This window comes from Rhodococcus sp. Leaf233 (assembly GCF_001426165.1).
GTDB classification, from domain to species: Bacteria; Actinomycetota; Actinomycetes; order Mycobacteriales; family Mycobacteriaceae; genus Rhodococcoides; species Rhodococcoides fascians.
In genome coordinates, this window is record NZ_LMRO01000012.1 from 570,249 (window position 1) to 627,406 (window position 57,158).

At 65.0% G+C, this 57,158-nt stretch carries 57 protein-coding genes and 1 pseudogene (2 of these 58 cut by a window edge); 32 read left to right on the forward strand and 26 right to left on the reverse strand.

Annotation, left to right across the window (positions count from 1 at the left end; genetic code table 11):
* The 7 genes from ASH04_RS22465 to ASH04_RS22495 all read left to right on the forward strand — a co-directional run.
* Positions 1-1,514: the 3' portion of a phosphoribosyltransferase gene (locus ASH04_RS22465; RefSeq protein WP_057474575.1), read on the forward strand. 820 nt of this gene lie to the left of the window's left edge; only the last 1,514 of its 2,334 coding nucleotides appear in the window; the start codon falls outside the window, past its left edge; its stop codon occupies positions 1,512-1,514.
* Complete coding sequence (locus tag ASH04_RS22470) at positions 1,511-2,314, forward strand: hypothetical protein (RefSeq protein WP_057474576.1); 804 nt, start codon at positions 1,511-1,513, stop codon at positions 2,312-2,314. The genes ASH04_RS22465 and ASH04_RS22470 overlap by 4 nt, the downstream gene beginning before the upstream one ends.
* A 39-nt stretch (positions 2,315-2,353) precedes the next feature.
* Positions 2,354-3,724 (forward strand): PPE domain-containing protein, encoded by a 1,371-nt coding sequence (locus ASH04_RS22475; protein WP_057474577.1) that lies wholly within the window; start codon positions 2,354-2,356, stop codon positions 3,722-3,724.
* A gap of 2 nt (positions 3,725-3,726) precedes the next feature.
* Positions 3,727-4,461, forward strand: coding sequence for an ESX secretion-associated protein EspG (locus ASH04_RS22480; protein WP_057474578.1), 735 nt, complete (start codon positions 3,727-3,729; stop codon positions 4,459-4,461).
* Positions 4,462-4,566: 105 nt separating this feature from the next.
* Positions 4,567-5,145 carry a hypothetical protein gene (locus ASH04_RS22485; RefSeq protein ID WP_230591619.1) on the forward strand — a complete coding sequence of 193 codons (579 nt, stop codon included), beginning with the start codon at positions 4,567-4,569 and terminating at the stop codon, positions 5,143-5,145.
* On the forward strand, positions 5,145-5,372 hold the full coding sequence (locus tag ASH04_RS22490; protein ID WP_032367670.1) for a helix-turn-helix domain-containing protein: 228 nt from the start codon (positions 5,145-5,147) through the stop codon (positions 5,370-5,372). Before ASH04_RS22485 ends, ASH04_RS22490 begins: the two co-directional genes overlap by 1 nt.
* A 90-nt stretch (positions 5,373-5,462) precedes the next feature.
* Positions 5,463-6,695: a TerD family protein gene (locus ASH04_RS22495; protein ID WP_235580068.1), complete on the forward strand. Its 1,233-nt coding sequence runs from the start codon at positions 5,463-5,465 to the stop codon at positions 6,693-6,695.
* Here ASH04_RS22495 and ASH04_RS22500 read toward each other — a convergent pair.
* From ASH04_RS22500 to ASH04_RS22510, 3 genes are all read right to left on the reverse strand, one after another.
* Positions 6,670-8,118, reverse strand: a complete 1,449-nt coding sequence (locus tag ASH04_RS22500; protein ID WP_052053643.1) for a glycosyltransferase family 87 protein — start codon at positions 8,116-8,118, stop codon at positions 6,670-6,672. The genes ASH04_RS22495 and ASH04_RS22500 overlap by 26 nt on opposite strands.
* A gap of 111 nt (positions 8,119-8,229) precedes the next feature.
* On the reverse strand, positions 8,230-10,701 hold the full coding sequence (locus ASH04_RS22505; protein WP_235580076.1) for a transglycosylase domain-containing protein: 2,472 nt from the start codon (positions 10,699-10,701) through the stop codon (positions 8,230-8,232).
* 291 nt (positions 10,702-10,992) lie between these two features.
* Positions 10,993-11,424 carry a DUF5318 domain-containing protein gene (locus ASH04_RS22510; protein ID WP_027495064.1) on the reverse strand — a complete coding sequence of 144 codons (432 nt, stop codon included), beginning with the start codon at positions 11,422-11,424 and terminating at the stop codon, positions 10,993-10,995.
* A 99-nt stretch (positions 11,425-11,523) separates the two neighbouring features.
* Here ASH04_RS22510 and ASH04_RS22515 point away from each other — a divergent pair, with 99 nt between their 5' ends.
* Together ASH04_RS22515 and ASH04_RS22520 are read left to right on the forward strand one after the other, a co-directional pair.
* Positions 11,524-12,339: a DUF1707 SHOCT-like domain-containing protein gene (locus ASH04_RS22515; RefSeq protein WP_231578222.1), complete on the forward strand. Its 816-nt coding sequence runs from the start codon at positions 11,524-11,526 to the stop codon at positions 12,337-12,339.
* A gap of 21 nt (positions 12,340-12,360) precedes the next feature.
* Positions 12,361-13,206 (forward strand): DUF1707 SHOCT-like domain-containing protein, encoded by an 846-nt coding sequence (locus ASH04_RS22520; protein ID WP_156158524.1) that lies wholly within the window; start codon positions 12,361-12,363, stop codon positions 13,204-13,206.
* Between the two features lie 26 nt (positions 13,207-13,232).
* On the opposite strand, the gene ASH04_RS22525 is transcribed toward ASH04_RS22520, so the two are convergent.
* Genes ASH04_RS22525 through ASH04_RS22535 form a run of 3 tightly spaced genes read right to left on the reverse strand, consistent with a single transcriptional unit; the run spans position 13,233 to position 14,220 of the window.
* Entirely contained in the window at positions 13,233-13,505 is a 273-nt protein-coding gene (locus tag ASH04_RS22525; protein ID WP_045841556.1) for a DUF4235 domain-containing protein, read from the reverse strand.
* Positions 13,502-13,780: a DUF3618 domain-containing protein gene (locus tag ASH04_RS22530; RefSeq protein ID WP_045841555.1), complete on the reverse strand. Its 279-nt coding sequence runs from the start codon at positions 13,778-13,780 to the stop codon at positions 13,502-13,504. Before ASH04_RS22530 ends, ASH04_RS22525 begins: the two co-directional genes overlap by 4 nt.
* On the reverse strand, positions 13,777-14,220 hold the full coding sequence (locus ASH04_RS22535; protein WP_231578221.1) for a phage holin family protein: 444 nt from the start codon (positions 14,218-14,220) through the stop codon (positions 13,777-13,779). The genes ASH04_RS22530 and ASH04_RS22535 overlap by 4 nt, the downstream gene beginning before the upstream one ends.
* A gap of 197 nt (positions 14,221-14,417) precedes the next feature.
* Here ASH04_RS22535 and ASH04_RS22540 point away from each other — a divergent pair, with 197 nt between their 5' ends.
* Both ASH04_RS22540 and ASH04_RS22545 read left to right on the forward strand, forming a co-directional pair.
* Positions 14,418-15,008 carry a PadR family transcriptional regulator gene (locus ASH04_RS22540; protein ID WP_027495058.1) on the forward strand — a complete coding sequence of 197 codons (591 nt, stop codon included), beginning with the start codon at positions 14,418-14,420 and terminating at the stop codon, positions 15,006-15,008.
* Positions 15,001-16,083 (forward strand): inositol-3-phosphate synthase, encoded by a 1,083-nt coding sequence (locus ASH04_RS22545; protein ID WP_027495057.1) that lies wholly within the window; start codon positions 15,001-15,003, stop codon positions 16,081-16,083. The genes ASH04_RS22540 and ASH04_RS22545 overlap by 8 nt, the downstream gene beginning before the upstream one ends.
* Positions 16,084-16,178: 95 nt before the next feature.
* Here the strand turns inward: ASH04_RS22545 and ASH04_RS22550 are convergent, their stop codons facing one another.
* A complete protein-coding gene (locus tag ASH04_RS22550) occupies positions 16,179-16,583 on the reverse strand; it encodes a nuclear transport factor 2 family protein (protein ID WP_057474579.1) in 405 nt (134 codons plus the stop codon).
* 54 nt (positions 16,584-16,637) lie between these two features.
* Here ASH04_RS22550 and ASH04_RS22555 point away from each other — a divergent pair, with 54 nt between their 5' ends.
* Both ASH04_RS22555 and ASH04_RS22560 read left to right on the forward strand, forming a co-directional pair.
* Positions 16,638-17,072 carry an MmcQ/YjbR family DNA-binding protein gene (locus ASH04_RS22555; RefSeq protein WP_057474580.1) on the forward strand — a complete coding sequence of 145 codons (435 nt, stop codon included), beginning with the start codon at positions 16,638-16,640 and terminating at the stop codon, positions 17,070-17,072.
* Positions 17,063-17,947 carry a LysR family transcriptional regulator gene (locus tag ASH04_RS22560; RefSeq protein WP_057474581.1) on the forward strand — a complete coding sequence of 295 codons (885 nt, stop codon included), beginning with the start codon at positions 17,063-17,065 and terminating at the stop codon, positions 17,945-17,947. The genes ASH04_RS22555 and ASH04_RS22560 overlap by 10 nt, the downstream gene beginning before the upstream one ends.
* Here ASH04_RS22560 and ASH04_RS27045 read toward each other — a convergent pair.
* From ASH04_RS27045 to ASH04_RS22575, 4 genes are read right to left on the reverse strand one after another with little or no spacing between them, the layout of a single operon-like run.
* Positions 17,931-18,104, reverse strand: a complete 174-nt coding sequence (locus ASH04_RS27045) for a hypothetical protein (RefSeq protein WP_167327633.1) — start codon at positions 18,102-18,104, stop codon at positions 17,931-17,933. The genes ASH04_RS22560 and ASH04_RS27045 overlap by 17 nt on opposite strands.
* Complete coding sequence (locus ASH04_RS22565) at positions 18,101-18,922, reverse strand: carbohydrate ABC transporter permease (protein ID WP_032367661.1); 822 nt, start codon at positions 18,920-18,922, stop codon at positions 18,101-18,103. The genes ASH04_RS27045 and ASH04_RS22565 overlap by 4 nt, the downstream gene beginning before the upstream one ends.
* The gene (locus tag ASH04_RS22570) at positions 18,919-19,965 is read right to left on the reverse strand and encodes a carbohydrate ABC transporter permease (protein WP_027495052.1); all 1,047 of its coding nucleotides are present in this window, start codon (positions 19,963-19,965) and stop codon (positions 18,919-18,921) included. Before ASH04_RS22570 ends, ASH04_RS22565 begins: the two co-directional genes overlap by 4 nt.
* A 14-nt stretch (positions 19,966-19,979) precedes the next feature.
* Positions 19,980-21,260, reverse strand: coding sequence for an ABC transporter substrate-binding protein (locus ASH04_RS22575; RefSeq protein ID WP_032370043.1), 1,281 nt, complete (start codon positions 21,258-21,260; stop codon positions 19,980-19,982).
* Between the two features lie 188 nt (positions 21,261-21,448).
* Here ASH04_RS22575 and ASH04_RS22580 point away from each other — a divergent pair, with 188 nt between their 5' ends.
* On the forward strand, positions 21,449-22,267 hold the full coding sequence (locus ASH04_RS22580; protein WP_032367974.1) for a DUF2786 domain-containing protein: 819 nt from the start codon (positions 21,449-21,451) through the stop codon (positions 22,265-22,267).
* A gap of 3 nt (positions 22,268-22,270) precedes the next feature.
* On the opposite strand, the gene ASH04_RS22585 is transcribed toward ASH04_RS22580, so the two are convergent.
* The 6 genes from ASH04_RS22585 to ASH04_RS22610 form a co-directional block, all read right to left on the reverse strand.
* Positions 22,271-23,080, reverse strand: coding sequence for a MerR family transcriptional regulator (locus ASH04_RS22585; RefSeq protein ID WP_082519382.1), 810 nt, complete (start codon positions 23,078-23,080; stop codon positions 22,271-22,273).
* A 220-nt stretch (positions 23,081-23,300) separates the two neighbouring features.
* Entirely contained in the window at positions 23,301-24,566 is a 1,266-nt protein-coding gene (locus ASH04_RS22590; protein WP_057474582.1) for an MDR family MFS transporter, read from the reverse strand.
* Entirely contained in the window at positions 24,563-26,314 is a 1,752-nt protein-coding gene (locus ASH04_RS22595; protein ID WP_200937349.1) for an ABC transporter permease subunit, read from the reverse strand. The genes ASH04_RS22590 and ASH04_RS22595 overlap by 4 nt, the downstream gene beginning before the upstream one ends.
* Before the next feature lie 3 nt (positions 26,315-26,317).
* Positions 26,318-27,802: an ABC transporter substrate-binding protein gene (locus ASH04_RS22600; RefSeq protein ID WP_235580069.1), complete on the reverse strand. Its 1,485-nt coding sequence runs from the start codon at positions 27,800-27,802 to the stop codon at positions 26,318-26,320.
* A gap of 17 nt (positions 27,803-27,819) precedes the next feature.
* Positions 27,820-28,581, reverse strand: coding sequence for an ABC transporter ATP-binding protein (locus ASH04_RS22605; RefSeq protein ID WP_200937350.1), 762 nt, complete (start codon positions 28,579-28,581; stop codon positions 27,820-27,822).
* Positions 28,578-29,303 carry an ATP-binding cassette domain-containing protein gene (locus tag ASH04_RS22610; protein WP_057474584.1) on the reverse strand — a complete coding sequence of 242 codons (726 nt, stop codon included), beginning with the start codon at positions 29,301-29,303 and terminating at the stop codon, positions 28,578-28,580. The genes ASH04_RS22605 and ASH04_RS22610 overlap by 4 nt, the downstream gene beginning before the upstream one ends.
* A gap of 106 nt (positions 29,304-29,409) precedes the next feature.
* Between ASH04_RS22610 and ASH04_RS22615 the strand changes: the two genes are divergently transcribed.
* The 5 genes and pseudogenes from ASH04_RS22615 to ASH04_RS22640 all read left to right on the forward strand — a co-directional run bounded on the left by ASH04_RS22615 (position 29,410) and on the right by ASH04_RS22640 (position 35,466).
* Positions 29,410-29,919, forward strand: coding sequence for a TIGR04338 family metallohydrolase (locus tag ASH04_RS22615; protein ID WP_057474585.1), 510 nt, complete (start codon positions 29,410-29,412; stop codon positions 29,917-29,919).
* 72 nt (positions 29,920-29,991) lie between these two features.
* Positions 29,992-30,756, forward strand: a complete 765-nt coding sequence (locus ASH04_RS22620; protein WP_057474586.1) for an LLM class F420-dependent oxidoreductase — start codon at positions 29,992-29,994, stop codon at positions 30,754-30,756.
* A 125-nt stretch (positions 30,757-30,881) separates the two neighbouring features.
* Positions 30,882-32,597, forward strand: a pseudogene (locus tag ASH04_RS27350) (ABC transporter substrate-binding protein/permease).
* Between the two features lie 5 nt (positions 32,598-32,602).
* Positions 32,603-33,331: an amino acid ABC transporter ATP-binding protein gene (locus ASH04_RS22635; RefSeq protein ID WP_174557188.1), complete on the forward strand. Its 729-nt coding sequence runs from the start codon at positions 32,603-32,605 to the stop codon at positions 33,329-33,331.
* Positions 33,332-33,414: 83 nt separating this feature from the next.
* Complete coding sequence (locus tag ASH04_RS22640) at positions 33,415-35,466, forward strand: PhoX family protein (RefSeq protein ID WP_057474587.1); 2,052 nt, start codon at positions 33,415-33,417, stop codon at positions 35,464-35,466.
* Positions 35,467-35,533: 67 nt separating this feature from the next.
* On the opposite strand, the gene ASH04_RS22645 is transcribed toward ASH04_RS22640, so the two are convergent.
* Entirely contained in the window at positions 35,534-36,415 is an 882-nt protein-coding gene (locus tag ASH04_RS22645; RefSeq protein WP_057474588.1) for a LysR family transcriptional regulator, read from the reverse strand.
* 139 nt (positions 36,416-36,554) lie between these two features.
* Between ASH04_RS22645 and ASH04_RS22650 the strand changes: the two genes are divergently transcribed.
* Together ASH04_RS22650 and ASH04_RS22655 are read left to right on the forward strand one after the other, a co-directional pair.
* On the forward strand, positions 36,555-37,748 hold the full coding sequence (locus ASH04_RS22650) for an MFS transporter (protein ID WP_235580077.1): 1,194 nt from the start codon (positions 36,555-36,557) through the stop codon (positions 37,746-37,748).
* A 140-nt stretch (positions 37,749-37,888) separates the two neighbouring features.
* On the forward strand, positions 37,889-38,575 hold the full coding sequence (locus ASH04_RS22655; RefSeq protein WP_057474590.1) for a thioesterase domain-containing protein: 687 nt from the start codon (positions 37,889-37,891) through the stop codon (positions 38,573-38,575).
* A gap of 10 nt (positions 38,576-38,585) precedes the next feature.
* Here the strand turns inward: ASH04_RS22655 and ggh are convergent, their stop codons facing one another.
* Positions 38,586-39,923 (reverse strand): glucosylglycerate hydrolase, encoded by a 1,338-nt coding sequence (ggh, locus tag ASH04_RS22660; RefSeq protein WP_027495036.1) that lies wholly within the window; start codon positions 39,921-39,923, stop codon positions 38,586-38,588.
* A 107-nt stretch (positions 39,924-40,030) separates the two neighbouring features.
* On the opposite strand from ggh, the gene ASH04_RS22665 reads away from it, so the two are divergent.
* Both ASH04_RS22665 and ASH04_RS22670 read left to right on the forward strand, forming a co-directional pair.
* A complete protein-coding gene (locus ASH04_RS22665; RefSeq protein ID WP_027495035.1) occupies positions 40,031-40,546 on the forward strand; it encodes a DinB family protein in 516 nt (171 codons plus the stop codon).
* A gap of 13 nt (positions 40,547-40,559) precedes the next feature.
* Positions 40,560-41,231, forward strand: coding sequence for an SDR family oxidoreductase (locus tag ASH04_RS22670; protein WP_032399372.1), 672 nt, complete (start codon positions 40,560-40,562; stop codon positions 41,229-41,231).
* A 217-nt stretch (positions 41,232-41,448) separates the two neighbouring features.
* Here ASH04_RS22670 and ASH04_RS27355 read toward each other — a convergent pair whose 3' ends face one another.
* Complete coding sequence (locus ASH04_RS27355) at positions 41,449-41,682, reverse strand: LuxR C-terminal-related transcriptional regulator (RefSeq protein ID WP_032367970.1); 234 nt, start codon at positions 41,680-41,682, stop codon at positions 41,449-41,451.
* A 340-nt stretch (positions 41,683-42,022) separates the two neighbouring features.
* Here ASH04_RS27355 and ASH04_RS22680 point away from each other — a divergent pair, with 340 nt between their 5' ends.
* Positions 42,023-43,261, forward strand: coding sequence for a TetR/AcrR family transcriptional regulator (locus tag ASH04_RS22680; RefSeq protein WP_057474591.1), 1,239 nt, complete (start codon positions 42,023-42,025; stop codon positions 43,259-43,261).
* A gap of 21 nt (positions 43,262-43,282) precedes the next feature.
* Here ASH04_RS22680 and ASH04_RS22685 read toward each other — a convergent pair whose 3' ends face one another.
* Complete coding sequence (locus ASH04_RS22685; protein ID WP_032381865.1) at positions 43,283-43,873, reverse strand: cytochrome b/b6 domain-containing protein; 591 nt, start codon at positions 43,871-43,873, stop codon at positions 43,283-43,285.
* Positions 43,857-44,582, reverse strand: coding sequence for a molybdopterin-dependent oxidoreductase (locus tag ASH04_RS22690; RefSeq protein WP_032367969.1), 726 nt, complete (start codon positions 44,580-44,582; stop codon positions 43,857-43,859). The genes ASH04_RS22685 and ASH04_RS22690 overlap by 17 nt, the downstream gene beginning before the upstream one ends.
* 91 nt (positions 44,583-44,673) lie before the next feature.
* Here ASH04_RS22690 and ASH04_RS22695 point away from each other — a divergent pair, with 91 nt between their 5' ends.
* Complete coding sequence (locus ASH04_RS22695) at positions 44,674-45,099, forward strand: pyridoxamine 5'-phosphate oxidase family protein (protein ID WP_057474592.1); 426 nt, start codon at positions 44,674-44,676, stop codon at positions 45,097-45,099.
* Between the two features lie 5 nt (positions 45,100-45,104).
* Here ASH04_RS22695 and ASH04_RS22700 read toward each other — a convergent pair whose 3' ends face one another.
* Positions 45,105-46,379 (reverse strand): lipase family protein, encoded by a 1,275-nt coding sequence (locus ASH04_RS22700; RefSeq protein ID WP_057474593.1) that lies wholly within the window; start codon positions 46,377-46,379, stop codon positions 45,105-45,107.
* A gap of 88 nt (positions 46,380-46,467) precedes the next feature.
* Positions 46,468-49,290 (reverse strand): leucine--tRNA ligase, encoded by a 2,823-nt coding sequence (gene leuS / locus ASH04_RS22705; RefSeq protein WP_057474594.1) that lies wholly within the window; start codon positions 49,288-49,290, stop codon positions 46,468-46,470.
* 68 nt (positions 49,291-49,358) lie between these two features.
* Between leuS and ASH04_RS22710 the strand changes: the two genes are divergently transcribed.
* From ASH04_RS22710 to ASH04_RS22725, 4 genes are read left to right on the forward strand one after another with little or no spacing between them, the layout of a single operon-like run.
* Positions 49,359-49,763 (forward strand): SdpI family protein, encoded by a 405-nt coding sequence (locus ASH04_RS22710; protein ID WP_057474655.1) that lies wholly within the window; start codon positions 49,359-49,361, stop codon positions 49,761-49,763.
* A gap of 4 nt (positions 49,764-49,767) precedes the next feature.
* Complete coding sequence (locus ASH04_RS22715) at positions 49,768-50,748, forward strand: DUF1648 domain-containing protein (protein ID WP_032385234.1); 981 nt, start codon at positions 49,768-49,770, stop codon at positions 50,746-50,748.
* A gap of 8 nt (positions 50,749-50,756) precedes the next feature.
* The gene (locus ASH04_RS22720; RefSeq protein WP_027495024.1) at positions 50,757-51,752 is read left to right on the forward strand and encodes a bile acid:sodium symporter family protein; all 996 of its coding nucleotides are present in this window, start codon (positions 50,757-50,759) and stop codon (positions 51,750-51,752) included.
* Between the two features lie 31 nt (positions 51,753-51,783).
* On the forward strand, positions 51,784-53,145 hold the full coding sequence (locus ASH04_RS22725) for a glutamate decarboxylase (RefSeq protein ID WP_057474595.1): 1,362 nt from the start codon (positions 51,784-51,786) through the stop codon (positions 53,143-53,145).
* 64 nt (positions 53,146-53,209) lie between these two features.
* Here ASH04_RS22725 and ASH04_RS22730 read toward each other — a convergent pair whose 3' ends face one another.
* The gene (locus ASH04_RS22730) at positions 53,210-53,827 is read right to left on the reverse strand and encodes a YqgE/AlgH family protein (protein WP_032371389.1); all 618 of its coding nucleotides are present in this window, start codon (positions 53,825-53,827) and stop codon (positions 53,210-53,212) included.
* Positions 53,828-53,881: 54 nt separating this feature from the next.
* Positions 53,882-54,571 (reverse strand): TetR/AcrR family transcriptional regulator, encoded by a 690-nt coding sequence (locus ASH04_RS22735; protein ID WP_057474596.1) that lies wholly within the window; start codon positions 54,569-54,571, stop codon positions 53,882-53,884.
* A gap of 117 nt (positions 54,572-54,688) precedes the next feature.
* Between ASH04_RS22735 and ASH04_RS22740 the strand changes: the two genes are divergently transcribed.
* The 3 genes in view from ASH04_RS22740 to ASH04_RS22750 are tightly spaced (at most 59 nt apart) and all read left to right on the forward strand, a layout consistent with a single transcriptional unit that may run on beyond the window.
* A complete protein-coding gene (locus ASH04_RS22740) occupies positions 54,689-55,621 on the forward strand; it encodes an NAD-dependent epimerase/dehydratase family protein (protein WP_057474597.1) in 933 nt (310 codons plus the stop codon).
* Between the two features lie 24 nt (positions 55,622-55,645).
* Complete coding sequence (locus tag ASH04_RS22745) at positions 55,646-56,932, forward strand: MFS transporter (protein WP_057474598.1); 1,287 nt, start codon at positions 55,646-55,648, stop codon at positions 56,930-56,932.
* Positions 56,933-56,991: 59 nt separating this feature from the next.
* Positions 56,992-57,158, forward strand: the 5' portion of a protein-coding gene (locus ASH04_RS22750; RefSeq protein ID WP_057474599.1) for a DUF4185 domain-containing protein. Its footprint extends 1,330 nt past the window's final position; only the first 167 of its 1,497 coding nucleotides appear in the window; its start codon is at positions 56,992-56,994; the stop codon falls past the right edge of the window.

Below are 57,158 nucleotides of genomic sequence, written 5' to 3' on the forward strand. Positions count from 1 at the left end.
CGGCCACCGTCGACGCGTCGCTCCCCGACTCGGGTGCCGTCGTGGTCGTCGGCCACGAGGAGCTGATGTACCTGCCGTTACGCCTGGCGGCAGCGCTGCAACGACGCGGACACAGCGCACTGTTCCAGACGACCACCCGCTCGCCCGCCTACGTACTCGACGTGGCGGGCTACCCACTGCGCCGGGGCTTCGAATTCGCAGCACCCGAGGACGAATCCTCTCTGCGCTACCTCTACAACGCCGACGCGCCGGCCGACTCGACCCTGGTGTTCGTCGCCGATGCCCCCGCAGATACCGACGCACTCACCGCCGCGGCGGGGACACTCGCGGCGGCGGGCACCGACGTGCTGGTCGTGGTCGTCACCGGTGCCGATCCGCAGGCGCTCGAGATCGCCAGACGTGCCCGTCCGCTGCGTGGGCCCGAGTTCGGCTCGTACGCGCCGGACGAGGTGACCTGGCTACTCAAAGACCTGTCGGGGATCTCGCTGGAAGCGGCAACGGCGGAGCGCGAGAGGGCGATTCAGGCCGGCACGGCGCACTATGCCGAATCGCTGCCGGTCGAATTCCAACCCGATCTCGCGTATCGCGAACTGTTCGAGAAGGTACTGCACGAGAGTGCGGCGCGGCTCGCGGTCGCCGTCGGAACCGTCACCGAGGTGGTGCTCGCCGAGCGCGGACACGACATCGTGCTCGCATCACTGGCGCGGGCCGGTACTCCGGTGGGAATTCTGATGCGGCGCTGGGCTTTCGCCGCCCACGGCATCGAGATACCGCATTACGCCGTCTCGATCGTGCGTGATCGGGGTATCGACAGCGTCGCTCTGCGCTACCTCGCCGAGCACCACGATTCACGCTCGGTGGTGTTCGTGGACGGCTGGACCGGCAAAGGTGCCATTGCACGCGAACTCACAGCGGCACTAAGCGACTTCCCTGGGGCGGACTTCGACGACGATCTGGCCGTGCTCGCCGATCCCGGACACTGCGCTCGCACCTACGGGACCCGAGACGACTTCCTCATCGCCTCGGCCTGCCTGAATTCGACCGTCTCGGGCCTCGTTTCGCGAACAGTGCTCAACGACAGCCTGATTCGTCCCGGAGACTTCCACGGCGCGAAGTACTATGCGGATCTCGCACCCGACGACGTGTCGCGGCATCTACTCGACGCGGTGACGGCTCGATTCGACGACGTGCGTGACGAGGTCGCGGAGACGGTGTCGTCGGTGCTCGCGTCCGACAGGACTCCCACCTGGTCGGGATGGGCATCGGTGGAGAAGGTCCGCCAGGAGTACGGCATCTCGCACGTCAACTTCGTCAAGCCCGGTGTCGGCGAGACCACGCGGGTGCTGCTACGCCGAGTACCGTGGCGCGTGTTGGTGCGCGACGCGAATGCTCCGGAGCACCAACATATTCGGATGCTCGCCGGAGCCAGGGGAGTACCGGTCGACGTGGTACCCGACCTCGCCTACTCGTGCATGGGTCTGATCAAGAACGTCTCCACCGAGGATGCCTCGTGAGCGCCCTCGTCGCCGTCGACCTCGATCGCACGATGATCTTCTCCGAAGGCGCGCTCGGTGTGCCCCTGGACGAGACGTTCGAGTGCGTGGAGGTGTACGAGGGCAAACCGTTGTCGTACATGAGCACTCGGTCGATGTCGCTGCTCCGCGGGTTGAGCGAGAGCGTCCCCGTGGTTCCGACGACGACGCGGACCATCGAACAGTTCCAGCGCATCGACTTGCCGGGTGCCCCGTGGCGGTACGCCATCACCAGCAACGGTGGCAACATTCTCGTCGACGGTGAGCCGGATACGGCCTGGCGCAAGGGCTTCGATCTGGACCTGGCCGGCATCGGCGCAGAGTTGAGATCGAGGGTCTCCGAAGACTGGGTGCTCAAATACCGCGAGGCCGACGGCCTGTTCTGCTACCTCGTCGTCGACGTCACCGCCGTCCCGCCGGACTTCGTCTCGGACTGGTCGCAGTGGTGCGCGGCACGCGACTGGAACGTCTCCCAGCAGGGTCGCAAGATCTACACGATGCCCAACGCGGTGTGCAAGAGCTCCGCCGTGGCCGAGGTCCGTGCCAGGCTGGTTCAGGACGGTTCCCTGGATGCCGAGGCCGGCGTGTTCGCTGCCGGTGACGGCGCACTCGACGCCGAGATGCTCATGGCCGCCGACGAGGCAGTTAGGCCGCGGCACGGCGAGCTCGAACTGCTGGGGTTCACCCGCCCCGGGTTGACCGTCACCGATTCCTCCGGCGTACGGGCCAGCGAGGAAATTCTCGAGTGGCTGCGGAACCGAACCACTGCGCACCGCGTCTAACAGTTCGTCGGGGGGACAGGCGCGTGGCAAGGGGTGGGCATGGCGAATCCGTACGAGGAACTCGAAGCGACGATCGACGGGATAGTCACCAACATATTCGTGACCCCGGTGGGGCCCGAGCTCGTCGGCACCATGCTCGGGGAGGCGTTCGAGAAAGCGAACGGGGCATTCGACTACCGCGGTGACTACGAACCCAACGAAGTGACGATCACCGAACCGTTCGAGGTGATGTCACACGAGGACATCGCGGGCATGGTCGGGTCGTTGGCCATCGGTCCCATTGCGACTTCGTCGAAGAACTGGAACGACCTCTCGGCCGCCGCCGGCTCCGGATCCGACGGCTTCCGAACGGGAATCGAGGCGGCCATGGCGTCGGGCTGGTCCGGGCCGATGTCCGACGCCGTGCGCGGCGGCGTAGGCGATTACGTCTCGTCGGCGTCCGCGCTGGCCACGTCGATGAGCCTGATTGGGAACAAGCTGCTCGAAGCACACGCGGGATTCGAGCAGACCAAGTCGAGAATGCCGCCGGTGGTCGCGTCCGAGGCCAGCACCCTGATCGGTTCCCTGCTCCCCGTTCCGTTCGCTACCAAAACGGCGACGGCAGTGCAGGAGGAGCAGCAGAACGAAGCGCGTCGGATCATGCGATCGGTGTACGTACCGGGCGTGGTGCTGTCTGACACCAACGTTCCGGTGCTGCCGACGGCGCACAATCCCGTCGACGGCGGAGGCGGCGGTTCCACCGGCGGCTGGGCAGGCGGTTTCCCGGCAGGCAATTATCCGGCCGCCAGTGGGAGCGGCGGTGCGACGTCCGGTGGGGGCGCAGGCTCGGCAGGAGCCGTCGATCCCGCAGCGCAGTCGGCTGCGCAGCAGACCGAAGCCGGCACCGCGACGCCTGGACAATCGGGCCCCGGGCAACCGGGTTCGAGTCCATCCGGACCGCTGCCGCCTGCAGATCGATCCGGGGAAACCCGGGCCGCCGCAGCCGGTGGCCCCGGAAATGCTCCCGGGGGACTCGGAAGCAACGTGGGAGGCGGCGGTTCCTCGGGGACAGGCTCCCCGGGTGCCGGCTACGGCGGCTCGGGCTACGGCGGCTCCAACTACGGCGGCTCGGGCTACAACGGATCCGGTGGCGGTGTGGGTTCCGGTGCAGGTTACGGCGGCTCTGTTCTCGGGTCTCCGATCGGTCCCGGCGGTTCCAGCGGCGGCCCGGGCGGCGCGAGTGCGGCGGCGGCCGGTCGAGCAGGGGCTCACGGTATGCCCGGAGCGGGCGGTATGGGCGCGGCAGGAGGTCGTGGCACCGGCGACAACGACGGAGAACACACCACCCCCGGCTATTTGATCGACGTCGGCAACGGCAGCGAACTGATCGGCGACCTGCCACTCGTCGCACCCCCTGTGCTCGGCGGCTGACGGTGACGCAGTGGACCGTGCGCGGCATGGATTTCGCGATGCTCTGCAGTCGATTCGGACGGGATCGGCTGCCCTACCCTCTGGCCGTCACCGTCGACGTCGATACCGAGGATCAGCTCCGACAGCTGCGGCGCGAAGCGTCGGCGAGGATCGACGCGCTGGTGGACGAGCGGCTCGAGGCAGCCATCGGAGTGGTGATCGACCCCGCTGTGCGCATCGAATGCCGAAGCGACACACACGCTCTCGGGCAGAGCCCGGTGCGCGTTCATGCAGCGGTGACCCACGATCTCGCGGTCGTCCTCACCCAACGCCCTGGGCCGGACTGTTCGGTCACGATCGACACGGTGACCCCGGCATCTGCCCCCGTACGGATCGCCGAGTCCGTGCCGACCGTGCAGGCCGGACGCCGTGCGGCCGCCACGCTCGAACACCCCTGCACTGCAACCACATCGAGCGGAGCAATCCTGTCCACGGCCACTCGAAACGCGACTGCGGACGAGAAATTCGAGGCGTTCTTCGCCCGACCGCGATCGGCAGTCGGCGAGGTGATCGTCGCGCGCGGCGCCACCTACGACCACCGCCGCGATACCGATGCCGTCTCGTTCTTCTGGATGGACTTCGACGGGGACGGCCGCTACCTCGTTCGTTCCCACGCGTCGATCGACGTCGTGCCCGCCGATTCCACCCGATTCGTCGCCGAAATCGGGCGACAGTTGGAGTCGGCCTTACGCCGATGACACAGCCCACCCCTTGACACCGTATCGATTTTCGATAGGTTATCGATATTCGTTGTTATCGACTATCGATATGGAGGCGGCGGGATGGCATACGGACTGGGTTCCATGAGGACCAACAAGTGGGCGATGGTGTTCTACGGAGCACTGGCCGTGGGCTGGACCGGCTGGAAGATGTGGAAATACCACTCCTCGGACTACGTCCTTGCCACGGTCGAACCCGAGTGGAACACCCCGCCGGTGGAGTTGTTCGGAGGCCAGTTGCAACCGGGGAACTCGGTCGAGCTGAGCGTCCCGAAAGCCGAAATCGTACGACTGCTGGGCTTCATCGACGTGATGCGCTACGGATCCCTCGCCGTCGGACTGGTGATCATCCTGGTGGGCCTGCTGTTCTTCTACCGCTTCTGCGATCGCGTCATCGCCGGGAATCCCTTCACCAACGCCGCACGCACCGACGTCGTAGTGATCGGCGCGTGCATTCTCGCCTACCCCATCATCACTGGGTTCATGAACATGCTGGGCACCAACAGCGTCGTCGGTGCGCTCGAGCTGAGCGGGACCGTGGACACCGCTCGACCGGCCACCGGTCTCTGGATCGCAATCTTCGTGTCCACGTTCCTGCAATTCGTCTACGCCACCATCGCCCAGGGCTCCAAGCTCGCTCGTGATGCCGATGGTCTGGTCTGATGGCCGAGGAGTTGGTCGACCATCTCGTCGTGTGTCATCTCGGCGAGATCCTCGAAGCCCGCGGCATGACGCTCGCCGAGCTGTCGCGTCTGGCGGGGGTCAGCGTCGTGAATCTGTCGGTACTCAAGAACGACCGCGCCAAGGCCATCCGATTCTCCACCTTGACCGCCGTGTGCCGGGTGCTCGGCTGCACCCCTGGCGACCTGTTCACCCTCCGCCAGATCTGACCGACAAGCCTTCGCGGTCACATCAGTCGGACAAATCGACCAAGTACATTGGATGACGGTAACCAGCACTTCGAGAGAGAGTCCACCACATTGTCTGCTCCGGCCGGTCAACCGTTGTCCAAGGGTCAGAACGGCCCCCTCACCGTCGGCGACGTCGTCGTGTCCATCGCCCTGGCAGTGCCGGCCGATCTGTCTGCACTTCTGGTCACCGACGCCGGAAAGGTGCGCACGGACGCCGATTTCGTGTTCTTCAATCAGCCGACCGGTCCCGGTGTTCGCCTCGAACCAGGGCAGGGCGGGCCGGCGCGGCTCGCCGTCTCGCTCGGCGCAGTTCCGTCCGACATCGAGCAGATCCGTGCGGTCATCACCCTCGACGACGCATCGAGCAACTTCGGCCGATCGGCACCCCCGGTCGCGCGAGTCAGTGACACAGCGGGAAATGTGTTGTACGAGTACACGATCGACGGTCTCAGCTCCGAATCCATCGTCATCGCGCTGGAGATCTACCGCCGCCAGGGGAGCTGGAAAGTGCGCGCCGTGGGGCAGGGATACGCGGGCGGTTTCGCTGCGTTGGTGACCGATCACGGTGTCTCCGTGGACGACGCGCCGGCTCCGGCACCCACCCCGCCCCCTGCACCGCCGACGCCACCCGCCCCGGCCGCCCCGGCCGCGCCTCCCGCAGCCCCTCCCGCCCCGGTTCGCTCCGAAGCTCCGGAAGTCAGCCTCACCAAGTCCAAGCCCGTCAGTCTGTCCAAGGGCCAGAAGGTCACTCTCCGCAAGGACGGCGGCGTGGCCCTGACGGTCATTCGCATGGGCCTCGGCTGGGACCCGGTGACGACCCCGAAGAAGGGTGGACTGTTCGGCGGCGGAGGCCGTGCGGCGAACATCGACCTGGACGCGTCGGCAATCATGCTGGCAGATCGCAACGTCAACGATGTCGTGTACTACGGCCAGCTCAACGCCAAGGACGGGTCGATCACGCACAAGGGAGACAACCTGACCGGCGAGGGCGAGGGCGACGACGAGGTCATCGTCGTCGATCTGACGCGGGTACCCCAGCACGTCACCGGCATCGTCTTCACGGTCACCTCGTACCGCGGCCAGACGTTCGAGCAGGTTGCCAATGCGTTCTGCCGGCTGGTCGACAACACCACCAACACCGAACTCGCCCGCTTCACCCTGCAGGGCGGCATGCCGTTCACGGGATTGGTGATGGCAAAGGTCTACCGCCAGGGCAGTGAATGGAAGCTACAGGCCATCGGCGACGGCATCCAGGCCAAGCACGCCGGTGAAGCCGTCAAGCAGCTCGGCCGCTATATGTGACCGCACGCCGACCGGTTCGATCTGCAGCGCCGTCGAGTACGCCACCGAGCGGGTCGACGGCGCTGCCGTTTCGAATGAGATCCTCCGACGGCCGGTAGATCTGCCGAACGATCAACGCGCACAAGCCGATCACTGCGATATCGCGCACGACCACGGTGGCGGTGAACCACTGTTCGGGCAGACCCTTGTTGTCCACGCCCAGGTAGTAGTACATCCGGGGGAACCAGACGAACGCGTCGATTGCCATCCACGCCAACAGGATTCGACGATGCGGTAGAGCCAGCACCGCGAGAGGGACCAGCCACAGCGAGTACTGGGGACTCCACACCTTGTTGGTCAGCAGGAACCCGGCCACCACCAGAAACACCAACTGGGCCAGCCTCGGCCGGGTCGGAGCCGTCGTACCGATGTAGGCGATCAGCGCACACACGACGGCGAAGAGCAGCAGCGTGACTGCGTTGAGAACCATCGGCTTGTCCCCCGGATAGAGGGGGCCGTCGAAGCCCGTCCATCCGGTGAAGGAAGTGACGACGTTGTACAGCGAATCGGGGTCGGCTCCGCGCTCGGAGTTGAGCCGGAAGAACTCGTACCACCCCGTCGGATACAGCAGGGCCAGTGGAAGATTGACCGCAAGCCAGGCCCCGAGGGCAGCCGCTGCGGTCAGCCCCCACTCGCGCATGCGGCCGGCCCGCCAGCACAACACCAGCAGCGGCCCGAGGAACAACAGAGGATAGAGCTTGGTGGCACCGCCGAGACCCAGCAGTATGCCGGCCAGTACGGGCCGCTTCTTGGCCCAGGCCAGCAGACCGGTGAGCGCGAATGCCGTCGCGAGAGCGTCGAAGTTGGTGAATCCATGCACGATCACCAGCGGTGAGGCAGCCACCAGGGCAGCGTCCCAGATGCGTCGCCCCGCCGAGATCGCCGTCGCCCACACGGTGACCAGCCACGCGACGGCCAATCCCAGAGCGACGACGTTGAAGTAGACGACCACAGGCAGGGCTTGCGGCAGGAAACTCAGTGAGTTCCATGCCTTTCCGACGACCATCGAGCCGTACTGGTACAGGCCGGCAATGACCGGATATTCCATGTACCGGATCTGACTCGACCCGTCGGCCTTCGTTTCTTCCCAGGACTTCTTGTACGGAAACGCGCCTTGGTCGAGCCGCTCGGCACCGTAGAGCGGCACGGTGTCCGAATAGCACATCGCCACGTACTGGCGACTGCCGCTCCAGTCGAGTCCGAGTTCACCGTTCGGACCCACCGGTGCCTGTTGAATGCACGCTGCCTTGGCGAACCAGCCGAAGCAGAGAAAGACCACAGCGAGCAACAGGATGACCCGCAGCGCAGTGAACCACCGTTGCCGACCGACCAGAGCGTGCGCGCCCACCGGCCCGCCGATGACCGAGGACAGTTCCTCGGTCATCGGATCGGTACGGCTGGGTGCGTCACGGTCCGTTGCACTCGCCGTGTCCAGGCGACCAGGACTGGCAAGGGCTCTGCCCTTGCGCTCGGGTTCGGTCGTCACCGTTCGGTGCTACTGGCCGGGAGTCGCCGGTTCGGGGGCTGCCGGCTCGGGTGCTGCCGGTGGCTGTGCGGGCTGAGCCGGGGCCAGACCCGGCAGCGGAATGGTGACGCCCGGCAGAATCTCGACCTGACGCGGCGTGATGACCACCGGCGGCGAAATCTCCGTCGGGATCGGCAGAGTCACGGGCGGCGGCGCGGACGGAGCCACCGTCGTGACCGGGGCAGCCGGTGCCGAGTACTGCGGGACACCTGCCTGACCGGCGATGGCCTCGGGCGTCGGGAACGTCTCGTTCGAGGTGCCCTCGAGCGTGCCGTCCATAGTCGCCTTCCAGATGTCCGACGGTATGCCCGATCCGTAGATCGGACCGCCGTAACTGTTCTCGAGCGGCAAGCCCTGCTCGGTACCGACCCACACCGCCGTCGACAGTGACGGGGTGTACCCGACCATCCAGGCGTCCTTGTTCTGTCCGGTATCACCGAGCTGCGCGGTACCGGTCTTCGCCGCCGATTGACGACCACCCGCGAGGTTGTGACCGTTGGAGTACCCGGCGATCGGACGCATCGCCGACGTCACGTTGTCGGCCACCGCCGCCGAGACGACCTGCTGACCGGCCTCGGGTGCACGATCGAGCAACACCGTGCCGTCGGCCGTGACGACCTTCTGCACGAAGTGCGGGGTGTGGTAGACGCCGGAGGCTGCCAGTGTGGCGTAGGCCGAGGCCATATCGATCACCCGCGACTGGTACTGGCCGAGCACGATTCCGTAGTTCGGGCCCGCGTTGTCGGGCTCGGTCAGCGTGGGGCCGACGCCCTCGATCTCCTGCGGGATACCGAGCTTGTGTGCCATGTCCGCGATCGCCTGCGGGCCGTTGTCCATGCCCAGCATCATGCGGTAGAAGCTCGTGTTCAGCGACCGCTTGAGGGCTTCGGCGATGGTGCACGTGCCACAGGATTCGCCCTCGACGTTGCTGATCTGGATGCCGTTGACGTCGAGCGAGGAACTGTCGTACATCTTCGACAGCGGAATGCCCTGGTCCAAGGCAGCGGCGAGGCCGAACACCTTGAACGACGATCCGGTCTGCAACCCGGACTGCGCGAAGTCGAAACCGCGCCCGTCCGCGCCGCCGTAGTACGAGCGGACCGCGCCACTGCGCGGATCGATCGACACCGACGCCGTGCGCAGCTCCGACGGCTCACCCTGCAGGTTGTTGTCCACGGCCTCGACCGCGGCGGCCTGCGCCCTCGGATCGATCGTCGTCGTGATCTGCAGACCCTCGGTGTTCAGATCCTGATCACTGACCCCGACAGCCGACAACTCACGCAGTACCTGCGCCTTGATCAGACCGTTGGGACCTGCGTCGGCGGCATCACCCGAATCGACCTGAGAAATCGGGACCCACTGCGGATACTGCATCGCCGCACGCTGAGTCGGATCGAGCTGGCCCTGCGAGACCATACCGTCGAGCACGTAGTTCCACCGCGACTGAGCACCGGTGGGGTTGACTTCCGGATCGAGTCCGGACGGCTGCTGGATGGTCGCAGCCAGTACTGCGCCTTCCTCGACCGAGAGCTGATCGACGGATTTGCCGAAGTACGCCGTCGACGCGGCAGCGATGCCATAAGCGCCACGACCGAAATAGATGGTGTTCAGATACGCCGCGAGAATGTCGTCCTTGGACCATTGACGAGCCATCTTCGACGAGATGACCAGCTCCCGCATCTTGCGCGTCAACGTCCGCTCGGAGCCGACCACCGCATTCTTGACGTACTGCTGGGTGATCGTGGAACCGCCGCCCGCGCTGTCACGTCCGAGAACGTTGTCGCGCAGGGCACGGCCGAAGCCGGTCACCGAGAACCCGGGATTGGAATAGAAGTCGCGATCCTCCGCCGAGAGCACGGCGTTACGCACGTGCTCCGGAATCTGGTCGATCGTGACATCGGTTCGGTTGCCCTCGGGTGGCACCACCTTGCCGAGCACGCTCGACCCGTCGGAGGCGAAGATCGTCGCAACCTGATTGGTCCTGAGGTCACCGGGCCGCGGGACGTCCACCAGCGTGTACGCCACCATGAACAGCAGAATCGGCACTATCAGGCCCAAGGCGATCAACGCGTAAATGGTGCGTCGAACAACCCGCCACTTGGACTTCTTCTTCGTTTTCGCGGCGGAACCTCTTTCGGGGGGCTCGGGCGGTTCGTTGCCCGAGGAGCTAGCTGATGGATCGTTCGGTTCGTGTGGCGGCGGGACGGATCCCGATCGAGTGACACCTGCCGCGGCGTAGCGACCGTCACCGGACGGTCGCCCCTGCGGTGGCATCGGACGCTGACCCTGAGACGGACCCGGACGTTGGCCGGCGGGAGGCATCGGCGGTCGACCCTGCGGTGGCATCGGACGCTGCCCAGGAGGGGGCCCGGGGCGCTGTCCCGGAGGCGGTACCGGACGCTGACCCGGAGGTGGCATCGGCGGTCGACCCTGCGGTGGCATCGGACGCTGCCCGGGAGGCGGTCCGGGGCGCTGACCCGGAGGCGGTAGCGGACGTTGGCCCGGAGGAGGCACCGGACGTTGGCCCGGTGGGGGTACCGGACGACGTCCGGGCGGATCGGAATGGCGGCTGCCGCGCGGTGGTCCGGGCACGTCGGGGCGCCGTCCGGAGTCGCTACGGCCAGGTTCGTTGTTACCCGGGTTGTTGTCGTAGGGGGAACTCACGTACGAATCTCCAGTAATCTCGGCGGCCGCGTCGAATTCTCGGTGGCTGGGTTCAGCGAAGCGATTGTGTCATTCACTCGCAGTTCGACGGTTCGGTTGACGGGATCCCGATCGTGGGCGACGGGGTTGCTTGGGTGCGGGCACGGCCCCGAGGACGTAGGACTGGACGAGGTGATTCCAGCTGCACGAGCGGCAGACCTCGACCACATGGACCGAAAATTCCTCTTGGGTGGCAGCCAGCCGGCCGAGTTCGTCGGCCGTTCTCGCGGAGCCGGACAGGGGTCCGAGCTTCTCGCCGAACACCCACGACACCAGCGTGAGCTGCTCCTTCCGGCAGATCGGGCACACTACGTCGCTGCCGCGGCCGTGGAACTTGGCGGCACGTAGAAGATAGGGATCTGCATCGCAGACCGCTGCCACGCCCGTCCTACCGGAGTAGACCTCGGCCAGCAGCGACCGACGCTGAAGGGCGTAGTCCACCACCTGTCGCTGAAGTCGCACGAGAACCAGAGTACGTGCGGCAGTGTCGATGGAGACCTGCGATCCCCGCCTGGACGACGATCGACCCCCATTCCTTGGCCGAGAAACTATGCTCCACCTGTGCCGACGCGACTGTCACCCAGTACGCGAGCGCGTGATGTGGATCGCACCGATACTTGCGCCACGTTGGACGAAGCACTCGCCGATGGCCAGCTGTCCGATTTCGAGCACGCCGCAAGGATCGATCTGGCGAAGGAAGCCGACACGATCGCCGATCTGCACGCCCTCATCGAGGACCTTCAGAACGACACCGATCTGCCGCCGATGGCCGACCCGATCGAGTTCGCGCATCCGATCACGACGGCAAAGGGCTCACGCCTGGGCTTCATGGCCGTCGCGGTCCCTGCCGTTGCCGCACTCGTGGCGCTCACATTCGGCATTCGCGCGTGCTCGAACACCAATGACCCCGAATCGAGTCTCGGGTCGGCTGGGTACAAGAATCCTGCAGTCGTCGTGGATATCGTCGATGCACTGCAACAGAAGATCGGCACGTCGGTGGTCGACAGACTCGGGCTGTACGAGGACTACGCCGTCATTTCGGCACCTGCACCCGGGGTGCCACAGAAGCAGGTCAGCTACACCTATCGCAACGGCGTGATCGACGACTACGACGACAATTTCTCGAGCACCCGCGACTTCGACGAACCTCAGATCGACCTGGCGACGGTCGATCTGACGAAGGCAGCGGGAATCATCGCCGGTGCCCGCGAGAGCTTGAACATGAGTCGCATCGACAGCTACAACGTGAGCTTCCACGGCAGCGACAACGGTCCGCAAATTTCCGTCTCCGCCGACAACACCGACCAGGAAAGCGGAACTCTCCTATTCGATCCCGCAGGCAACTTCCTGCGTGTCACGCCGTTTTCGTTCGGCTGATGTGTCCGGAAAGGAGGCCGCATGATGGCACAACGACCCGATTTTCGCGCCCGTGAAATCGACCGCGCGCTGACCGCCACCGTTCTGGATTCCGCATACGCCGACGGCCAGCTCACCTTCGACGAGCACCGCCTACGCAGCGAACGTGCGCGGGTGGCCATCACCCTGCGCGACCTACGACGCCTGGTCTCCGACCTACAAATCGACGTCGACCTTCCGGAACCACCGCCGCGAACATCCGAACCGAAGAACCGGCTACTGCTGGCACTCGGCTCGGTCGTCATCGTGACTGTAGGGCTGGTGGTGTTTCTGTCGACCAGGACCAGCGAAGAACCGGTTCCGACTGCTGCCGTCGTCGCGTCCACGACGACGCGCAGCGTGACCCCCACCGTGCCGATGGACCTGCCGGTCGACGTCACCCCGATAGTCGCTCGCCCGTTAGTTTTCGACACGGCAGCCGGACTCGACGATTTCCGAGAACGCTACGTGCAACGTTTCGGCAGTTCGCAGGTTCTCGAGGTGTTCATTCAGATGGACGGCAACCGTGCCGACGTCTATCGCCCGACGGCAGAGGGCCGACGAGAGCGCGTGTTCGTCTCCGGGGGGTTCGAGGTGTATCACGAAACCGACGCGCCAGACGCACAGGAGGCTCTTTTCGACTGGACCACAATCGATTCCGCGGTTCTGGCAGGCCTCGTCGCGGGAACGCCCGAGGCCGTCGGGGTCCCGGACGCCGCCGTCGAGTACGTCATGATCACCGACTCCCGCGGTGAGCAGCGCATCTCGATCACCGCAAAGAACTACGACGATCAGGGTGGCCGTGTCGAAGCGGACTTCGCGGGCAACATCGTCTCAGTAAGCCGATAGACGCCGCGAATCATGTTGCGTGTCAGCTACTTCGGGCTCTCGTGCGTGATGGCGCGGTAACCGGTTGCCCCTGCCCTGTCGACTGCGGCCTTGACGACGCCGAACACCGCACCGTGGACAGCTGCCGCGATCAGCACCTCTCCGACGGAGCGATTCAGATCCTTCGGGTCGGGGGCCGCCGCGTCGTCGTCGCCGACGTGCTTCCACACCTGCTTGAACACCGCGCCGGCCGCCAGCCCGCCGAGCACACTCGTCGCCAACGACATCGGTCTGTAGAACGCCTTCGATACTGCACTCATCGAAACACCTTTCTCGCACGTCGGCGACGAAGAAGAACCGTCACCAACACTGCGGTCACCACGAAGCCCACGGCCCCTGCGGCAGTGCCGGGCCTACTGCGCACCGCATCGGAGGCACGTGTCGCCTGACGAGAGGCCTCGTTGCCCACTCGGGTGGGGATGTCGGCTTTGGCCGCGAGAGCGGCGACGGTGTCGGCCAGTTCGGAACGCTGCTCCTCGATGCTGGGCGGCTGATCGGAGTTGCCGGGAACGCTGTGGGCCGGTGTGTCGGTCATCGGATTCCTTCCTTCACCGCGGTGATGTCGTCGCCGATACGTGCTGCGGTGTCCTCGGGAATCGGTGGCAAGGCTTTCTTGGCCCGGGACGCGCCGACTGCGGCCAGGATGCCCCCGATCGCCAGCACCACGATCGCGACGATCAGCGCTGCGAGCCATGCGGACAGCACTGTCGCCAGTCCGAGCACTGCGGTAGCGATCAAGGTGGCGAGCCCGAGGAACAGCAGCAGCGCACCCGCGCCGGAGATTCCGACGCCTACCCCGAGGCGGCTTCCCTTGCTCTTGACTTCGGCGAGTCCGGCGTCGATCTCGGTCCGGACGAGCGTCGAGACCTGAGTAGTCAGTCGCTCGATCAGCTGCACCGTCGACAGGTCCGCCACGTGGGAACCGCGCTCGGACTCGCCGTTCGACAGCGGGGGCGGTTGATCGTATTCGTGCATGATGCGCTCCTTCGATGTAGTGCCGTCCTGTGTCGATACCCGCGAAGGACCCCGAAAAACACGCCCACAAATGCCGATTCGCGCGATGTAACCGGCCATTGGTTTGTCACTTCATGTATCGGCGCGATACATTCTCCGATAGTGTGGCTCATCGCATCGCCAGGATGTGATAGTTGGATTCGAGAAGGGGGAGTTGCATGCTCGAGCTCGCAATTCTCGGACTGCTTCTCGAATCACCCATGCACGGTTACGAGCTTCGCAAGCGGCTGACCGGCCTGCTCGGAGCATTTCGTGCGTTTTCGTACGGATCGCTGTACCCGGCGCTCCGTCGACTACAAACCGACGGGCTCATCGCCGAGGACGCCGGTCCCGAACTGCTCGTGAAAAGACGAGCAAAACGGGTGTACGTGCTCACCCCCCTCGGCAGGGAACGATTTGCCGAACTGGTGGCCGACACCGGACCGCAGAACTACACCGACGACGGATTCGGCGTACATCTGGCCTTCTTCAGTCGAACCCCGGCAGAAGCTCGGGTCCGCATTCTCGAAGGCAGACGACGCCAGGTCGAGGAGCGCCGAGAAGGCCTCCGCGACGCTGTGGCCAAGGCGAACGGAACACTCGACCGCTACACCCGGCAACTCCACCAGCTCGGTCTCGAATCGAGCGAACGCGAGGTGCGCTGGCTCAACGAAGTCATCGCAGCCGAGCAAGCCGCCCCCAACCCAGCACCGTCCCACACAGCACCAAACAGGACAGTCAAGACAGAAGGAGAACCCGACCATGGGTGAGAACAACAACGCAATCCGCGTGGCCATTGTGGGTGTGGGCAACTGCGCCTCATCCCTGGTCCAGGGTGTCGAGTACTACAAGGACGCAGACGAGAACGCCACCGTTCCCGGCCTGATGCACGTCATGTTCGGCAAGTACCACGTCCGCGACGTCGAGTTCGTCGCCGCGTTCGACGTCGACGCCAAGAAGGTCGGCTTCGACCTCTCCGAGGCCATCTTCTCCAGCGAGAACAACACCATCAAGATCGCCGACGTGCCCCCGAAGGACGTCCACGTCCTGCGCGGACCGACCCTCGACGGCCTCGGAAAGTACTACCGCGAGACCATCACCGAGGCCGACGGCGAAGCAGTCGACGTCGCACAGGCACTGCGTGACGCCAAGGTCGACGTCCTCGTGTCCTACCTCCCCGTCGGATCCGAAGAAGCCGACAAGTTCTACGCACAGGCCGCCATCGACGCAGGCGTCGCCTTCGTCAACGCCCTCCCCGTCTTCATCGCCTCCGACCCCGTCTGGGCCAAGAAATTCGAGGACGCTGGCGTCCCCATCGTCGGCGACGACATCAAGAGCCAGGTCGGTGCCACCATCACCCACCGCGTCATGGCGAAGCTGTTCGAAGACCGCGGCGTGCAGCTCGACCGCACTATGCAGCTCAACGTCGGCGGCAACATGGACTTCCTCAACATGCTCGAGCGCACCCGCCTCGAGTCGAAGAAGATCTCCAAGACCCAGGCCGTCACGTCGAACCTGCAGAAGGAATTCAACGCCAAGGACGTCCACATCGGACCGTCCGACCACGTCGGCTGGCTCGACGACCGCAAGTGGGCCTACGTGCGCCTCGAAGGCCGCGCCTTCGGTGACGTTCCCCTGAGCCTCGAATACAAGCTCGAGGTCTGGGACTCGCCCAACTCCGCCGGCGTCATCATCGACGCAGTCCGCGCCGCGAAAATCGCCAAGGACCGCGGCATCGGTGGACCGGTCATCCCGGCTTCCGCTTACCTGATGAAAAGCCCGCCGAAGCAGCTGGCCGACGACGTCGCTCGCGAACAACTCGAAGCCTTCATCATCGACGCGTAATTCTGTGCGGCACCGACGCCCGCCGGTCCACTCAACGTGACATTGACCCCCCAAAAGGCCACTGAACGTCACATTGAGTACCGGCGGGCGTTCGTCTATCCCGCCTCGACGATGGCGCGGGGGTCGAAGGTCACCCTGATTTCGGTGATTTTGCCGTTCTCGATTCGTTGCCAGTTCGCGGTGGGGGCCGGGGGTGCGATCGACGTGTGCAGCTCGAACCACGTCAGCACGTTCGGGCCATCGACGAAGACGTGCGCGATGTCGATGTCGGTGACGATCTGCGACATTCCCTTCAACCCGGCGACGCATTCTTCGCCGCTGTCGGCGGTGCCGAGTGGCCCCCGAAACGTGGCGTCTTCGTGCAGGATCGACGCGAGAGTGTCGAAGTCCTTCGCCTTCCAGGCCTCGAAGTAGGTCGCTGCAATGTGTGCGGGTGTCTGTGTCCTGGATTCGAGTCTCGAACCCGCCGCGCCAGAAGTCCAACAGTTGGTTCCGATCATCACCAGAACTTCTACTCATAGCCGCAGCTAGACATCACGCGCTATCGTTCTCGCGTGGCCATCGATCCCACCTCGAAGCATCCGATTCTCGAACGCGTTCGCGCTCTGGCGTTCGCGTACCCCGACGTGACCGAGAAGGTTTCGCACGGCAGGCCGACCTTCCGCACGACCTCGGTGTTCGTCTACTTCGGCGGCGGCGTCAAAGGCGGCGATCAGTTCGATCTGTCGATCACCGTCAAATGCGAGAGCGCCGAGGAGCAGCGAGCCTGCGAACTCGAGCCGCGCTACTTCCATCCCGCCTACCTCGGACCCGCAGGCTGGGTGGGATTCGACCTGAGCAGTGACCGCAAAGACAAGGCCGACAGCGATGTCTGGGGCGAAGCCGCCGAACTGATCGACTGCAGCTACCGCGTCACCGCGCCGAAGCGCGCGATAGCCCGCCTCGATGCCGGCGAAGGTCCCGATCTGGGAGTACAGCAATGGAACTGAGGCAGCTCGAGTATTTCGTCGCGGTGGCCGAGGAAGCGAACTTCACCCGCGCTGCCGCCCGCGTTCACATCAGCCAATCCGGGGTCAGCGCGCAAATCAGGGCGCTCGAGCGCGAACTCGGTGCCGAGCTGATCGACAGATCCGGTGGCACAGCCACTTTGACCACAGCCGGCCAGGCGGCGTTGCCGCAGGCCCGCGCGACACTCGCCGCGGCCGGATCCGTCAAACAATCCGTCGACGATGTGACGGGCCTACTGAGCGGCACACTGAGCGTCGGTATGGTCACCGCCTGCACCGTTCCCCCACTGTTCGACGCGTTGGCGGGCTTCCACGCGGCACATCCCGGCGTCGACATTGCTTTGCGCGAGGGTAATTCGGACGATCTCGTCGCGGATGTTCGGTCCGGCGAGATCGATCTTGCGTTGGTCGGGCTCGCTTCTCGGACCCCCGCCGGACTCGAATCGATGGTGGTGATCGACGAGCGAATTGTTGCAGCCGTGCCAGCGGAGCATCCGCTGGCAGGGCGGCGAGAGGCAACGCTGAGCCGAGTGTGCGAACACCCGATCATCGCCCTACCGCCGGGCACCGGAATTCGTGCGGTGTTCGACAGGGACTGCGCCGGGGTAGGTCTGTCACCGTCGATCACGTTGCAGGCCAGCGCACCTGACGCGGTGGCCGACCTCGCAGCCCGCGGTTTGGGGGTCGGGATTCTCAGCCGGTCGATGGCCGAGTTCTACGGCGACCGGCTCGTCGCGATCGAGCTGACCGACTCGCACACCGCCGCCCTGCTGGCCCTGGTGTGGCGCAGCGCGATGAGTCCGGCACTCGCCGAACTGGTGGCCGTAGCGACGACGAGTTTCAGCGAATCTTCTTGACGGTGAACCACAGTGCGACCAGCAAGCCGAGCAGCGCTACGGACGGCAGCACGCCGGGATCACCTCCGATGATCCCGGCTACGGCGAAACCGAGAGCTACCAGCGCGAAGAACCCGAGAATGCCTGCCAACAACTGCAGGTGGTCCTGCGCCGTCACGACTTGACGCCGCCCGCCGTCAGTCCGGAGATGATGCGGCGCTGGAACAGCAGCACCATGATCACCAGTGGAATCGCAACGATGGTGCCCGCGGCCATGATCGCGGCATACGGCACCACAAGCGGATCGTTGCCGGTGAACCGCGCGATGGCTACGGTCACCGGTTCGGTCTTGTCACTCGAGAGCTGGCTGGCGAGCAAGTACTCGTTCACTGCGGCGATGAACGCGAGAATCGCGGTGGTGAACAAGGCAGGCGCGGCGAGCGGGAGCATCACCAGGCGGAATGCCTGGAATCGTCCGGCACCGTCGATCCGCGCGGCTTCTTCGAGCTCCCAGGGCAATTCGGCGAAGAACGCCGCCAACGTATAGATCGTCAGCGGTAGAACGAACGAGATGTTCGGGATGACCATCGCCTGGTAGCTGCCGATCCAGCCGATGTTGGTGAAGAACTGGAACAGCGGGGTCACCAATGCGACGACGGGGAACATCGACGCACCCAGGATGATGCCCGTCACCACGTACTTGAAGCGAAAGTCGATGCGCGAGAGCGCGTATGCCGTGAAGATGCCGATGACCAACGCGATCAGCGTGGTCGCGCCGCCCACGATCAGACTGTTGCCCACCGCACGAAGAAAGTTGTTGCCGTTCGCCGTCGACAACGCGTTCTCGAAGTTCTCCCACGTGACGTGCGTCGGCCACGGCGTCGTATCGAAGGTGTAGCGCGGGTCGCGGAATGCGGTGACGACCATCCAATAGAACGGTGCCAGTCCCCAGACGAGAATGACGACAACGCCGAGATAGATGCGAGCTTGCTTCATCGGCCGGGCCCCTTGCGCTGATTGTCCTGAGTGGCAACGGCATTGGCACCGAGAAACTTCACCAGGATGAACGCCACGACGAAGATCATGATGAACGAGATCGTCGACAGCGAGGCAGCGCTGTTGAATCCCTGCCGAATCTGATCCACCACCAGGATCGAAATGGTCCGGGTGGCGGGATTGCCCTCGGTGAGGATCGCCGGCAAGTCGTACATACGCAGCGCGTCCATGGTGCGGAACAGAATTGCCACCATCAACGCGGGCTTGACCAACGGCAGTGTGATCTTGGTGAACCGCTGCCACACCGACGCACCGTCGACGCGAGCCGCCTCATACACGTCGGCGGGAATCATCTGCAACCCGGCCAGAATCAACAGCGCCATGAACGGCGTCGTCTTCCACACGTCGGCGATGATGACGGCGAAACGAGCGGGCCACGCGTCGCCGGTCCACAGAATGTTGGTTCCCAGAATGCGATTGGCGATGCCGTCGTACGCGAAGATGAAGTACCAGAGCTTGGCCGTGACCGCCGTCGGGATCGCCCAGGGGATCAGGATTGCCGCGCGCAACAGGGCGCGTCCGGCGAAGGTCTTGCCCATGATGACGGCCATTCCGAAGCCGATGACCACCTCGATGGACACCGTGACGACCGTGAAGAACGCGGTGTTTCCGACGGCACCCCAGAACTGCGACCCCAGCGTCCCCGGCGGGCAGGGCACCAACGTGCCCGACGCCGAAGTGCATTGCTGCAGGATCCAGTGCGTGTAGTTGTCGAAGCCGGCAGATCCACCGGTGACGAACATGCCGGTGGCGGGATCGAGACCGGGATCCTTGGAGAAGGACATCACCAGGGCCCGGATCACCGGGTAGACGATGACGATCGCGAGGATCACCATCGTCGGTGCGATCAACAGCCAGGCCCGACCCTGCGTCAGGCCGAACCGCTTGTTCTTGGACCGCACATGCCGACCGCGGCCGGGGGACGAGCCCCCGGCCGCGGTGGTTGCGGCGGCCCCACTGGTCACACCAGCAGGTACAGCCATTGGTTCTCCCGAAATCAGTTGGCGCCGGCGGTTTCGATACCGGCCTGCATGTCCGTGATCGCCTGGTCGACGCTCTTCTCACCCTTGATGGCGGCAGAGACGTTGTCCTGCACGGCCTTCGAGACGGCCGGGTAGAACGGGGTGACGGGACGCGGAACGGCGTTCTCGATGGATGCCTTCAATGCGGGAAGGTACGGCATCGCGGCGATCAGTGCGGGATCGTCGTACAGCGAGGAGAGCACGGGCGGCAAAGCACCCTCGGCGATGATGCGCTGCGCCTTCTCGCCCTGCATGAAGCGCAGGAAGTCGGCAGCAGTGGCCTTGTTCTCGGAGTACGCGCTGATCGCGGCGTTGTATCCGCCGAGCGTCGAGGTGCCCACGCCGGTGACTCCGGGAAGGGGTGCGACCGCATACTTGCCGACCACAGCCGAACCTTCTTCTGCGGCGGTGCCGTAGACGTACGGCCAGTTGCGCAGGAACAGTGTCTTTCCGTCCTGGAACGCCTGCTGGCTGTCGGACTCCTTGAACGTGGTGTCCTGGGCCGGGATGACGCCGGTCTCGAACGCGGTGACCAGAGTCTGCAGTCCGGCCTTGGCTTCCGGGCTGTTGACGGTGGGGGTCTTGCCGTCTTCGCCGACGATCGATCCGCCGTGCGCGTTGATGATCTCCGACGCGTTGGCCGTCAGACCCTCGTAGGGGGCGAATTGCCCTGCGTAGCAGTCGATGTTGTTGTCGCGAGCGACCTGGCAGTCCTCGGTGAGCTCGGCCCAGGTGGTGGGTGCCTCGGGGAGCAGATCACTGCGGTAGTAGAGCAGTCCGCCGTTGGTGTTCTTCGGCGCGGCGTACTGCTTGCCGTTGTAGGTCGCGCTCGCGACGGTCGCGGGCAGAACGCCTGCGTTGTCGAGTGCGAATTCGCCCTCGAGCGGCACGAGCCAGCCCTTGGCCGCGAACTCGGCGGTCCAGACGACGTCGAGTGCCATGACGTCGTAGTCGCTCTGCTGCGCCTGGAGCTGCTGAACGAAGTCGTCGTGGGCCTGATCGGCGTCGGCGGACTGCTCCTTGAAGGTGACCTGCTGATCGGGGTTGGCGGCGTTCCACTCCGAGATGATCTGCTGGACGACACCGGTCTCGGTGGTGTCCTGGCCCTCGACATAGGTGATAGGTCCACGGCCGTCGGCATTTTCGGATGCAGCACCCGAATCGCCGCTCGAACCGCTGTCGCTCGAACATCCGGTGAGCGTCAGCAGCGTGGCTGCTGTCGCAACCACTGCCACCTTCGTGATCAAAGACGCCATTGTTTTCTCCACTTACTTCTACGCGGTGGTATGCGCCCGGAGATGGGCACGCAGAATCGTGCTGTGATGCTCCCCCGACACATATGTCGATGGGTACTGTGGCACACAACTCACCGCGTAGGGGTCATTATCGAGTTCCTGAATCGGTCAACCCGGACGTGTCGGAGGTGCCCGGTACCCTTTCGCTCATGAGTTCGGACAAGATGCTGACGCGAATCGGCGGATTGCTGCGTCAGGCGGAGTCCACCGACAACCCCCACGAGGCCGAGGCCTTCATGGAGGCCGCGCAGCGTTTGGCCACGTCGGCGTCGGTGGATCTGGCGGTGGCGCGTTCGCACAGCGCATCCCGCGAACGGCAAGCGACGCCGACTCAGAAGGTCATCCCCATCGGTGAACCGGGCAAGCGTGGACTCAAGACCTACGTTCAACTGTTCGTCGCCATCGCCCACGCAAACGATGTGCAGTGCGACGTCGCCAGATCGTCGACGCAGGTGTTCGCCTACGGTTTCGACTCGGACATCGAGACCACCGAGGCCCTGTATTCCTCTTTGCTGATTCAGATGGTCCGAGCGTCCGACGCGTACATCAAGTCCGGTGCCTACAAATCCGAGACGGCCATCCGCACCGTCACCGAGGTCAAGAATCGTCGCCGCTACACCCGACGCGAGGAAGTGCCCGTCGCCGCCGTGACGGCGCGTCTGAACTTTCAGACGGCATTCGCGTCGCGCATCGGTCAACGGCTCGCGGAGGTCAAGAAGGACACCGAGGCCAAGGCCATCGCGCAGGAGACCTCCGGTGCCGGAACCGCTCTGGTGTTGCGAGACAAGGAGATCGAGCTACGCGACTACTACCGCCAGACGTCCACTGCACGCGGGCACTGGCGAGGCCAGAGCGCGAACGCCGGGTACTCCGAGGGCGCACGCAAGGCCGGAGATCGAGCGGGACGAAACGCGAAGATCGGTGCCCACGCAGAGATCGGCGGAGCAAGCCGGCAGCTGGGACGCTGACTGCTACGTGGCCGGTGATGCCGTGAACACCGGCCATCCGATGTCGGTACGCCACAGCGCCGAGTTCTCGGTATCCCGCGGCCCGACGACATAGACCTCGCGAACCGGCCCCGCGATGGCCAGACCGTTGGTCTCCACGTGCACCCCGAGCGCGCCATAGGTGACGTCGATGTCGTCGTGGGGTCCGTGATGAACCGTCACCGCGAGTTCGACGGGAGGCAGCGTCATCGGCCGAACTCTGCCGACGGATGGCGCATCGACGGTGGGAACGTAGACGGTCAGCTCACCCCGCCCGTCGGTGAAGAGATCGTTGTCGTACAACCCGCCCGGCGGCCCCGTGGTGTCCGATACGACCGCGTCGATCTCGGCCATCGCGTCCGAGTACCAGCCCAGCACGTCGGACGCGTCGACCACCTCGGAAATGGCTGCGACAGAAGATTGTTCAGTGAGAATGCGTCGGACATCGATCGCGGGCGGAGTGGGATCGAGCAACCGGCGCAGCGCAGTCACGGCTGATCTGGTGTCGTCCAACTGACGCTCGAGTCGAGTGAGATGTTCGGCGATCAGTCGAGCGCGGGCATCGGGATCGGGTGTCTGCACGATTGCCCGCACCTCCCGCTCCGGCATCTGCATCTTCCGGAATCGACCGATGATCTGCGCGACCCCGACCTGATCGGTGGCGTAGTACCGATAGCCCGAGTAGTCGTCGACCGTCGCGGGTTCGAGCAGACCCGACTCGTGATAGCGACGCAGGGTCTTCACCGACAGATGGGTGATTCGCGAGAACTCGCCGATCGTGAGCAATCCGTTCATGTCGATATTCTCGCCCCTCCCCGTGGGGGAGAGTCGACTCTCCCGGGGGAGGGGTGACGCCGGATGTAGCCGAGGCCGCCGCAAACGCGCGCGCGTTTGCGGGAAATGGGGGCGGCGGGAAATGGGGGCGGCGGGATGGGGACGACGGCGGGATGGGGACAGAGGAAAGGGGGCGGGGAAATGCGGGCGGCCGACAGAAGCCGGCGACACCAGAACCAACTCAGTCGAGGCGAGCCAACACGATTCGCAGGCCGATGACACTGGCGATGGGGAACAGCGCAGCGACCAGCCATGGGATTGCTGCTCCCCAGCCGGTGTCGGGTGACGCGTCGATCACCGCTCCGACGGCGATCGAGCCGAGGAGTACCCCGATGCCGCCGAGGGAGGCCATGAATCCGTAGTACGAGCCGAGTCGCCGTTCGGCAGCCATCTTGGGGACGAGGTCGCGCGCCTGCGGCATCGCGATCATCTGCCCCAGTGCCAGCAGCAACACGAACAGGGCGGCCGGAATGAGGCCGACGAGCCCCGTCAGCTCCAGTGGGCTGAGGACCGCCACCAGGGCGAAAGAAAGTGCCATGACGGCAAATCCGATCGGCAGCGTGATGCGCGGCGAGACCGTGGCGACGCGTCGGGTGATGGGCAACTGCGTCGTGACGACGAGTACCGCGGAGATTGCGAAGAACCAGCCGAGTACCGTCTGGGATCCCCAGGCCCGTTCGACCTCGAGGGGGAGCAGCAGATACAGCTGGTTGTAGGCCACCAACTGCGCGCTCATAGCGACGGCGAACAGCACGAAGGTGCGGTTGCGGATCACGTCGGTCCAGCCCGAGAGCCACGGATCGTCGCGGTGTTCGCCGGGCTCGCGCGGCAGCCATCTGATGTGTGCGGCGATGACGAGGACGAAAATGACTGCGGCCGTGAGACATGCGATTCGGAAGTCGGCCAACAACAGCAGAGATCCGATGAGTGGGCCGGTGAACGATCCGATCTGATTGCACACCGACAACAGCGCGAAGGTCTGAACCCGGGTGGCACCGCCGCTGCGTTCGCTCTTGCCTGCTTCGATGGCGATCGCGGATTCCACTGCGGGAGAGAACAATGCGGCCGCGAACCCGACCAGTACCGTCGCGGCGACGACACCGGCGAGAGAATCGAACGCAGCCAGGCCCAGGAACCCCAGTACTCGCAGGACACAGCCGACGAGGACCACCGGCTTGATGCCCCACCGATCGGCGAGGGTGCCGCCCACGAAGAACAGGCCCTGCTGCGAGAACGTTCGGATACCGAGGACGACGCCGACGAGTGCCGCTCCGAGTCCCAGATCGGAAGTCAGGTGCACCGACAGATACGGCAACACCATGAAAAAGCCGATGTTGAACGTCATCTGGGTGAGAACCAGCAATCGCACCGTGGGCGTGGCGCGCCCGAGGTCGACGAGAAACGACCACCGCCACCGCGTCGGCGACTTGTCGGTCCTCGAACTCATGTAACGCGCCCTCCTGCATCGACTTTGCCGTCAACGCTACCGGTCGTTCTCACCCGCCCCGACGTCGCGCTGGCGACGGAGACGGCGAGGACGGCCAGTGCGGTCAACGACGCCAGCGGTGCTGCCGCGACCCACGGTGCTCGCTCGACGGCGGCTACCCCGTCGGACAGAATCAGTCCCCAATCCGCGGTCGGCGGTTGCGGACCGAGGCCCAGAAATCCGAGGGCGGCGAGCGCCAGAGCGACACCGGGCAGCCGGATCATGGCGTGCCGAAACACGGCCGGCAGCACACCGGGAACGATGGAGCCGAACAGGATTCGACCGTTGCCGGCACCGAGTGTCGGCAAGATGGAGATGTAGGGCTGTGCTCGCGCCTCGTCGACGAGTGCCGCGGTGTGCGCGGCGAGTGGAGCCCACGTCACGATCAGGACCGCGACAGCCGCCCCGCCGGCGCTCGGACCCCAGATCGCGGCGATGAGGATGCCGGTCACGACGGGCGGTGCGGCATTGGTGACCTCCACCAGGCCGCGGGTCGCTCGAGGAATCAGCCCCAGCAGTACCCCGACGCACAACGCCGCCAGCGTGACCGCCAGCGACAGGCCGATCGACCGCACGGCCCCGTCCGCCACTCGGGCGAGCAGGTCGCGGCCGGACGCGTCGGTTCCGAACGGGAACGTCGACGATGGTCGAGCGAACTTCTCACGGGTGGTGATCTGGCCGTCTCGTGGCAGCCCCACCAGAACCATGACCGCGAGCAGCGATGCGGCTGCAATCGGAACGATCCACCGACGCGGTGACGGGTGGAACACCCCGGCCGGGATCGGCATCGCCTTCTCGTGCAGTGCGCTGCCGAGCAGTAGACGGCGCAACAGTTCCGCCGCGATACCGAGGGCGGCACTGACGGCCAGCAGCAGCAAGATGTCGATCTGCAGGGCGGGCAGGTCCTGCGACTGCGCGTCACCGAGCGTCGAGCGTCCCAATCCCGGTATGGCGAAGACCTTTTCGACGGCCACTGCGCCGCCCGTCATGGCCACCATGATCAAGCCGACCTGTGACGCGAGTCCGGGGACGGCCCGGCGCAACACAGCGAGGGCGATCTGCCGCCGGGAGAACCCGGCCACCGTCCACGTGGTCACCCATCCCTCGGTGAAGGTGACGGCTACTGCGTCGGCGAGGAGGCGACCGATCAAGCCACCCGCTGGAAGGCCCAGTGCCAGTGCGGGTAACACCGCGTATTCCGGCCCGTTCCACCCGTACGCCGGAAACGACAACCACACCGCTCCGACGACCACCAGTACCGAGGCGAGCAGGAACTCGGGCAGGGACGTCAGGGCAGCGGCGACGCTTCCGCCGGTACGTTTCGGCGTGCCGCGCAGCCCGGCCCGCATGCTCGGCAGGACGACGAGAGCGGCCGTCACGAGCGCGACGACCATCGCGAAACCCATCAGGGTCAGCGAGACGGACAGTGCCTCGAGTGCACCGGGCAGTACGGGTTTGCCGGTGTTCCAGGATGTTCCGGGATTGCCCGACGCGAGGCCGGTGAGCCAGTTCCAGAAGGTTCGTAGCGGCCCGGCGTCGAGACCGAGGTCGTTGCGGATGGCCGCGAGGGCCTCGGGGGTCGCTTCTTGCTCGGCGGAGCGTGCCCGCAGAATGCTCAGTGCGGGGTCTCGGTCGGACAACCACGGCAGCATCCCGACGAGCAGGACGACGCCCGCTACCGAGAGCAGCCGTGAGACAGTCGTTCTCACTGCCTACTCGAAGGCGGTCTGGTTGGTGATCAAGGTGCGCTCGCGTGGATCGCGAGCCACGCCGGTCACGCCCTCGGATTCTCCTTGGATGACGCGTTCGTGCAGCAGCGGTACCGCAGCGTCTTTTTCGAGGATCAGTTTTTCGGCGTCGAGGATCGCGGTGCGGCGAGCGTCGCCGGGATCGGTGGCTGCGGCGTCGGCGAGCGCCGCATCGACCTGCGGATCGCAGAACTGCGAGATGTTGAACGATCCCTCGCAGGCGAAGTCGGAGTACATGTACGCCGCCGGGTCTCCGGAGTCGAGCACGGTGGCGCGGGAAAGGATGAACGCATCGAATGCACCGGCGAGAGCATCGGTTTCGATGAACTGATACTCGCGTACGACCTGTTCGACGACGAAGCCCTTGGCTTCGAGCTCCTGCTGCAGCAGCACCGCGACCTCCGGGAGTTCGGCTCGGTCGGTGAACGTGGCGAGGGTGATCTTCTTGCCCGCGGCGTCGCCGGCCGGGGTCTGCGTACGCGACGGCCGGTCGGCGGCCCACGGCAGAGCGGGGCCGAGCAGTCCGTTCGCGGCGTCGGCGCGGCCCTCGTACACCTGATCGACCAGACGGTCGCGGTCGATCGATTCGCGTGCGGCTGCGCGCATGGCCGGGTCTGCGAAGACCCCGGACTCGGTGTTCAGGTACAGGGTGTTGGTGCGCGGCATCGGCACCTCGTGCACGAGTGCCTGATCGACGTTGGCGGCCTGAGACACCGGAATCGCCTCCACCACATCGGCTGTGCCGTTGCGTAGCGCTGCGGCGCGGGCCGTGCCGTCGGGTACGAAGTCGACGTCGATGCCGGAGACCTTCGCCGGCTCTCCCCAGTAGTTCTCGTTGCGGTCGAGAGTTGCTGTCGACGTGCCGTTCACGGCCTTCAACACGAAGGGCCCGGTGCCGGTTCCGATCGGGTTGCTGCTGCCCGTCGAGTACGCGTCGGGTGCCAGGATGGCCAGCTGCGGGCTCGACAGTCGTTGCGGTACCAGTGGATCGACGTCGGCAGTGGTCACGGCGACGCTGTCGGCGTCGGTGGCGGTCACCGTCATCTCGACGCCGTCGAGGATGCGCGGCTTGGGGGCCGACTGCGTGGCTGCGGTCAGTGCGGTGACGACGGCTGCTGCGTCGAGCGGGGCTCCGTTGTGGAACGTGACGTCCGGCCGGATGTCGAAGTTCCAGGTCCGATCGTCCACGCGGTTCCAGGCGGTGGCCAGACCCGGCTCGGCCTCACCGAGATCGTCGAGAACGATCAACGTCTCGGCGGTGGACCAGCGCGACAGCTTGAAGGCGTCGTCACTGAACTGGGACAACCCCGAACGAGGTGGCTGCAGCATTGCGACGCGCACGCGGTTCTCGCCGTCGTCGGAGGAGGCAGAACTGGACGAAAAGCACCCGGTGAGCGTCAGCGTGCCCACTGCTGCGAGCGCGCCGATGCGAAACATGTTGCTGGTCAATGTAGCTCCTGATTGTGTTACGTGAGCCGAGGAACGGCGTCGATCAGATCTCGGGTGTGCTCGTGTTGGGGCCGAGTGAGAACGCTGCGGACAGAACCGGATTCGACGATGCGACCCTCCTGCATCACCGACACGTCGCTGCAGAGTCTGGTCACGGCCGACAGGTCGTGGCTGACGATCAGCAGCGCACCCGGTAGGCCGGCAAGAACATCGAGTACCTGCTCTCGGAGGTCGGGATCGAGTCCACTGACCGGCTCGTCCGCCAACAGATAGTGCGGCGCGCAGGCCACGGCTCGGGCGATGGCGACTCGTTGTTTCTGCCCGCCGGACAGCTCGGCCGAACGGCGAGCCAGGAAGTGCGCATCGAGTCCGACGGCAGACAATGCGCCGGTGGCCATGGCTCGGTGATCACCCTCGATACCGAGCAGGCGTAGCGGAGTAGCGACGAGGTCGAGGACGCTGCGGCGCGGGTCGAGGCTGGTCGCCGGATCCTGCGGAATGTACTGCACCCGGCGGCGGAACCACCGTAGCGATCCGGCCGATCCGGGTCGGACGACTCGCCCGTCGAGCGAGATCCTTCCGCCGCTCGGGGCATCGACGGCAAGCAGCAGGCGCAGCAATGTCGTTTTACCGGAACCGGATTCACCGACGACGGCAATACGCCCGATCGGCGGCACCGCGAACGTGACGGCATCCAACGCGGTGTGCGACGTGCCGTGCCGGTCGTACTGCCGGGTGAGTGCCGTACCCACCAAACCGGCAGCCTCGTCCAGGCTCACGATGCAACCAGCTGCCGGAACGGATCAGCCGCCCGAGCGACGTCGATCATCTGTCGCGTTCGATCCGAGCATGGATTCTTGAGTACCGTTGCAGTGGAACCGGATTCGATGATTGTGCCGGAATCGAGAACCAGCAGGTGGTCGCACAACTGCGCGGCGACGGCGATGTCGTGGGTGATCAGCAGCAGCGACGGCATCTGCCGAAGGGCGTCGAGGACTCGCGCCTGACTCAACACGTCGAGCGCCGTCGTCGGTTCGTCGGCGATCACAAACGAGCATTCGCGCGCCAATGCCAGTGCGATACACACTCGTTGACGCTGACCTCCCGAGAGTTCGAGTGGGTGCGAGGCCAGGATGCGCGCGGTGTCGTGCAGACCCACTCGCGCCAGCAGCGCGGCTGCGTCGTCCGTCCGCAATTGCCGGCCGACGGTGACCATCGGGTTCAGCGCCGTCGCGGAATCCTGGAAGACCATCGCCGGGCGTGCGGTGCGCGGCCGCTGCGGGGTCGGAACACCAGCGACATCGTGGCCGTCGACGACGACGCGACCGGAACACGTGATGCCCGGCGGGAGGTATCCGACCAGAGCCGATGCGATGGAGGACTTGCCCGAACCCGAGGCGCCCAGCAGACCGACGCGTCGACCCGTGGGTATCTCGAACGAGACGCCGTCGACGATGCGGGTGCGTCCGGCGTCGATGCGGAGATTCTCGACGACGAGCACGACGAACTCCTGAGCCTGGAAGTGGGAATGACTTCGACAATCGTTGTCACTTGAACCATAGGCGAGCGCCGGTACGGAAACAACTCGACCTGCTTAAGCTGGACGAGTGAGCAGACCGAGGGATGCGCAGCGGTCGGCGGTGTACGACGCCGAACATATGGTGCGGATCATGTTCGATCGAGCCGAGGAGCGCGACAACCGCGTCGTGACGGTGTTGGGCTCAATGATCACGCTGCCGATCGAGCGGAAGTTCGCCTCGTTGAAATCCGTGCAGAGCTACGTCGATGCGGTGCTGGCGCTGGACTGGATCGCTACTACCTGGCCCGACGCCGGCCGGACGGTGACCGTTCGGGCCAGATCCGGGTCGGGTGCCGCCCACTACGAACGCGACGCCGCGACCATCGCGGTACCCCTGCATCAGAGCAATCGGGCCTGGGCGCTGCGCGAGCTGGTGGTGCTCCACGAACTGGCTCACCACTTTGGTGACGAGGACGAGCAACAGCACGGCGGAGCGTTCGTCGATCGCTACATCACGTTGGTCGGCGACATCGTCGGCTCCGAGGCCGGGTTCGTCCTCAGGGCGATGATGGCCGAGAGCGGAGTACGAGTCGGCTGATCTCGGGCGACGTGCATCGCGCGAAACGAGGTGCATCATGGGTGAGACAGCCCACACGACGAGGAGACGTACATGACCGTCAAGATCGGTGTTCAGCTTCAGCCCCAGCACGCGCCCGACTATCAGCTGATCCGCGACGCGGTGCTGCGGTCCGAAGACGCGGGAGTCGACATCGTCTTCAACTGGGACCACTTCTATCCGCTGTACGGCGACCTCGACGGCGCGCATTACGAGTGCTGGACGATGCTCGGTGCCTGGGCCGAGCAGACGTCGAACGTGGAGATCGGCGCGCTCGTCACCGGAGGTGGCTACCGCAACCCCGACCTGCTGGCAGACATGGCGCGCACCGTCGATCACATCAGCGGCGGCCGACTGATTCTCGGCATCGGTGCCGGATGGAACGAGAAAGACTACGACAACTTCGGCTACGAATTCGGTACGGCCGGTTCACGTCTGGCGCTGCTCAAGGAGAGCCTCGGCAGGATTCGGCACCGCCTCGACGTCGGTAACCCGGCCCCGACGCGCGACATCCCGATCCTCATCGGCGGCGGCGGTGAGAAGAAGACCCTCAAGCTCGTGGCCGAGTACGCCCACATCTGGCACAGCTTCGCCGACCTCGATGCACTGAAGCGTAAATCCGAGATCCTCGCCGAGCACGGCACCACCGTCGGGCGGGACACCTCGGGCATCACCCGCTCGGTCTCGTGGCCCGGCGCGGACACCGCACATGACTTCGTCGACGCCGGAGCCACGCTGTTCACCGTCGGTACCGGGGGACCGGATTACGACCTCACGGAACTGGGCGAGGCCATCGCGTGGCGGGACGCACACCGCTAGACGCGATTGAGGTGAGGGAATTTCGGGAACAAGCGGGTTGCTTCATACAACTGCAATGTGATTGTCGTGTGCCTCCATCGGCACGATAGCCTCGTTCGTCCCTCCCGATTGCACCTAGGAGCTTCATCTTGAACACACGTCGTTTACGAGGCCGTGCCATCGCAGCAGTTGCTGCGACGCTCGCACTCACGCTCGGAGCCGTCGCATGTTCCGACGGAAGCTCGGGTGGCACCGGCGAGAACGCTCTGGCCGGTTCCGACCAGGCCTCGCTCGACAAGTACACGACCGACAGCGTCACCGCGCTCGATCAGATCGACACCGCGAACCTCGGTCTGATCAAGCCGGGGACGTTGTACGTCGGCACCCTGTCCGACGCGCCGCCGAACATCTTCATCGACGACGCAGGCAACTTCACCGGCTTCGACAACGAGCTGCTCAAAGCCGTCGCGGCCAAGCTGAACCTCACCGTCGAGTTCTCGGCGACCGAGTTCTCGGGCCTGCTCGCAGCGGTCAACAACAAGGTCTACGACGCCGGTTCCTCGTCCATCTCGACCACGGATGCGCGTCGCCAGACCGTCGGCTTCACCAACGGGTACGACTTCGGTGAGATGGCACTGGTCGCGAAGAACGACTACTCGATCAAGACGATCGCCGAGTTGAACGCCGATCAGCGTATCGCCGTGGTGCAGGGCACCGTGCAGGACGATTACGTCACCAACACCCTCGGCATCGAGCCGGTGCGGTTCCCGGATTACAACACCGCGTACGCGAACGTGAAGTCCGGCCAGGTCGACGCCTGGGTCGCGCCGTCGCAGCAGGCAACCGGTCAGGTCAAGACCGAGGACGGTGTCTCCATTCTGGAGAAGACCATCAACACCACCAACTTCACCGCCTACGCCGTCGCCAAGGACAACCAGCCGTTGATCGACGCCCTGAACGCCGGCCTCGACGCCGTGGTCGACGACGGCACCTGGAGCACGCTCGAGAAGCAGTGGTACCCGGACCGTGAGGTCCCCGCCGACTGGAAGCCGGGCAGCAAGGCGTCCGTTCTGCCGGCGTCGTAAGGGCACTCGTACCTCATGAGCACTCTGTCGAATCTGTACGACACGTTCTTCGATTGGGAACTGATCGGCGAGACCATTCCCAAACTGGTCACGGTCGGATTGCCGAACACCCTCATTCTGGCGGTCTCGTCGGGAGTGATCGGTACCGTGATCGGACTCGGGCTGGCGGTGGCGGGTATCTCCCGCACCCGCTGGCTCCGGTGGCCGGCGCGGGTGTACACGGACATCTTTCGTGGACTACCCGCCGCCGTGGTCATCCTGCTCATCGGCCTCGGGTTCGGCCCGACGCTGACCCAATTCACCGGCAGCAGAAGCCCGTTCCCGTTGGGCATCCTGGCACTGTCGTTGATGGCAGCGGCCTACTTCGGTGAGATCTTCCGCTCCGGCATCCAGAGTGTCGACTCCGGACAGCTCGAAGCCTCCCGCGCACTGGGTTTCAGCTACCGCCGGTCCATGAACCTGGTGGTCGTGCCGCAGGGCATTCGGCGCGTGCTGCCGGCGATCGTCAACCAGTTCATCTCGTTGATCAAGGACAGCTCGCTGATCTACTTCCTGGGTCTGCTTGCCTCGCAACGAGAATTGTTCCGCGTCGGCCAGGACACCGCCGCCCAGACCGGCAATCTCTCGCCGCTGCTGGCCGCCGGATTGTTCTATCTCATCCTGACCATCCCACTGACGCACCTGGTCAATTACATCGACCGACGCCTGCGATCCGGTAAGGCCGACACCTCGGGCACCCTCGGTCCCGTCGAAACATCCATCGTGGTGGAGAGGTAGCCGACGTGACTTCAGTTTCTCTGACCGGCAAGGACATTCACCTGTCGTTCGGTACCAACAAGGTTCTGCGTGGGGTGAGCCTGCATGTCGACGCAGGTAAGACCACCACTGTCATCGGGCCTTCGGGCTCGGGTAAGTCCACGCTGTTGCGGGCCCTCAATCGCCTGCACGAGCCCGAGCAGGGAGACATCCTGCTCGACGGCAAGTCGGTGCTGAAGGACAATCCCGACGAACTTCGTCAACGCATCGGCATGGTGTTCCAGCACTTCAACCTGTTCCCGCACAAGACCGTCGCCGACAACATCGCGCTCGGGCCGCAGAAGCTGCTGGGGCTCAACAAGGATGCGGCGCGCGCGGCCGCGATGGAGCAGCTCGAACTGGTGGGCCTGGCCAACAAGGCGGATTCGCGTCCGGGCAATCTCTCCGGCGGCCAGCAGCAGCGCGTCGCCATCGCGCGAGCACTGGCCATGAAGCCCGAGGTGATGTTCTTCGACGAGGCCACCTCTGCACTGGACCCGGAACTGGTCAAGGGAGTGCTGGCATTGATGGCCGACCTCGCCAAGGGCGGCATGACGATGGTCGTGGTCACCCACGAAATGGGCTTCGCACGGTCGGTGTCCAACAAGGTCCTGTTCATGGATCACGGCAGCGCCGTCGAAACCGGAACGCCGGAGCAGTTGTTCGACGATCCGCACACCGATCGACTGAAGACGTTCCTCTCGCAGGTGCTGTAGCAGCGACCAAGGGTTACCTCGTTATCCGGGACTTCACCTGAGCGTTCCTTTACTTTCGCTTTTGGGTGACAGCGTGCCGTGACATGAAGCCACTGCCCCTGTTCGCCGTTCACGACGGAAGCTCCAAACGATCATCGTTGACCTGCAAGTACAAGTGCGGCGATGCCTGTTTCCACGAGATTCCCAATACGTCGAAGGGCCAGTACTTCGGCGACATCGTCAAGACTGCGATGTCACGGCGCGGCGTCATCAAGGGCGGGGCGATGGCAGTGCTCGCCGTCGGCGCGGGTAGCGCGCTGGCCGCATGCTCGACCGACGAGCCGGCAGCCACCGGAACCTCGACCACCTCGGGCTCCGATACCCCGCCCGTCGACGGCGTGGATTTCGTTGCAGTGGAACCGAACACCGAGGACGCGGTCGTCGTTCCCGACGGCTACGAGCAGGGCATCGTCATCCGCTGGGGCGACGCCGTCGTCGCGGGCGCACCGGCCTTCGACTTCGACAAGCAGACCGGCGCGGCGCAGGAGAAGCAGTTCGGTTTCAACAACGACTTCGCCGGCCTGCTGCCGATCGAGGGCACGCCCAACGCCCACCTGCTGGTGGTCAACCACGAGTACAGCACCGAGCCGGCAATGTTCAAGGGGTACGACGCGGAGAACCCCACCCGCGAGCAGTTCGACGTAGCCCTTGCGGCACATGGACTTTCCGTGGTGCAGGTGCAGGGCGAATCGGGCACCGGCAAGCTCACCCCCGCTATGGGCCAGTACAACCGGCGCATCACCGGCACCACCGAGTTCGTCATCACCGGGCCCGCCGCAGGCAGCGACTTCCTCAAAACCAGCGTGGACCCCACCGGCACCAAGGTGTTCGGCACGTTCAACAACTGCTCGGGCGGTCTGACCCCGTGGGGAACGGTGCTCTCCGGCGAGGAGAACTTCAACCAGTATTTCGCCAACGCCGAGACCGTCACGGATGCGACTGTGGCCAAGCGCCTGTCGCGCTACGGCGTCGAAGGCGGTGCCAGCGAACGTAAGTGGGAGCGCTTCGACAAGCGATTCGATCTGGCGCAGGAACCCAACGAGGTCAACCGATTCGGCTACATCGTCGAGGTGAATCCGTGGGATCCGCAGTCGGCCCCGATCAAGCACACCGCTCTGGGCCGGTTCAAGCACGAGGCCGCGACCATCCACGTCACCGACGACGGCACCGTCGTGGCGTACAGCGGCGACGACGAACGCTTCGACTACATGTACAAGTTCGTCTCGAGCCGAAAGATGATGCCCGGCAACGGCCAGGCCGCGATGCGCAACAACCTGACCTTGCTCGACGCCGGCACGCTGTACGTCGCCAGCCTCACCGGTGATACGCCCGACGAGATCGACGGCTCGGGCACGCTGCCCTCCAACGGTGAATTCCGTGGCAGCGGAACGTGGATCCCCTTGCTCGAAACCGGCGAGGACGGCCGCGGCAAGTCTCTCGTCGACGGCATGTCGGCCGAGGAAGTCGCCGTGTTCACCCGTCAGGCGGGTGACGCAGTGGGCGCAACCAAGATGGACCGCCCCGAAGACTTCGAACCGAACCCGGTGACCGGCAAGGTGTACGTCGCACTGACCAACAACTCCAACCGCGGCACCGAGGGCAAGGCGGCCGCCGACGAGGCCAATCCCCGCAACAAGAACAAGAATGGGCAGGTACTCGAACTCGACGACGACCACGCCGGGACGTCGTTCACGTGGAACCTTTTGTTGGTCTGCGGTGATCCGAACGAGGCCGACACGTACTTCGGCGGATTCGACAAGAGTCAGGTCAGCCCCATCTCGTGCCCCGACAACCTCGCCTTCGACTCGAAGGGCAACCTGTGGGTCTCGACCGACGGTAATGCCCTCGACTCCAACGACGGCCTGTTCGCCGTGGTGCTCGACGGCCCCCGTCGCGGCGAGACACGTCAGTTCCTGACGGTCCCCGCCGGCGGCGAGACCTGCGGCCCCATCGTCACCGACGAGCGCGTCATGGTCTGCGTCCAGCACCCGGGTGAAAGCGACGACGCCACCGCCGACGCTCCGATCTCGCACTGGCCCGACGGCGGCGACACGCAGCCGCGGCCGTCCATCGTCGCGGTGTGGAAGTCCGCCTAGCCCAGACTGTTTCGAGTGAGCCACGATGCCCGTAGTCGAACCCTCGACTACGGGCATCGGGCGGTGATCACTTCGCCACCGACGACGCGATCAAATCCTCGACCACGGCGGCGATCGCGGCATTCGCGTGCTCGGGGTTGGTCACCACCGACACCGTTCGGGTCGGTGCATCGATGACGTCGATCATGTGCAGTTCGGGGAGGATCGACGCCAAGGATGACGGCAGCAGTGTCACCCCCAACCCTGCTGCGGTGAGTTGACCGATGAGGTCGGCAGAATCGGCCTCCAGAATGCGTCCACGGGGAACCGACGAGCGGGTGAATGCATGATCGGATTGCAGTCTGGCCTCGCTTCCCGCCGGCCGGTCGATCATCGTCATCTCGGACAGGTCGGCCAACCGTATCGAATTCCTTTGAGCCCAAGGATGATCGGGACCGACGAACAGTGACAGTGGCTCGGTCCACAGGGCGGTAACGGTCAACCCCGGATGTGGGCGTCCGGGCGCGAGCCCGATGATTCCGAGATCGAGGTCTCCGCGTGCGATGCCGTCGAGAACGTCGGCGCTCGGCCGCGGCAGCAACGTCACCGACGTGTTGGGAAATCGCTGGGAGATCCGGCCGACCACCGCGGCCAGATCGACACGGGCGAGAGGCGCAATCATGCCGATACGCAGCCGCCTGATGGCGGTCGTGGGATCGGGCGCGACGTCGGCCACCAATCGGGACACGGCACCGAGCACGCTGTGCGCGCGTTCGAGAAAGATCTGTCCGGCCGGGGTGATGGTGACGCTTCGGCTCGTGCGCGCGAACAGTTCTACGCCCAGCTCTTTTTCCAGGTCTCTGATCTGGCTGCTCAGCGCCGATTGAGCGACTCGCAGCCGAGCTGCTGCACGCCCGAAGTGCCGCTCTTCGGCGACCGCCACGGCGTACCGGATGTGTCTGAGTTCCACGCTTCGCAACTCTATCTGTTTAGACGATCGATCGTTCGTAACGTTCTATTGGACAGCTGGATGTGCAACGAGCACCCTTGTTCATGTGAAGACAGCAAGCACCTCGCGCACCGGCGTGAGCACCCCCGTCGTCGCCCTGATGGCGATCGCCACCGGACTCTCGGCCGGCGGCAACTATCTCAACCAGCCGCTACTCGACCTCATTGCCACCGAATTCGACGTGTCCGAGACGGCCGCAGCCACCTCGGTGACCGTCGCACAGATTTCCTATGCCCTCGGCCTGCTGCTCATCGTGCCTCTCGGCGACGTCGTCGATCGCCGTAAGTTGAGCGTCGGGCTGATGATTCTCGCTGCGACGGGTCAGGCAATCACCGGATTCGCTCCCGGCCTCTCCTGGCTCCTCGTCGGCACGGCGATCGCTGGACTGTTCTCGGTGGCGGCGCAGGTGATCGTGCCGTTCGCCGCGTCGATGGCGCACCCGGAGCAAGCGGGACGCATCGTCGGAGTGGTCATGGGCGGGTTGCTGACGGGCATCCTGCTGGCCCGCAGCATCTCGGGGCTGCTGTCGTCGGTGACGGGGTGGCAGGGCGTCTACCGTGTGGCCGCGGTGTTGATGCTGATCGCCGCGGTCGGCCTGTGGCGGGTGCTGCCACGCAACACCGTGACGGCGGACGTCACCTACGGCTCGGCGCTGGTGTCGATGATTCGGCTGGTGCGCACCCACCCCAGGCTTCGGACTCGCGCGGTGCTCGGCGGTCTCGGCTTCGCGTCGGTGAGCACGGTGTTCGCGACGATGACGCTGTTGCTGTCGTCGAGGTTCGGTTTCGGTGCCGTCCAGATCGGACTGATCGGAGTGGCCGGTGTCGGCGGCGCGTTGATGGCCTCCGTCGCGGGCCGGCTCGCAGACCGCGGACTGGTGCAATGGGCCAGCGGTACCTGTGCGGTTCTGCTGATCGCGCTCTGGCCGATGTTCGCCGTCGGCGGCCACTACTGGGTGGTGTTCGTGGTCGCATTCGTACTTCTCGACCTGGCACTGCAGGGCGTGCACGTGAGCAACCAGCACATCGTCTACGCCCTGGAACCGGCTGCTCGCGCCCGAATCAACTCCGTCTACATGACGACGTACTTCGTGGGCGCCTCAGCAGGATCTGCCGTCGGGACGTTGGCGTGGAAGCATTTCGAGTGGGCAGGTGTGTGCGCTGCGGGGGCCGTGTTCGCGGTCGCCGCACTGCTGGTCTGGCTGCTGGATCTGCAGGTGGACGCCCGTCATCGGCGGGAAAACACGTGCGGGACGCCCGGTGGACCCGAGCCGACGATGGTGAACAGTCACTAATGCGTTCTGTTCCGAGACGTGGTTGAGTCGTTCTCGATGAGACGTGGGTAACACTCACGCTGCCGACGGCGACATACCCAGAGTCGGCACGAACAAACCATAGAAACACGAACTACTTCTCTTGGCTCGGAGGCGCACCCATGACTGTCGTGAACGAACGCATCCACGTGGCTCTCACGGAACTCGACCCGTCCGATTACGCGGTGCCGACCATCGCACCGATTCGTACGGCCGGCCACCTCGACCCGGTGTTCTGCATCCACCCTCTCGTCGGGCTGGTCGACTGCTACGCGGAACTCGCAGCACATGTCGACGACGCGCGTCCCATCTACGGCGTCCAGGTCCCGACGTCGGGAGAGCTCGCGGAGTCCCTCGTCGCCTTGGCCTCGCAGTACGCCGACGACATCGTTCGCATCCAGAGCGACGGTGCCGTACACCTGCTGGGCACGTCCTTCGGTGGAGTACTCGCGCACGCCATCGCCGTCGAGCTGCAGAGTCGCGGCGTCACGGTCGGTGCACTGACATTGCTAGACAGCGACCCTGTTCGGTCCAGCGCCGACAGCGCCGACCTGCTCGGATCCATGGGCGACGACATCGATCGCAGCCACGCCGAAGAGTTGCTCGCCGTTGCCTCGCACAACGACGAACTCGCCCAGCGGCACCTGCCGGGCATCTACTTCGGCGACATCCTCGCCGTGTCCTCGATGGGAACCGATTCCGGTTCCGCGTGGCACCCCTTCGTCTGCGGCACGATCGCCAAGTACCTCGTGCCCGACGCCACCTCGTTCGACGTCGTCGGCCCGTTGGTCGACAGCTACCTCAGCTGACCCGGCCGGCTCATCCGAGCCAATCCAGCACGGCAGCGGCCGTCCAGGACTGCTGCATGCTGCCGAGCGGCTTGCCGGTGAACGGCTCGTAGTACTCGGCGAAGCTGCCGTCACTCGCCTGACGCAGACCCTCGTCTCGCAAAGACAGTGATCGCTCCGACCACCCGCGGCGTGCGAAAGCCCACGAGAACAGCCATGTCATCACCGGCCACACCGGTCCACGCCAGTACTCGCGAGCACGGAAGTCCTTCGACACCGGGGACGTCGACGGCGGTACCGCGTACCGCAGATCCGGATGCCCGCAGAACCGGGTGCCCTCGAAGATCCGAATGAGATTGCGCTCCTGCTCGCGCGGCAGTCCTCCGCACAGCAGCGGCGCGAACATGGCAATGGTCTCGGTGCCGATCCACTGACCCGTCCGCAGATCGAAATCTCGTGCCCCGCCCGAACGCGTGTCGGTGGTCGCGATGACTCCCGTGCGGAACTTGTCCGCCCACCCGCGCAATTCGCGCACATCCGAGCGCGGCCGCGAGTGGTCCTCCCCGATGGTGGCGAGGACGTCGCACGCGACGGCGAAGATGGCACTGACGAACACGTCCTCGACGGCGAAGCTCATCTTGGTCTTCAACGCATCGTCGTCGTAGCCGACCTGTTTCATCTCCTCCACCAACCAGATGTAGCGGTCGTACTCGAGATTGCTGGGCCGCTGAGACGAGTCCGTGATGACCGCCTTGTCCTCGCGAAAATACGGATCCATCTCACCGGCAACCACATTGGCGTAGGCCGAATCCCATCGCGGCGAATTGTCCATGCCGGACTCCCAGCCGTGGAACAGCGCAATACGTCCGTTGTCGTCGACGTCGCGGGCCTGGGCGAGCCAACGATGCCACCGCACCAGATCACCCCAGCGGCGATCGAGGAACTCCTCCGCCACCGCTCGCGTCGTGCGGCCGTGGCGTTTGGAGTGATCGAGAATGCGCTGCACGGCGATCGCGTGGACGGGCGGTTGGGTGATTCCGGAAGTTTGCGGACTCATCGGAGCGTGGGTCGCCAGCGTCCCGGTGGCCCACCGCGCAGGGCCGGGGAAGTAGCCGTCGACACCGTTGGCGAACACGATGTGCGGAATCATCCCGTTCTTCCACTGCGCCGACAGCAACGTGTCCATCTCCACGACGGCCCGCTCGACGCTCAGCGGTGCCAAGCCGACGGAAACGAATGCGGCGTCCCAACTCCACATGTGCGGGTACAACCTGGGTGCTGCGCTGGTCATGGTGCCCAGGTCGTTGCCTCGGAGCAGATACGCCGCACGTGCGGCCAGCTGCGTGGAAGTGAAACCGCGATCGCCCATGCAGATAGTTTGCGTCCGGCGGCCGATTTCTGCTCGGTTGGATTGCGGACCGAAGGTGTCCGCGATCGCTCCTAGTGTGAGTTTCACCAGCTACCAGGAGGAAAACAATGGCCACCGAGAACACCGACATTCAGAAAATGCTCGCCGAACAGCGCGCGAACTTTCTCATCACCGTCCGCGGCATCAGCGAGGAACAAGCACGCACCCGCACCACCGCGAGCGAGCTGACCCTCGGCGGACTGCTGCACCACGTGATCAGCAACGAGCGCCACTGGATGACAGTGATCGCAGAGCTGGACGAGACGGCCGAATTCGACATGGCCGCCGCCGGCAGCGAGTACGTGATGGCCGAGAACGAGACCGTCGCCGGACTCGTCGCCGAATGGGAAGAGGTGGCCGGTGCCACCTCGGCAGCGCTGGAAACCTTGGACCTCGACCTGTCGGTACCTGTCCCGACGGCGCCGTGGGCACCCGAAAGGATCTGGCAAAGCGCACGATTCACGGTTCTGCACATCCTCCGCGAAATCTCGCAGCACGCCGGCCACGCAGACATCATCCGCGAGGAACTCGACGGCGCGAACACCACCCAGGCATGGGCATCCGAGGCGGGGATGAGCTTCTAGCTAACCTGAGTTCATGACTCGTACTGCGTTGGTGACCGGAGCAAGCCGGGGTCTCGGGGCCCATATCGCTCGATTGCTCGCTCCGGACCATCACGTGTTGCTGGGTGGTCGGTCCACCGAGTCCCTCGCCCCCATTGCGTCGGAACTGTCCGGGTCCACCCCGTGGCCGGTGGAACTGACCGATCCGGACGCGGTGGCCGCTGCCGCGTCGAACATCGATTCTCTGGATGTGTTGGTGCACAACGCCGGGGTGGCAGCACTCGGGACGGTCGAAGAGTCGACGGCGGACGATTGGCGTCGCCAGTACGAGGTGAACGTCATCGCCGTCGTCGAACTCACTCGATTGCTACTCCCTGCACTGCGCTCCGCCAAAGGCCATGTGGTGCTGATCAATTCGGGTGCCGGCATACGCGCCAACCCCGGTTGGGGTGCCTACGCGGCGAGCAAGTTCGCGCTCCGCGCCTTCGCTGATGCACTGCGCCTCGAGGAGCCGTCGTTGCGCGTCACCTCGGTGCACCCAGGACGCATCGACACCGAGATGCAGCAGGAGATCGTCGCGCACGAAGGCGGGGAGTACGACGGCTCGAAGTTCTTGCAGCCCAGCACCGTTGCCCGTGCAGTGCGCAACGCAATCGATACTCCCGCCGATGCTCACCCCACGGAATTGGTGCTCCGCACCAGGTGAGCGAAACTTCGTAGCAGGGGTCGAGTTTCCACTCACAACAAGAGCTCGACCCCGGCGTTGTTCACAGGACCGACTGCATCTCCCTCTTCACCCTTGCCAGTGGACGAATGGAGTCTTCTCATTCACTCGGATGATCTATCGCTTACGGTCCGGGGCGGCGACTGCCAAAGAGCTCGGGAACGCATCCACAGGCTTCAGCAACGCGGACAACCCAGCTTCAGAGCTCGTCCAGTTTCACGATGCCGTCTTGCAGGGCGCGCGCGACGAGTGCAGCTTTCGTGGGAGCGGCGCGTCCGACGCGGGAGTACTTGTCGCGGATCCTCGTCAGGTGCGTGTTGACGGTGCCCAATGCGATGTGGAGGCGTGCGCCCACGTCGACCTTGGAATCGCAGTCCAGCCACGCCTTGAGCACGGTGATCTCACGCGCGGTCAGGCCCGGTGAGGTGTACACCCGCACAGCCCGCGCGGGCGCAGGGGTGGGCCTCGCTCCGCCGGGCCTGGTACCGAGTGGAGAGCGGACGCCGCTCGACACCGAGACTCGCGAATAAAGTTGGGGTCGATGATTCGTCGCTACCATCTTGGCCTCCTCATGCAATCGGCCTACGGACCGGTCTGAATCTGACCACGGTTGCCGAACTCCATGCAACACAAGCTTATTCGAGGCTTTGCTCTACAAAGCATGTTCGGCTACACCATGCTTTAGTTGAAACTAAATGGCGGGATCCGGACCATCCAGTTGCTATAGTTCAAGATCCAAACAATGCGGCGCAGGTGGACGAGGGCGGTTGTCGGTGAACCAGAAGTCACTCCCACGGGAGCAGTTCCTCCAGGCCGGATATCGCCTGCTCGGTGAGATGGACACGACCGACCTTGCGCGCTCGCTCTCTATCTCGGCCGTCGTCGAACGCGCGGGGCTGTCGCACCAAACTTTCCACAACACGTACCCCGGTAACTCTCGCGGCGGCGGGTCCGGCGGCAAGGAAGCTTTCGTCGAAGACCTCCTCGACCACCTCACACTCGATTACACCGGGACGGCAGCTCCTACCGGCACGCAGGACGTGAAAGGTTCGGTGTCGGCCCTGTTCGACGACCTCACGTCCGGTCTCATGCGACGTCGCCTCGTCGCAGTGCTGCTGGCTGCCGACCACAACGGTGCCCGAAAGGCCGTAATCCCCGAGTTCGAGCGCTTCGACACCGACCTGCGATCCATCATCGGTCAAGCGGTGCAGGCTCACGGCGGTTCGTTGCGCCAACCACTGTCGCTGACAAACCTCTCGGCGGTCGTCGGGGCTCTGCTCGATGGGCTGGCGCTCCGGGAGGTGCTCACGCCGGGCTCGGTGTCCTCCGACGACGTTGCATCGGCCACCAACTCGATTCTTCAGTGGGCCATAGACCCACTGCATTCCGACCGCACCGTTGCCCAACCCGATCCGGGCGAAATCTCGGATGCTCTGCGGCCCGACCTCGAGGCCGACGTGATCGCGGCGACCGAAACTCTGTTCGTCGACAACGGCTACTTCCTGGTCACCCTGGCCGACATCGCGGCGGCGGCGAAGATCCGCGTAGAAGACCTTCGACGACTGTTTCCGAGCAAGGTCGACATCATCGTTGCGGCGCTGAAGCCCGAATTCGACCGTGTGCTCCGGCTCCGTCGCGCCGACGAACGCCTCGGAGTCGACCCCGCCACCGCACTGCAACGCACGTTGGTTTCTTTGGGCGAGTTCGTCATCGACAATCGAGCCATGAGCTCGGGCATGCTGCTCGCGTTGAGCTTCGAACAATTCCACCAACCGAGCACCATCACGACGGTCATCGAAAACCTCTACCTCCCGTCCGCTGTGGTCCCCATTCTCGAACGCGGACGTGAAAGCGGCGTGTTCAGCGACGACGCACCGGCACTCGAAGCCGCAATCATGTTGACCAACAACATTCTCTTCCGCTGCCTGACGCGTCCTGCGGAGTCCGCAACCGAAGTGGCGCAGGGTGTCTTGCGAATACTGATGCCCGGTGTTGCGATACGGCCAGCGTGAGGACGCTGGACTGAACTGTTGTCACCACTCCGGATGCTCGTGCTCTGCCCACTCCCTGGTCACGGCACCCTGTGTCATTCCGCGCATTGCTTCCGGGTCACGCCACGCGTAGGTGATGTGACCGGCGACGAGCAGCCCGAATCCCAGGGCGAACCAGTCGTGTACGAATGTTGCACCGATACGCCATTGCAGTGGGCTCCACGCTGAGAAGTACATGACGACGCCGGTACCGAGGAGTACCAGAATCGACCCGCCGCTGAGTGCACCGTTCAGCTTCTGGCCGGCGTTGAATTTCCCGACCCCCACCGCCCCGAGTCGACGTGCTTTGGAGCGCAACCACTTCCAGTCGTCGGCGACGAATCTGTTGAGACGGCCGAGGTCCGTGCGATAGCTGCGTGAGACCGCACCGAGGATCAACGGAATCGGCAACAGAAAGCCCGACCACACGTGCACGAACTCCACCACCGGACGATTGCCGACAAGCACCGCGAGCGACCCGATGTACAGAATCGCAGCGGTCACCATGCACACGATCACCAAGACCCCGACTGCCCAGTGCACGTACCGTTCTACCCGGTCGAACCGTGCGCGGTCGTCAGCTCGTGGGGTCATCTCGACGTCCGTTCGACTCGCCGACGTACGCATCGATGTCGTATCCACGTTTCTCCCAGTATCCGGGAACCACGTTGTCCGTCAGCTCGATTCCGCCGAGCCACTTGATGCTCTTGTAGCCGTACATCGAAGCGACGAACAACCGCACCGGACCTCCGTGATCGTGGGTGACGGGGCCGTCGAGCATGGTCAACGCAACCAGCACGTCGTCGCGACGGGCCTGCTCGAGCGTCAGGCTCTCGGTATACGTGCCGTCGAACGAGGTGAACCGCACCGACGTCGCCGACGCGGTGGGTGCGACGGCATCGAGGACATCCGCCAATCGCACTCCGCTCCAGGCAACTTCGGGTACCCGCCATCCCGTCACGCACTGGAAGTCACGTACCAACGACGTCTGCGGCATCGCGCGGAGGTCCTGCAGCGTGAACGTGCGCGGTGTGTCGACGGAACCGCCCACCGTCAGGGCATAGGAGTTCTCGTCCTTGCGCGGCGCGCCCTGCGTCACCGAATAGAACCGAAAATTGTTCCCGACGGGAATCAGTCCGATCAGTCCCGTCGGATCGTGATTTCCGAGCGGCCCGAGTACGGACGCGAGACCCTTCTGGACCGCGCCCCCACCGACGATGCCCGCGACCCCGGCCGCCACCAGGCCGAGCACGACTCGGCGACCCACGGGGCTACCCGCAATCTTCGGCTCGTCGATCGGCATCCCTCCACTGTCCACGGCGGACCAGGATCAGGCCACATCGGGCGTCGAATCAGGTCTGGAACTTCGCCCGGGGAAGTCTTACGGTTGATTCATGGCACTGTCGAAGACAGAACGCGAAGAGTATCTGGCCGAATCGCATATCGCCGCCCTCTCGGTAGCGGCCGGGGCGGACCGTGGCCCGCTGACGGTACCGATCTGGTACGACTACACCCCCGGCGGTGAAGCCTGGGTGTTGACCGGTGCCACGTCCAAGAAGGCCCAATTGATCAGGACTGCAGGGCGATTCACCCTGATGATCGAGCAGTCCGATCCGACGATCCGCTACGTCAGCGTCGAGGGCCCCGTGGCGCGAGAGGAGCCGAGCACCCCGGAGCTGCTGCGCGCCATGGCAGCCCGTTACCTGCCCCCGGAGAAGGTCGACGGCTACCTCGAGATGGCCAACCGAGAGCACGAGGAGAACGTGGTGTTCTACCTGCGCGCCGAACACTGGCTGTCTGCCGATCTCGGGGCCATCTGAGAGAACTACGAAGTCGGGGTCAAGGCATTGCCGGGCGGGATCGTCACACAGTTGCTGTGCGTCGGCCCACCGCTGAACCGTTCGGTCAGGAACTGCAGGCTCTGCGCCTCGAATACCGGGAAGGCGTCGCTGTGCGTCAGGCCGTCGTACTGCGCGTACTGCACATCCACGCCCCGGCCGCAGTAGCCGTACGCCAGTCCCTGCACGTCGCCGGTGATCATGACGGTGTCGCCGATCGGATCGGCGTGACCGACGGCCAGAAACATCGGCGTCCGCGGGGTGCCCTGGCTGCCCATGATGTTGTCGTCGATCGCCGCCACCACCTCGGGTACATCCAGCAGGGAGGTGTACGGGGCCTTCACCATCGAGGCGTCGGTGAGCGTGGGGTAGTCGTCGGCGAACTGGGCGATGCACTCCTGATCGACCTGATCGATCACCTCGAAGCCGTAGTCGGAGACGAAGCTGTTCAGGTCGAGGCCGTACGCGCGGTCGTAGGCGACGATCAGTGCCGGGATGACACCCGCCCACTCTCTGTTACCGCTGACGTACGGAAGGTTGTGAGCCAGGTCGACCGGTAGCCCGCCGGCCGCCGCACCGACCAGATTCAGCTCGGGTGCGTACTCGGGGCCAACTTCGGCACCCCACTGCGTCGGGACGGATCCACCGGAGTACCCGACCAGGCCGACGGGCGTGCTCGACGGAAGCTGCAGGAGGGACTGCGCCGCACGAATGCCGTCCAGAGCGGCGTAGCCCGACTGCCGCCCGATCGTCCATTCGAGCTCCTCGCCCTCGTAATCCGGCACGACGACGGTGTAGCCGGCTGCAAGGTAACCGGCAATGACCGTCTGTTCCGCGCCGGCAATGGGACTCGTGGACCCGCCGCTGAGGGTGTACGAGGGATTGCACTGAGAGCCCAGGGCGTCGTACGCCATGTGGTACGAGACGATCCGCGTCGGCCCGGGGACCAAGGGCCGCAGCACCGTGGCAACCGTGACGACACCGTCGCCCTGCTGGTCGGTAGTCCTGTAGAGCACCTGGCTACCTGTGATCGGCGTCGGCTGGGTGGGGGTACGGAACGTCATGGGCCTCGACCGCAGCACCGTCCCCGGGGAGACGTCCAGGCCGCCGTCCCAATCGTAGAACGGATCGTCGGCAGGAATCGGTGAGCCGGGTCCCGGATCTGCTTGTGCAACAGGGACACTCACCAACGTCGCGGACCCGAGAAGTAGCACGACGGAGGCAATCAGCCTCAACGCAAACCCTCTACCAGCCAGTGACATGCAACAAATTAAACCCCCGCGAGCTCGAAGTTATGGACGGAAATCGCAAGATTTTCATCCATAACTTCGAGTTCGGCGGAGGCGAGAGCTACTTCAGAACGATGTTCACCATGCGACCAGGGATCACGATGATCTTGGTCGGGGCCTTCCCGTCGAGCAGGGCCACGATTTTCTCGTCTTCCAATGCCGTCTTCTCGACGTCGTCCTTCGTTGCATCGGCGGGCACCGTGATGCGGCTGCGGACCTTGCCGTTGACCTGGATGGGGTAGTCGACGGTATCGGCGACCAACCACTTCTTCTCCACGCGCGGGAATGGCCCGTGCGCCAACGACTTCTCGTGTCCGAGCCTGCCCCACAGGTCCTCGGCGAGGTGCGGCGCCAAAGGAGCGAGCATCAGGATCAACGGCTCCACCACACCGCGTGGAGCACCGTCGGGGTACGCCTTGGTGATGTGATTGGTCAGCTCGATCAACTTGGCACCAGCCGTATTGTCGCGCAGCGCAGCGTAATCCGCGTGCACACCGTCGATCACCCGGTTGAGCACTCGCAGGGTGTCCTCGGTGGGCTTGGCGTCGGTGACGCGAACCTCGCCGGTCACCTCGTCGAGTACCAGTCGCCAGACGCGCTGCAGGAAACGCTGCGCGCCGACGACGTCCTTCGTCGCCCACGGGCGTGAGGTGTCCAGCGGACCCATCGACATCTCGTAGACACGCAGAGTGTCGGCACCGTACTCGGCGAAGATCTCGTCGGGTGAGACCGAGTTCTTCAGCGACTTACCCATCTTGCCGTACTCACGGTTGACGGGCTGGTCCTGATAGAAGTAGCCGCCGTCGCGTTCGACGACCTCGGCTGCAGGTACGTAGACCCCGCGGGAATCGGTGTACGCGTAGGCCTGGATGTAGCCCTGGTTGTACAGGCGTCGGTAGGGCTCGCTGGAGCTGACGTGACCCAGATCGAACAGCACCTTGTGCCAGAAGCGCGAGTACAGCAGGTGCAACACCGCATGCTCGACGCCACCGACGTAGAGATCCACTCCGCCCGGATCGTTGGGTCCGTGGATTTCGGGACGCGGCCCCACCCAGTACTTTTCGTTCTCCGGGTCTGCGAAGGCCTCGGAGTTGGTGGGGTCGACGTACCGCAGCTGGTACCAAGAGCTACCGGCCCACTGCGGCATCACGTTGGTGTCGCGGGTGTAGGTCTGCAGTCCGTCGCCCAGATCGAGTTCGACGTTGACCCACTCGTCGGCCTTGGCCAGCGGTGGGGACGGCTCGGAGCTGGCGTCGTCAGGATCGAACGACACCGGGGCGTAGTTCTCGATCTCGGGAAGTTCCACCGGCAGAGCAGAATCGGGCAGTCCGTGCGGGTTGCCTTCGGAATCCCAGACGATCGGGAACGGCTCGCCCCAATAGCGCTGGCGCGCGAAGAGCCAGTCGCGCAGCTTGTACTGAATTGTGCCGCGGCCCTTGCCTTCCGACTCCAATCGGGAAATGACGGCGGCTTTGGCGTCGTCCACCGACAGGCCGTCGAGGAAACCGGAGTTCACCAACTCACCGTCGCCGACGTAAGCCGCCTCGGTGACGTCGCCACCGGAGATGACTTCGCGCACAGGCAGATCGAATGCCGTCGCGAACTCCCAGTCACGTGCGTCGTGGCCCGGAACGGCCATGATGGCGCCGGTGCCGTACCCGGTCAGCACGTAATCGGCGATGAACACCGGCACCTGCTCACCGTTGACCGGGTTCTCGGCGTACGCACCGATGAAGACGCCGGTCTTCTCCTTGTTCTCCTGCCGCTCGAGATCGGACTTCGCGGCGATCGACGCGCGGTATGCGGCAACGGCTTCGGCCGGTGTCGCGGCGCCGCCGGTCCACTTGTCCGAAATTCCGGCCGGCCACTGCTCGGCCACCATGCCGTCGACCAGATCGTGCTCGGGCGCCAGCACCACGTAGGTGGCACCGAACAGTGTGTCCGGTCGAGTGGTGAACACCTCGATCCCGGAGAACGAGACCTGCGCACCGCGGGAGCGCCCGATCCAGTTGCGCTGCATGGTCTTGACCTTCTCGGGCCAATCCAGGTATTCGAGGTCGTCGACCAGCCGATCGGAGTACGCAGTGATGCGCATCATCCACTGGCGCAGGTTCTTTCGGAAGACCGGGAAGTTGCCGCGATCGCTACGTCCGTCGGCGGTGACCTCCTCGTTGGCCAGCACGGTACCCAGACCAGGGCACCAGTTGACCATCGAGTTCGACTCGTACACCAAACGGAAGCCGTCGATCACCTCGCGGCGTTCACCGACGGTCAGCGACTCCCAGGAGCGGCCGTCGTCCAAGGTCCGCTCACCCGAGGCGAATTCCGCCTCCAGCTCCGAGATGGGGCGCGCCTTGCCGAGCTCGTCGTCGAACCAGGCATTGAAGATCTGCAGAAAGATCCACTGCGTCCAGTGGTAGAAGTCGACATCCGTCGTCGCCAGGGACCGTCGACGATCGTGTCCGAGACCCAGGCGACGCAACTGGCGTCGCATGTTGACGATGTTGTCCTCGGTGGTGCTGCGCGGATGCGTACCCGTCTGCACGGCGTACTGCTCGGCGGGCAGTCCGAAGGCGTCGTAGCCCAGTGCGTGCAGCACGTTGCGTCCCTGCATGCGGTGGTATCGCGCGAATACATCGGTGGCGATGTAGCCCAGGGGGTGCCCGACATGCAGGCCGCTGCCCGACGGGTACGGGAACATGTCCTGGACGAAGAGCTTGTCCTTGGGGACGTCTCCGGCGAGCGCTCCGACCGGGTTGGGCGCGTCGAAGGTGCCCTGCGATTCCCACAGGTCCTGCCACTGCTCCTCGATGCGCCCGGCGAGTTCGGCTGTGTAGCGGTACTCGGGAGCGGACTCGGTGGATGCTTCAACGGAATCGGTCACACCTACCAGCCTAAAGTGTGACGCGGCCCGCCTGGTACCAGGACCTCGCTGCGCCGTATCCTGGCCAGGTGGTCATCGTCTCGGTTGTGTTGTTCGTGCTCGCCCTCGTCGTCGGGGCTGTCGCTGCCCTGTCGCTGCTCGGCCGGCTCCCGCGCAATCGATTCGCCGGTGTCCGTACCCCCGAGGCAATGCGCGACAACGAGACGTTCGTCCTCGCGAACCGTGTCGCCGGCCCGACCACAGCCGCATCTGCGCTGGTACTGGCCATCGGCGGCGTAGCCGCACTCGCACTGAGCGGCATCGCAGCGGTCGTCGGAGTGGTCGTTGCCCTCGCTGCAGCGCTGTTCATCGCCGCAGCCGGCGGATCCATCGGTGCCCGCGCAGCCGCGGCAGTGCCGGCACCCGCCGAGGCCGACGGATGCGGACAATCGTGCATCTCGTGCAGCCTCAAGGACGCCTGCCAGCCGAGCTGAGCGCATGAAACAGAAGAGTCTGCGCACCTTCGATCCGGCCGGAGTCGTCTTCGGCGTCGTCCTCCCGCTCGCGGTTGCCGCTCTCTGCCTCGTCCTGGCCTACCTGTGGGAGGGTCGCCTGCCGGACCAGGTGGCGACTCACTTCAGCGGAACCCAGCCGGACGACTTCTCCAATCCGCTCGCCAACGCCTGGACCGTCGCCATCGTCATCGTGTTGGTCGGCGGCGGTGTGAGCGCGGTGGCCGCCCTGGCCCGAGTGCTGCTGATCATGCGTCGGACGATGCTGATCATCGGGCTCACCGTCGTCGGGACGATCGGAGTGCTGGAGATCGCGACCCTCGCACGCGAACTCGACCTACCCACCGAGCAGAGCGTCACCATTCCCGGCTGGGCCATCGCCGTCGGTACCGTTGCCGGGTTCGCAATCGGACTGTTCGGAGCGACACGCCTGCGGGATCACCGCGAACGCGTCGTCGCCACCGCACCCCTGCACACCGACCTACCTCGGTGCGGCCTCGAACTGCCGCTGGTGGTTCCCGTCGGAGCCAGCCGCGTCGCCGCAGTCACGGTGATCGCGCTGTCTGCGGCCGGAGCCGGCGTGACGTGCTACCTCTCGAATTCGCCGTGGCCGATCTTTCTGTTCGTTCCGCTGACCATCCTGATCCTGTCCCTACTGCGATTCACCGTGCACATCGACAGCGACGGTCTCTACGTCTCGAGCCTGGGAATGGCGGCATTCGACTACGACATCGCCGAGATCACCGGTGCCTCGGTGCGGACGGTGAACCCGGCCAAGGACTTCGGCGGGTGGGGTCTTCGAGCGAAGGGCCGCGGCAACTACGCCGTCGCCACCGAAGCCGGGCCGGCGGCATTCGTCACCTTCGCCAACGGTGATCGACTGACCATCGGAACCGCAGCCGCCGACACGATCGCGGGAACGCTCAACACCCTCACCGACCGTGCCCGCACCACCACTGCGGACTGAGTGGCCGAGTGAAAGCGTTGCGGGACACCGTCCTGGATCCCTTCCTGCTGAGCATCTTCGCGGTCGCCGCGCTGGCGAGCATCTTCCCCGCGTCGGGAACCGCCGAGGACGTTCTCGGCTGGGTGACACGCGTCGCCATCGGGCTGCTGTTTCTCATCTACGGCGCGCGACTGTCCCCACGTGACGCCTGGGAAGGCGTCAAACACTGGCGCTTGCACTCGGTGATCCTGGCGTCGACGTACCTGCTGTTCCCCGCGCTCGGCCTGGCCCTGAGGGTCCTCGAACCGAGTCTGCTCAGCGAGGACCTCTACACCGGAGTGCTGTTCCTCTGCCTGGTGCCCTCGACCGTCCAATCCTCGATCGCCTTCACCTCCATCGCCCGAGGCAACGTGGCCGGTGCCGTGGTGAGCGCGTCGTTCTCCAACATCCTCGGCGTGTTCGTCACCCCGCTGCTGGTGCTCGCGCTGATGACCACCACGGGTTCGGCGAGCATAGATCCCAGCTCGATCCTCGACATCGTTGCGCAGCTGCTGCTCCCGTTCGCCGTCGGTCAGTTGCTCCGACCCTGGGTGACGGGCTGGCTGACCCGCCACAGCGCGTCGACGAAGCTCGTCGACCGGGGATCGATTCTGCTGGTCGTCTTTTCCGCCTTCAGCGCATCGATGAATCAACACGTGTGGTCCTCGGTCGCCCTGTGGCGCATCGGCATCGTCGTCGCCGTGTGCATCCTGCTGCTCGCCCTCGTTCTGACGATCACCTGGTACGCAGGCAAGTGGTTCGGTTTCTCGCTCGAGGATCGTCTGGTGCTGCTGTTCTGCGGATCCAAGAAGAGCCTGGCGAGCGGACTGCCGATGGCCGCCGTGCTGTTCGTCGGCCAACCCATCGGGTTGATCGTCCTGCCGCTGTTGCTGTTCCATCAGATCCAACTGATGGTGTGCACCGTCATCGCTCAGCATTTCGCGCGTCGACCGGAACCGAGCCCGGCGGCGGTCGTCGCGGACTAGGTTGGTGTCAGTCGAGAAATCGGAGAAGACAATGCCCAGGAAACTGCACACGGACGGCGTCGTCTCTGCCGCCTACACCGGCCGGCTCGCCACCGATCCTGTACCCGCACTGCGACTCCCCGAGAATCAACTCGACCCCGACGCCGCCTACCGCTACATCCACGACGAACTGATGCTCGACGGCAGCTCACGCCTCAACCTGGCGACGTTCGTCACCACCTGGATGGATCCGCAGGCCGAAAAGCTGATGGCGGAAACGTTCGACAAGAACATGATCGACAAGGACGAGTACCCGTCCACCGCGGCCATCGAAGAACGCTGCGTCAACATCGTCGCGGACCTGTTCCACGCACCCGGCCTCGACCGCGAGGACCCGTCGTCGGCCACCGGCGTGTCCACCATCGGCTCCAGTGAAGCAGTCATGCTGGCGGGGTTGGCGCTCAAGTGGCGCTGGCGGGCGAAGGGCGCCGGGACAGGAACCCCGAACCTGGTGTTGGGCAGCAATGTCCAGGTGGTGTGGGAGAAATTCTGTCGCTACTTCGACGTCGAACCCAAGTACCTGCCCGTCGAGCGCGGTCGCTACGTCATCACCCCGGAACAGGTTCGGGACGCGGTGGACGAGAACACCATCGGCGTCGTGGCGATTCTCGGCACCACGTTCACCGGTGAACTCGAACCGGTACAGGAAATCTGCGCCGTCCTCGACGAGATCGCCGGCGGCGGTGGACCCGACGTACCGGTTCACGTCGACGCGGCCAGCGGTGGTTTCGTCGTACCGTTCTTGTACCCGGAGCTCGAATGGGACTTCCGTCTGCCTCGGGTCAAGTCCATCAACGCCAGCGGACACAAGTACGGATTGACCTATCCGGGAATCGGATTCGCCATCTGGCGGACCAAGGAAGACTTGCCCGAGGATCTCGTGTTCCGCGTGAACTACCTCGGCGGCGACATGCCCACCTTCACGCTGAACTTCTCGAGGCCGGGCAATCAGGTCATCGGCCAGTACTACAATTTTCTGCGCCTGGGCCGGTCCGGCTACACCGACATCATGAAAGCACTGCGCGACACCGCAATTCGCGTCAGCAAACACCTCGCGCAACATCCCGATATCGACGTGATCACCGACGGATCGGCCATCCCGGTCCTGTCGTTCATGCTGAAGGAGCACTGCGAGTTCACCGTGTTCGACGTGTCCCACGAACTGCGTGCCCGCGGCTGGCAGGTGCCGGCGTACACGATGCCCGACAACGCCACCGACGTCGCCGTACTCAGAATCGTCGTCCGCGAGGGCTTCAGCGCAGACCTCGGCCGCATGCTGTGCATCGCCATCGACGAGGTGATCGACGGTCTGAAATCGGGCGGACACTCGACCGCGCGGGCTTTTTCGCACTAGTGCCTGCGGCAGTGGTGCGGTTAGGTGCCCTGGGCGGCACTCAACCACACCACTGCCGTAGGCACTAATTCCGTTCGACGTCGATCGGGTGGGATGCCAACAGCGCCAACGGCATCGGCTGACGACGCAGAACCTGCGCCCACAGGTCGACGCGCGGCGGACCGATCACATCGGAAGCCAAGGCCGACAACACGATCCAGTCTTCTCGGTCCAGTTCACCTTCGAGCTGCCCGAACGTCCACCCCGAGTACCCGGCGAAGATGCGCACACCCTCCACGTACGGCGCGATGTCTGCGGGGTCGGAATCCAGATCGACCATCACCACCCGGCCGTCGACTCGACGCAGACCGGCGACCCCGTCGATCGACGCACCGGTGCGCAGCGTGGCCAGACACAGTGCCGAATCACGCTTGACCGGACCACCGACGTACAGGGCCCGCGGCTTTGCGGCGAGCTCGGACCAATCGGGCAGCACGTTCTGCACCGCGGTCTCACTGGGGCGATTGATCACGACGCCGAGACTGCCCGCGTCGTTGTGTTCGATGATGTAGATGACGGTGCGCCGAAACGTGGGCTCCACGAGTTCGATGGACGACACCAGCAGACTGCCGGGACGAACATCGTGCAGTGCCGACGCCGTCCGGTCCTCGGGTTCCTCCGCATGCGCTGCCACATCAGCCATTGTGGCACCGCACACCGCCGGATGTGGCACAAGCACGACGGCCAGTCCTCGGTCCTACTCGAGCCCGGCAATCTTCGTCAGAATCCCCAACTGGAACTCGAACAACGCGTCCCGGTCGGCAAACGTCGTCGCGCCGTACTGATCGAACACGTCGAAGTTGATCGCACCGAACAGTGACGCCCACACCATCACGCCCAATGCGATGAGCTCGTCGGGCAGGTCCATGTCCATCTGGGCGCGGATGTCCTCGAAACTTGCGTGCAGCGAAGCCAACTCGGTGGGTGCCGATTCGATGTCCGGGCGACGGATATCCCAGGCCGACTGCAGGACTGCTACCAATGTGGTGATCACCCGGGTCCCCGGGCCGGTGGTCTGTTCGGCGGGCGCGTGGTAGCCGGGTACGGGGCTGCCGAAGAGCAGCGCGTACCGGGCCGGCTCTCGCAGTCCCCATCGACGCACCGCCCGGCTCAACGCCCGGAATTGGTCGGCAGGGCCGTCCGCGGCGTCGACGGCCGCGTCGACCTCGTCGCCCAACTCGGAATACGCATCGACGACGAGCAACGTCAGTAGTTCGTCCCGGCTCGAGACGTAGCGATAGACCGCCGAGGAGACGACGCCCAGATCTCGGGCGACCGCGCGAAGCGACAGGGCAGCAGCACCGTCTGCGGCCAGGTGCTCGCGTCCGATGCGGGTGATGTCGCTCAGAGTCTGGGCGCGGGCTCGGGTACGCGGAGTGCTCGCCATGCTCGCTACTGTAACTGCCGCTCTTTTCCGAGAGCACTGCTCTTGCTTTTCTCCGAGCAGAGGTGCACACTCGACACATCAGAGAGCACCGCTCTCGTTTACCGAAACGGAGTAGCCATGTCAGAACTTCACGTCGTCACCGGTGCCGGACCCGTCGGCTGGACGATCGCCGAACAGCTTGCTGCACAGGGACATACGGTGCGGATCCTGACTCGATCCGGCAGCGGGCCACAGCATCCGAACATCGAACGGCGATCGGTCGACATCGAGTCCGACGACCTCCGAGCGCACGTCGACGGAGCAACCGCCATCTATCACTGCACCCACGCCGCCTACGAGAACAAGGTGTGGCGCGACAAGCTCGAGGCGATGGAACGACGTGTGCTCGACGCGGCCGCGGGCACGGTCGTCGTGTTCCCCGAGAGTCTCTACGCCTACGGCCGGGTCGACGGGCCCATCCGCGAGGACTCGCCCAGAAATGCCACGTTCCGCAAGCTGGGTGTGCGCACCGAACTCCTGGCCGCACGCGACGCTCACTCGACCCCCACCGTCAGCATCGCGGCATCCGACTTCTACGGCCCACGGGTGCTCGTCTCGCACATGGGAGAACGTGTGGTCGCCAATGTGCTCGCCGGTAAGACCATTCGGGTGATCGGGGCCGCGAACCTACCCCATTCCTTCACGTACGTGCCGGATTTCGCAGCCGCGATGATCGTCGCGGCCGCACGACCGTCCACGTGGAACACCGTCCTGCATGCACCGACCGCCCCCGCGGTGACTCAGCGGGAGATGATCGAGATGTACTCCGCTGCAGCGCACTTGCCGACCCCGAAGATCGGTGCCGTACCGGCTTGGGTCATGCGAGCACTGGGGCTCGTTTCCGGTCCGATGAAAGAGCTGGGGGACACCCTGTACCAGTTCCGCTACCCCTACATCCTCGATTCGAGCCACAGCGAGCGCGTTCTCGGCCTCGAGCCCACCCCGCTCGCCGACGGCACAGCCGCGACGATCGCGTGGTGGAAGGCAGACAAGCCCGCCGTATCGGTGTGACCGACGCGGGATAGAGTCCCGTCGGTGAACGACGCCTCCTTTCGTACCCGCCTACGTGAGTCCCCGGGCGTCGGCAAGCTCACCACCGTTCGTTTCGCCGGCCAGTTCGGTGATGGATTGTTCCAAGCCGCATTGAGCGGTGCCATCCTGTTCAATCCCGAACGCGCCACCAACCCCGCCGAGGTCGCCGCCGGTTTCGCTGTTCTGCTCGTGCCCTACTCGTTGGTGGGCCCGTTCGCAGGTGCGCTGTTGGACCGCTGGGATCGTCGATCGGTTCTGTTGTGGGCCAATATCGTTCGCATCGTTCTCATCACCGCTACCGCCGGGCTTCTGTGTGCCGGGGTCGACGCCACGCCGCTGCTGCTGTTGGCTCTGGCCACCGTGGGGCTCAGTCGGTTCGTCCTGGCGGGCGCGTCGGCATCCTTGCCGCATGTGGTGAGGCAATCGTGGCTGGTGCCGATGAACTCGGTGCTGGCCACCGTCGGCTCCGGTTTCGCGGCGGCCGGTGCGGGACTGGCGGTCGCAGTGATCGGTGCCGTCGGAGCGGGGGATCTCGGTTCGGGTGTCGCCGTGGGGCTGGCCGCGACCGGCTCGGTGGTCGGTGCTGTTGCGGCCGGACGGTTCGCGCCGCGGTCTCTCGGTCCCGATACGGACGATCGGCCCGGCAACCCGCTGAAAGATGTTGCCGCCGGCCTGAAATCGGGTGCCCTGGCGGTGTGGCGGTCGCCGGGCGTGACCACCGCGATGATCGGCATCGGGGCACACCGCATCGTGTTCGGCATCAACACCCTCATCATGGTGCTGGTGCTGCGGGAGAGCACGCAGAGTTCCCTGCCCGGCGGCCTCGCCGGCTTCGGCATTGCCGTCGGAGCCACGGCCACCGGAATGTTCCTCGCCGCCGTCATCGCCCCGTTCGCCGTCCCGCGGTTCGGCCGCACCCGCACCATCGCCACCGCTCTCGTCCTGGCCATCGCCGCTCAGGTCGGTGCCGTCTCCGGCCTCACCCAGACCAGTCTGCTGCTCGGAGCATTTCTCCTCGGCATCGCCGGGCAGACCGTCAAACTCAGTGGGGACGCCGCCATGCAGATCGAGATCGACGACGCGCATCGTGGACGAGTCTTCGCGTTGCAGGACACCGTGTTCAACGTGGCGTTCGTCGGAGCCCTCGCCGCGGCCGCATTCGCCGTCGGACCCGACGCCACGGAGCTGAGCCAGGATCCCACTGCGCACGCGCTGGTGTTCGTCGGAGCAGGGATCTACGCCGTCGGCTTCGTCGCAGCGATACTCAACACGAGGCGCGCACCGCGCTGACGTGGTGTATCTTGCCGTATCGGACCGCTAGGTTTCGTCGGACAACACGGGGGCACCGCATGCATGGCCGCACGACGTCGCTCGGCTGCATCATCGCGGTTGCCGCAGGTACAGCCGTTCTTGCCGCACCCCCCGCGTACGCGGCCCCGCCGCCGCCGGTGAATTTTTGTGGAGAAACCGGATTCGACCCCAAGGACTACCCACCAGAGCCCGTCGGGCCCGGCAA

Bases quoted from the DNA above. Each gene is read 5' to 3' on its own strand.
- ASH04_RS22490 (WP_032367670.1), top strand. From the start codon at position 5,145: ATGGCCGAGGAGTTGGTCGACCATCTCGTCGTGTGTCATCTCGGCGAG.
- ASH04_RS22700 (WP_057474593.1), bottom strand. From the start codon at position 46,379: ATGTCACTGGCTGGTAGAGGGTTTGCGTTGAGGCTGATTGCCTCCGTC.
- ASH04_RS22620 (WP_057474586.1), top strand. From the start codon at position 29,992: ATGACCGTCAAGATCGGTGTTCAGCTTCAGCCCCAGCACGCGCCCGAC.
- ASH04_RS22565 (WP_032367661.1), bottom strand. From the start codon at position 18,922: ATGAAGCAAGCTCGCATCTATCTCGGCGTTGTCGTCATTCTCGTCTGG.
- ASH04_RS22535 (WP_231578221.1), bottom strand. From the start codon at position 14,220: ATGCACGAATACGATCAACCGCCCCCGCTGTCGAACGGCGAGTCCGAG.
- ASH04_RS22690 (WP_032367969.1), bottom strand. From the start codon at position 44,582: ATGCCGATCGACGAGCCGAAGATTGCGGGTAGCCCCGTGGGTCGCCGA.
- ASH04_RS22500 (WP_052053643.1), bottom strand. From the start codon at position 8,118: ATGACCGAGGAACTGTCCTCGGTCATCGGCGGGCCGGTGGGCGCGCAC.
- ASH04_RS22585 (WP_082519382.1), bottom strand. From the start codon at position 23,080: ATGAACGGATTGCTCACGATCGGCGAGTTCTCGCGAATCACCCATCTG.
- ASH04_RS22670 (WP_032399372.1), top strand. From the start codon at position 40,560: ATGACTCGTACTGCGTTGGTGACCGGAGCAAGCCGGGGTCTCGGGGCC.
- ASH04_RS22485 (WP_230591619.1), top strand. From the start codon at position 4,567: ATGAGGACCAACAAGTGGGCGATGGTGTTCTACGGAGCACTGGCCGTG.
- ASH04_RS22650 (WP_235580077.1), top strand. From the start codon at position 36,555: ATGGCGATCGCCACCGGACTCTCGGCCGGCGGCAACTATCTCAACCAG.
- ASH04_RS22575 (WP_032370043.1), bottom strand. From the start codon at position 21,260: ATGGCGTCTTTGATCACGAAGGTGGCAGTGGTTGCGACAGCAGCCACG.
- ASH04_RS22525 (WP_045841556.1), bottom strand. From the start codon at position 13,505: ATGAGTGCAGTATCGAAGGCGTTCTACAGACCGATGTCGTTGGCGACG.
- ASH04_RS22695 (WP_057474592.1), top strand. From the start codon at position 44,674: ATGGCACTGTCGAAGACAGAACGCGAAGAGTATCTGGCCGAATCGCAT.
- ASH04_RS22725 (WP_057474595.1), top strand. From the start codon at position 51,784: ATGCCCAGGAAACTGCACACGGACGGCGTCGTCTCTGCCGCCTACACC.
- ASH04_RS22475 (WP_057474577.1), top strand. From the start codon at position 2,354: ATGGCGAATCCGTACGAGGAACTCGAAGCGACGATCGACGGGATAGTC.
- ASH04_RS22505 (WP_235580076.1), bottom strand. From the start codon at position 10,701: ATGCCACCGCAGGGTCGACCGCCGATGCCACCTCCGGGTCAGCGTCCG.
- ASH04_RS22665 (WP_027495035.1), top strand. From the start codon at position 40,031: ATGGCCACCGAGAACACCGACATTCAGAAAATGCTCGCCGAACAGCGC.
- ASH04_RS22590 (WP_057474582.1), bottom strand. From the start codon at position 24,566: ATGAGTTCGAGGACCGACAAGTCGCCGACGCGGTGGCGGTGGTCGTTT.
- ASH04_RS22735 (WP_057474596.1), bottom strand. From the start codon at position 54,571: ATGGCGAGCACTCCGCGTACCCGAGCCCGCGCCCAGACTCTGAGCGAC.
- ASH04_RS22550 (WP_057474579.1), bottom strand. From the start codon at position 16,583: ATGATCGGAACCAACTGTTGGACTTCTGGCGCGGCGGGTTCGAGACTC.
- ASH04_RS22520 (WP_156158524.1), top strand. From the start codon at position 12,361: ATGATGGCACAACGACCCGATTTTCGCGCCCGTGAAATCGACCGCGCG.
- ASH04_RS22540 (WP_027495058.1), top strand. From the start codon at position 14,418: ATGCTCGAGCTCGCAATTCTCGGACTGCTTCTCGAATCACCCATGCAC.
- ASH04_RS22580 (WP_032367974.1), top strand. From the start codon at position 21,449: ATGAGTTCGGACAAGATGCTGACGCGAATCGGCGGATTGCTGCGTCAG.
- ASH04_RS22685 (WP_032381865.1), bottom strand. From the start codon at position 43,873: ATGACCCCACGAGCTGACGACCGCGCACGGTTCGACCGGGTAGAACGG.
- ASH04_RS22640 (WP_057474587.1), top strand. From the start codon at position 33,415: ATGAAGCCACTGCCCCTGTTCGCCGTTCACGACGGAAGCTCCAAACGA.
- ASH04_RS22560 (WP_057474581.1), top strand. From the start codon at position 17,063: ATGGAACTGAGGCAGCTCGAGTATTTCGTCGCGGTGGCCGAGGAAGCG.
- ASH04_RS22715 (WP_032385234.1), top strand. From the start codon at position 49,768: ATGAAACAGAAGAGTCTGCGCACCTTCGATCCGGCCGGAGTCGTCTTC.
- ASH04_RS22545 (WP_027495057.1), top strand. From the start codon at position 15,001: ATGGGTGAGAACAACAACGCAATCCGCGTGGCCATTGTGGGTGTGGGC.
- ASH04_RS22530 (WP_045841555.1), bottom strand. From the start codon at position 13,780: ATGACCGACACACCGGCCCACAGCGTTCCCGGCAACTCCGATCAGCCG.
- ggh (WP_027495036.1), bottom strand. From the start codon at position 39,923: ATGGGCGATCGCGGTTTCACTTCCACGCAGCTGGCCGCACGTGCGGCG.
- ASH04_RS22730 (WP_032371389.1), bottom strand. From the start codon at position 53,827: ATGGCTGATGTGGCAGCGCATGCGGAGGAACCCGAGGACCGGACGGCG.
- ASH04_RS22655 (WP_057474590.1), top strand. From the start codon at position 37,889: ATGACTGTCGTGAACGAACGCATCCACGTGGCTCTCACGGAACTCGAC.
- ASH04_RS22570 (WP_027495052.1), bottom strand. From the start codon at position 19,965: ATGGCTGTACCTGCTGGTGTGACCAGTGGGGCCGCCGCAACCACCGCG.
- ASH04_RS22740 (WP_057474597.1), top strand. From the start codon at position 54,689: ATGTCAGAACTTCACGTCGTCACCGGTGCCGGACCCGTCGGCTGGACG.